Here is a 44,211-nt window from a genome sequence, read left to right as displayed (position 1 = left end):
CCGCATTCACTCCGTGCGCTCGGTAGCAGCATGCTCCGGCGCCCGCCAGCCGCCACCCAGGGCGCGGTAGAGTTCGATCAATCTGTTCAGCTGCGCCTCCTGCAGCTGCACCTCGGCCAGTTGGGTATCGAACAGATTGCGCTGCGCATCCAGCGCCTCCAGATAAGAGGAATAACCGCCGTGATAGCGGTCCTCGGCGATCGCCAGCGAGCGCGCCAGCACTTCGCGGCGCGCTTCAAGACGGCGGCTCTGACGGGCGAGGCTGTCCAGCCCGGATAGCGCGTTCTCCACCTCGCTGAAAGCATTGAGCGCCGCCCTGCGATAGGCGTAGGCAGCCTGATTGCGCTCGGCCGTGGCCACCGCCACGCCGGCCTCCAGCCGCTCGCCATCGAACAGCGGGGCCAGTACGCTGGCGCCGAGGCTCCAGACCTTCACCGGGTCGTAATCCAGCGCATCGACGTATAGCCGGCCCAGGCTTGCCGAGAGTTGCACCCGCGGCAGAAAGCGGTCGCGCTCGCTGTCGAGGAAACGGTCACTGGCGGCCAGCTGCAGCTCGGCCTGGTACAGATCCGGCCGCTGCCGCAGCAGCGCCGAAGGCAGGCTGCCCGGCACCGCTGGAGCCTGCAGTGCGGCAAGCGTGCCCCGTGGCACCGGCCCGGGCGGGTCACCGGTCAGGCGTCGCAGGGCGTGTTCCTGCTCGAGGATGGCCTGCTCCAGCTGCGGCACCAGTTGCGCGGCCGCCTCGTACTCCGAACGCGCCTGGGTCTGTTCCAGTTCGGAGGTGTAGCCCATGCGCGACCGGTCCTCGGCAACCGCCAGGGCGGCACGACGGGACCGCACCGTCTCGTGGGTCAGCAGCAGCTGACGATCCAGTGACAGCAGCGCCACATAGCCCTGCGCGACGGTCGCGGCCAGCGCCAGGCGCAGGGTCTGCTGCTCGGCTTCGCTGGCCTGGAACTGCAACTCTGCCGCCTCGCGCAGGCTGGCCAGGCGGCCCCAGAGATCGACCTCGTAGGCGAACTGCAGGCCGGGTTGCGCGGCGGTGGTGCGGGTCAGGCCAAGGGGGCCGAGGTCCTGGCTGCGCTCCAGCCCGAACACCGCGTCCAGGCTCGGCAGCAGTGCGGCGCGGGACAGGCGTATCCGCTCGCGGGCCGCCGCCAGCCGTTCGGCGCCGATCAGCACATCGGTGTTGCGCGCCAGCGCACGATCCACCAGATCGAGCAGAGCCGGATCGCCGAAGCCGCGCCACCACTGTGCAACCGGTGCGTTGCCATGGTTGGGCTGGCGCCACTGCGAGGGCACCTCGTCCAGCCGGGCTTCGGGTGGCAGCGGCTGGCGCGGAGGCACGCAGCCGGCCATCACCAGCGTCAGCGCCAGCGTGCCGAGCAGGCCGGTTTTCCTCATGGCGCCGCGGTGTCCACGTGGGTGACCACCGACAGCCCCGGCCGCAAGCGCTCGAGCAGCGGCTGGTCCGGGTCGATGGCGATGCGCACCGGCAGCCGCTGGACCACCTTGGTGAAATTGCCGGTGGCGTTGTCCGGGCGCAGCAGGCTGAACTCGGAGCCCGTGGCCGGGGCGATGCGCTCGATGCGGCCGGTCAGGCGCGCGCCGTTGAGGGCATCGACCTCGAAACTCACCGGCTGGCCGGGGCGCATGTTCGCCGTCTGGGTCTCCTTGTAGTTGGCGATTACCCAGAGCTTCGGCGGCACCAGGAACAGCAGCTGCGTGCCGGCAGTAACGTACTGGCCCAGGCGCACGCCCACCTCGCTGACCCGCCCAGCGCCAGGGGCGACGATCTCGGTGTTGGCCAGGTCGATCTCGGCCTGGTGCAGCGTTGCCTGGGCGATCTCGACCCGGGCCTGCAGGCCGCCCCGGGAGATGCCGCTGGCCTTGAGCGTCTGCTCGGCGATCTCGATGGCGGCGCGTGCCTTGCGCACGTTGGCCGACGCGGCGCGGGCGCTGGCGCGGGTCTGGTCGCGCTCGCGGATGGACACCGAGCCGCGCTGGGCGAGTTCGTCGACGCGACGCTCGTCGGCCCGTGCCCGTGCCTCTTCGGCCTTGGCGGCGAACAGGTCGGCGCGGCGCGCGGCCAGGGTGGCGCGGTCGGCGGCCAGTTGCTGGTCGAGGTTTTCCAGCTCGAAGCGTGCGGCGTCCCGTTCGGCGCGGCGCTGGGCGACCCGTTGCTGGTACTGCCTGTCATCGATGCGTACCAGCACCTGGCCCTGGCGGACCTGCTCGAAGTCCTGCACCCGCACCTCGGTGACGTAGCCGGCGACCTGCGGCGCGAGCACCGTGAGCTGGCCGCGCACATAGGCGTTCTCGGTGGTGACCAGGCTGCCGGTGAACGGCCAGAGCTGCCAGGCATAGAGGATGGCGAGCACGCCGACCAGGGCCACCAGCGTCATCAGGACGATCGAGCGGCGGCTTGGCTGGATCGTCTTGGGCGGCTCGGGCGGCTCGGGCGGTGTGCCGCCGGCGTCCGTGGTCGGCGTGGTCTCGGCGTCGGGTGTGCGCGCATCGCTCATGGGGCGGAAGCCTTCTTCTGTCGCGCCAGGCGCAGGGTGTGGAACAGTGACCAGCCGAGCACGGCGATGGCGAGCAGGCCGATCAGGCGGAACACGTCATTGAAGGCCAGCACGTTGGCTTCACGCGTGACGGTCTGCGACAGGCGAGCGCCGCCGAGTGCCTGGCGCAGCTGCGGGTCGAGCTGGGTGGCGGCCACTGCCTGGCTCTGTTGGGCGAGACGGGCGGCGATGCGTGGGTCGTCCGGCACCACCTGCTCGGTCAGGTGTGCCGAATGGTACTGCTCGCGGACGATCTGATAGGTGCCGAACACGGCGGGACCGGCAAGCCCGCCCAGGCTCTGGGTCATGGAAAACAGCACGATGAAGCTGACCAGGTAGTTCGGCCCGTTGGCCAGCGCCTTTCCGATGCCGGTGATCAGCAGCGGGCCGAGGAACATGCCGCTGGCGAACGACAGCAATCCCTGGCTGAGGAAGAGGTCATGCGGGCGGGTCTGGCTGGTGGCATCGACGTCGAGAAAGCTGGCGATGCCGATCAGCAGGATCGAGAGCAGTATCTGCGCCGCGGCGGTCCGTGGGCTGAAGCTCAGCGCGCTGGCGGCGATGCCCATCACCAGCCCCAGCAGAATCACCGCGTACAGCGGGCGCAGCTGATCCGGCCCCATGCCGAGCGTTTGCAGCAGGCCGACCGCGCCATAGCTCTGTTCGGACAGCAGAAAGCGCAGCGCCAGCGCACCGAAGGCGAAGCGCAGCATCTCGGCGGTGCCCAGCCAGCGTGTCTGCAGCAAGGGGTTGCGCCGGTGATGTTCGATCATGAAGGTCAGGCAGCTGAGCAGCAGGGCCGCGATCAGTGCGTAGCCCAGCCACGGCGCCTCGGTCCACCACTGCACGCGGCCCTGGGCGAAGACTGCGGCAACCAGCGCCAGCGCCGGGGCGAAGAGGGCGAAGGTAAGGAAATCCAGCGGCTCGAACACCTTGATGCGTTCGCCCAGCGGCAGCTTGAGCACCACCACGGCGGCCAGCGAGCAGAGCGCCAGGCCGCTTTCGAACACGTACAGGCGATGCCACTGGCCGATATCCACCAATGGTGGCGATAACAGCCAGGCCAGGGGCGTGGCGACTTGCGTCAGGCCGAAGGCGACGATCACCCCGCGTGGCAGATGGGTCTTGGAAAAGGCCTGGAGCATGTAGAACAGCCCCAGCGACGTGGTGGCCGCTGCGGCGAAACCGCTCGCTGCGCGCACGAACATCGCCATGCCCAGACCTTCGACGAACACATGGGCGATGCTGAGCAGCGCATAGATCGCCAGCCCCAGCTCGGCGAAATGCCGCAGGCCGTATTGCTGGCGCACCTTGATCAGCAGCAGGTTGGTCGAGACGTTGACCATGAAGTAGGCGGCCGGCAGCCAGGCGCCCTGCGCGGGCGTCAGGCCCAGATCGCCCTGGATCGCCGGCAGGTTGGCGATGAATAGCGCGTTGCCGAGCCCGCCGGTCAACCCCACCAGTACGGCAACCGCGGCGTAGGCCAGGCGCCGCGGTGGACTGTGCAGCAGGATCGCCGGCGAGCCGGGCATGGACGGGCGTTCGTGGGGTTCCCAGCGTGGTACCGGGGCAAGGTATTCGGGCATCTGGACTCGGCAGCTTGTTGCGCCGACGGGCGCGGTCCTAGGTAGGACAAGCGCTGCAACGAATTTCGCCCTCCGCTCACCCGATCACGGCATCGCCAGCAGCGGGCGCTGCCGTGCGCAGTCTCAGGCCGCCGTCGGCTCGGCGATATCGCAGCCCCTGAGGACCAGGCGGATGATGGTGTCGGCAGCGGCATCGTAGTCCGCCTCGTCGAGCCGGGCCTTGCCGGTGACGGTGCTGATCTGCCAGTCGAAGTCGGCGTAGGTCTGGGTCGCGGCCCAGATGCTGAAGAGCAGGTGGCTGGGGTCGATGGGGGCCATCAGGCCCTGGTCGATCCAGCCCTGAATGCAGGCGATGTTGTGGGCGGCCTGGGCGTTGAGCTGGGCGGTGCGCTCCGGTGACAGGTGCGGGGCGCCATGCATGATCTCGCTGGCGAACACCTTGGAGGCATAGGCGTGATCGCGGGAGATTCGGATCTTGGTGCGGATGTACGCGCGCAGCACCTCGGCCGGATGGCCTGGCTGATTGAACGGCGCCGAGGCTTCGAGCAGCGGTTCGACGATGCTCTCCAGCACCTCGCGATAGAGGTTTTCCTTGGACTTGAAGTAGTAGTAGACGTTGGGCTTCGGCAGCCCGGCGCGGGCGGCGATGTCGCTGGTCTTGGTGGCGGCGAAGCCCTTTTCCGCGAATTCCTCGCTGGCGGCTCGCAGGATCACGTCTCGGTTGCGCTCTCGAATGCTGGACATGCGGACCTGTTTGGCTGGCGCCGCCCGGCCTGGCGGCGGTTCGGCATGCTAGCACTCGCTTCTTTGCGGCCTCAACCGAGCCGCCATCCGTCGGTTCAGCCCGAGCCAAGGCTAAACGCCATCAAGTTCCCGACGGCCATGCCGCTAAATGGCCTTGCGTGCGTCATAAATTGTGTACAGTAGTGGCACTTTGATGTGTCCAATAATAACGCGAGGGCCTTCCATGCAGTTCTTCAAGCGCAGCATTCAGTGGCAATTGATCCTCAGCATGGGCGCGGCGCTGCTGGCGAGCCTGCTGATCGTCATCCTGGTGTATGCCTCGGCTGTCGAGCGCCTCGCCGAGCGCTACCTGCTCGACGAGGCGTTGCCGGCGAATATCAATGCCATCCGCAACGATATCGAGCGCACGCTGGCGGCACCCATCACCGCCACCGCCGGTATCGCCGGCAACACGCTGGTGCACGACTGGCTGATCCAGGGTGAGGATTCACGGCAGGCCGAGGCCATCGGTCGCTACCTCAATGGCGTGAAAGTCCAGCAGAACGCGCTGACCACCTCGGTCGCGGTGCTCGGCAGTGGCCACTATTACTCCGACGCCGGGCTGAGCCGGACCCTGTCACGCTCGACACCGGCCGATGGCTGGTTCTACAGCCTGGTGGACGGCACCCTCGAACGCCGGGTGGAGCTGGACGTCGACAAGGCCACCGGCCAGCCGACCCTGTTCATCAACCAGCGCATCAGCGCCGGCGGACGAGTGCTTGGCGTGGCCGGGCTGGGTTACAGCCTGAGCGCCATGTCCGCACTGATCGCCGACTTCCGCTTCGGCGAGCGCGGCGAGGTCTATCTGGTTGGCAGCGATGGCCAGGTGAAGATCCACCCGCGCAGCGAGCACAACGGCCGTGCTGCACTGGCGGAGCTGGCCGGCGCGCAGGCCGCGCGGCAACTGGAAACCCAGGCGGGGCAGGTGGTGCGTTTCGAACGTAATGGTGAAACGTTCCTGGCCATGGCGCAGCCGCTGGAAGGGCTCGGCTGGGCGCTGATCGCCGAGGTGCCCGAGGCGGAGATCTTCGGTGAGGCGCGGCGCACGCTCTGGACCACCAGCCTGATCGGCGCGGCCATCGGCCTGTTCTTTCTCGGCGTTATCGTGCTGCTGGCGCGTGGCCTGGTTCGGCCGATCCGCCAGGTGACGGCGGCGCTGGTGGAGATTGGTGGCGGCGGCGGCGATCTCACCCGTCGCCTGGACGAAAACCGGGCCGACGAACTCGGCGACCTGGCGCGTGGCTTCAACCGTTTCATCGGCAGCCTGCGCAGCCTTATCGGCGATGTGCTCAAGACCAGCGAGCAGCTGCGCAGCGCGGTCGGCCAGGTGGCACGGGTGGTGGACGACACCGCGGTGCGTGCCGGGCGGCAGCACGAGATGACCGACATGGTGGCCACTGCGGTGCACGAAATGGGGCTCACCGTGCAGGAGATCGCGCGTAACGCCAGCAATGCGGCGCAGGCTTCCCAGGGCGCGCGCAGCGAGGCGCTGGAGGCGCGTCAGGTGGTGGGCGAGTCGATCGGGCATATCGAGCGGATGTCCGGCGAGATCGGCCAGGCCGCGGGCTCTGTGACCGAACTGGCCCAGCAGGTGGCCTCCATCGATCAGGTGCTGGCGGTGATTCGCAGCATCTCCGAGCAGACCAATCTGCTGGCCCTCAATGCCGCCATCGAGGCGGCCCGTGCCGGCGACATGGGCCGTGGCTTCGCTGTGGTGGCCGACGAGGTGCGCACCCTGGCCAGCCGCACCCAGGCCTCGACCGACGAGATCCAGCAGATGATCGGACGGCTGAAGAACGGCGCCGAAATCGCCGTCAGCGCGATGCACGCCGGCCAGGCCGCAACGGGTACCGGTGTTCAGGCCAGCCAGCGCACCGGCCAGTCCCTGCAGGCGATCACCGCCCAGGTGGAAGCCATCAGCGACATGAACACCCAGGTCGCCGCCGCGACCGAGGAGCAGAGCAGCGTCACCGAGGAGATCACCCACAACGTGCAGGGCATCGCCGATCTGGCCCAGGCCACCGCCCAGGATGTGCAGGGCTGCCGGGCGGATTGCCAGACGCTGTCGAAACTGGCCGAGGACCTCGGCCGGCAGATGGGCAGCTTCCGCCTGTAGACGACGGAGCCGCCGAAATGAAAAGGGGCGCCTCTCGGCGCCCCTTTTTTTTTTGCCCGACCTTTTAGAAGTGCGCCTTGACGATGGCGCTGAAGGTGTTCTGGTCGGTCTTGCCAACAACTTGCCTGCTGAACTCGCCGCCGTCCTCGATACCGTACTTGTTGGTCCAGTAGTCGTATTCGATACCGACGTAGAGCTGCTTCTCGCCCCAGTTCATCGCCTTGCCCAGGTCGTACTTGATCTGCGGGTTGAAGTGGAAGTTGGCATGGTATTCCTCGCCACGGGAGTTGCGGTCGTTGTCGACCACCCAGTCGATGAAACCGTCGATGAGGATGTCGGAGTTGCCCACCGGCAGGGTGTAGCCCCACACCGGGGTGATCTGCCAGACACCGTCGCCCACGCGGTCGCCGTCGGTGTCGCGGTGATAGATGTTGACGGAGAAGTAGTCGAAGCCGGGGACATTCAAGTCGAAGCCCGGTCCGATCATGTAGGTTTCCACATCGCCTTCGCCGAACTCGTAGGTCATGGCGACCAGCACGTCCTTGATCGGACCGAAGCTCAGGTCCCGCTGAAGGATCTTGCCGAACGACAGGCGCGGCGAGAATTCGCCGTAGAAGGTGCTGTCATCGCGACCGTTGTCGTTGCCCTTGCCGTTGTAGTGGATCGAGTCGACGAAGAAGAAGGTGTCGCCGTACTTCCAGCCATTGACGTGCTCGAAGGTGACGGTCTGCTGAATCGGCGAATCGATCTTGTAATCCTTGCCGTACAGGTAGGTCAGGCTGTTGCTGTGCCAGTGCAGCAGCCCTTCGGCCATCGCCGGAGCTGACAGCAGGCTGCCGGCGACTGCGGCTGCGATGGGGAGAGTCTTCAGGTGCATGGTGGTGCTCCTAGGGTCGATGGTGGCTTTTTGTTGTCATTGTCGTCCAATGCCGTCGTGGCGAGAAGCGCCTAACGCCTCGGCTCGCGGCTGAATTAGCCGCATTGACTCGGACATGGCGTCGCAGTATGCCGATTGCCGGCGATGCTGCCGGCCCGACCTGCAGCGTTCATGCCTGATGGACCGGCTTGCGTCTGGTCAGAAGTGGGCCTTGACGATGAAGTTGACCACGTTGTTGTCGGTGTTGAAGACGCTGCTGTCCTCGATGCCGTACTTGTTGCTCCAGTAGTCGTATTCGATGCCCACATAGAGCCGGCCGGCCTCGTGGTCCAAGGCCTTGCCCAGGTCGTACTTCACCTGCGGATTGAAGTGGAAGTTCTTCGCCAGGTAGTTGCCGCGTGCCTTGGAGCCGGCGTCGTTCACCACCCAGTCGATATAGCCGTCGAACAGGATGTCGGACTTGCCCACCGGGATGGTCATTGCCCAGGTCGGGGTGATCTGCCACTGACCACTCGGCTTGCCGGTGGCGCCGTCGGGCTTGCGGTAGTAAGTGTTGATGGCGAAACGGTCGAAGCCCGGCACCCTGAGGTCGACGGCCGGGCCGAGCAGGTAGTTCTGGTTCGGTGTGCCGTTGGCCAGGCTTTCGCCACGCTCGTAGGTGGCCGAGATCAGCACGTCCTTCACCGGCCCGAACGACAGGTCCGTGCCGGTGAGTTTCCCGAGCGACAGCCGCGGGCTGAACTCACCGTAGTAAGTTCGGCCGTCCTTGCCCGAGTGGCCGTTGAACCATTTGTGGTCGACGAACAGGAACATGTCGCCCCAGCTCCAGCCGCTGGCGTGTTCGAAGGTGATGGTCTGCTGGATCGAGGCCTCGCGGCCGTCCTCGCCCGAGTCGACGGCGAAGTTCTTGCCGTACAGATAGGTCAGGCTGTTGTTCTGCCAGAGCATCAGGTCGGCTGCCAGGGCAGGGGTCGTCAGCAGGGCGCCGGTGAGCGCCAGGCAGCAGGGAGCAGTCTTCAGTCGCATGGGATATTCCCTTGTGTTTTTGTTATAGGCAGGGCCGCACGACCGGCACTGCTCCGGTCGTACGGTTTGTAACTAAGTGGCGTGATCAGCCTTTGAAGTCGGCGCCTGCTGGTTGCGGCAAGGCGTCGCGACGGTGGCCGTCGTGCTCGCGGTAATCGGGGATGTTCACCGACAGCGTATTGGTGCCGACGGCATCCTCGACCAGCTCGTCGGGGTCGAACACATCGATCTCGCTCGGTTCGCGGGGCAGGAAGAGATTGAGCAGGATGGCGCTGAAGGCACCGATGGTGATCGGTGAGCCGAAGATGTTCTTCAGCACGTCTGGCATCGCGCTCAGCACTTCCGGCACGCCGGCCACGCCGAGGCCCAGGCCGAGGGAAATGGACACGATCAGCATGTTGCGCCGGTGCAGGCCGGCTTCGGCGAGGATCTTGATGCCGGCAATGGCCACGGTGCCAAACATGATCAGCGTGGCGCCGCCGAGCACCGGCTTGGGCATCGCCTGCAGCACGCCGCCGACTACCGGGAACAGGCCCAGCAGGATCAGCAGCCCGGCGATGTAGAAGCCCACGTGACGGCTGGCCACGCCGGTCAGCTGGATCACGCCGTTGTTCTGGCTGAAGGTGGTCATCGGCAGGCTGTTGAACACCGCCGCGGTGGCCGAGGCGCAGCCGTCGGCAAGAATGCCGGACTTGATGCGGCGCATGTACAGCGGGCCGCGCACCGGCTGGCGGGAGATCATCGAGTTGGCGGTCAGATCGCCGGCGGTTTCCAGCGGCGTGATGAGGAAGATCACGGCGATCGGAATGAAGGCCATCCAGTCGAAGGCGAAGCCGAAGCGGAATGGCTGCGGCACGCTCACCAGCGGCAGCTCGGCGAGGCCGGACAGATCCACCTTGCCCATCGCCAGCGCCACGGCGTAGCCGATGGACAGCGCGACGATCACCGCGGACAGCCGCAGCACCGGCCATGGGAAGCGGTTGAGCACCACGATGATGCCGATCACCAGCCCCGCCAGGGCCAGGTTCGGCAGGGCGCCGAGATCGGGCGCGCCGTAGCCGCCGGCGATGTCGGTCATCGCCACCTTGATCAGCGACAGGCCCATCAGGCAGATGATGGTGCCGGTCACCACCGGCGTGATCACCCGGCGCAGCTTGTTGATGCACTGGCTGAAGGCGATCTCGACGAAGGCTGCGCAGAAGCTCACGCCGAACAGCGTGGCGAGAATTTCCTCCGGCGTGCCGCCGCGCGCCTTGACGATGAAGCCGGCGCTGAGGATGGCGCTGAGAAAGCCGAAGCTGGTGCCCTGCAGGCAGAGCAGCCCGGAGCCGATCGGACCGATGCGCTTGGCCTGGACGAAGGTGCCGAGGCCGGAAACGAACAGCGCCATGCTGACCAGATAGGGCACGTAGGCACCCAGGCCCAGGGCACTGCCGACGATGAGGGTGGGGGTGATGACGCCGACGAAACTCGCCAGCACGTGCTGCAGCGCCGCGAAGAGTGCCGGGAGTGGGGCCGGGCGATCGTCCAGCCCGTAGATGAGATCCTGCTGGGGTGCAGTGGCGCTGCCGCTGCTCGAATCGGTTGCGGTCATGGTCAAGCCTGCCATTTGTTGTTGTACGGTCATGGGCTTTCGAGGGTCACGGCACCTCTCTGCGCGACACCGGCTGTAGGGCTGGCGTCGGGGTGACCTGACTATAGCAATCTGTGGACAGGCGTTGGAACAATAAATTTATGCATTGTGTACAAGATGACGGATGGTCGCACCCGTCTCAGCCATCGGGTTGCAGCTCCCGCGCCACGTTCTCCGCCAGGCCGGCACCGGCCTCGCTCATGGTCAGGTAAGTGCGATCCGCGCCGGCTTCCTGGATGCGCTGGGCGATGTCTTCGTACATCGCATGGGAGACGATCAACCCGCCAAAGCCGCTTTCACGCAGCTTGCGGGTGGAGATGATCTTGGCCTCGGGATCGTTCATCGCCAGGATCACCGCCTTGACGTCGTTCATTTCCAGGCTCTGCCAGAACATCTGGTCTTCGGCGTCGGCGAACAGGATGCGGCGGCCCTCGGCGGTATTGCGCTCGACCATCACCGGGTCGGAGTCGAGACTGACCAGGCGATAGCCCTTGGCACTCAGGTGGTCGTAGGCGGCGCGGCCGGTGCGGCCCATGCCCATGATCAAGATCTGCGCATCGCCCAGCGACACCGGTTGCTCGTCCGGGTGACGGATGTTGCGCTCGCAGCGGATCAGTCGCGGCGCCAGCCGCTCGTACAGCGGGTGGGCAACGCGGTTGATCTGCGCCGAGATGATGAACGACAGCGCCACCGTGATCGCCAGCGGCGTCAGCCACTGCGGCAACACCACGCTGGCCACGATCAGGCCGAACTCGCTGTAGTTGGTCAGGCTGGCGGCGCTGAGAAAGGCGCTGCGCGCGCGCAGACGGAAGGCGATGAACAGCCCGAAGAACAGCACCGCCTTGAGCGGCAGCAGCAAGGCCATGGCGAAGGCGAACCAGAGGGCGTCGGCGTCCGGCAGGCCGCCGATGCCGATCTTGAGGAAGAAGCCCACCAGGAACACTTCCTTGATCGCCCACAACGAGTTGGACAGCTCGCCGGCACGCTTGTGCTTGGCGAGCATGGCGCCGAAGGCCAGGGCACCCAGTTCGGAACTCAAGCCCACGTACTCGAAGCCGAGCCCGCCGGCGACCAGCGCCAGCATCAGGCCGAGCAGCACCATCAGTTCCTCGTGGCCGCTGTGATCGAGCAGGCGGAACAGCACCGGCCGCAGCAGCGGCAGGAGAAACACCAGTAACGCCCAGGCGGACGGCATCTTGCCGGCTGCCAGGCTCATTACCACCAGGGCGATGAGGTCCTGGATGATCAGCACGCCGATGGCGACGCGGCCATGGAAGGCGCGCAGCTCGCGCTTGCTTTCCAGCACCTTGGCCGCCAGCACGGTACTGGAGAACGACAGGGCGATGGCCAGCAGCATCGCTTCGCGCCAGTCGCTGTCGAGGATCAGCATGATGGCCGGCAGCACCAGCACGCTGGAGATCAGGAAATGCAGCAGACTGCCGCCAATGACTTCCCGGCGCACCAGGTTGCCGAGCTTGAGCTTGAGCCCCACGGTGAACAGCAGCAGGAGCACGCCCAGGTGCGACAGGTGATCGAGGATGATGCTGTCGGCACGGGTCACGCCCACATAGTCGCCCGCTGCGGCAAGGGCGAAGCCGGCGCCCAGGTAGCCGATCAGTGGCGGCAGGCCGATGAAGCGGGCAAGCAGGCCGAGGGCGAAGGCGAAGGCAATCCAGCTGGCTTCAATCACGGGGGCGGCGTCCGGCAAGGGGAGGGCGCGGCATTGTAACGGGCTGTAGCCGGTTGTCGAGGCAGCTTAAGCGGGGCTGGGAAGGGCGAGAAACGGGCGGAGAGGAGGGCGGCCGGTATGGCCGCCGCGTCGGTTCAGGCGTGGGCGCCGCCGGTCAGCGCCTCGCGCTCGGGGCCACCGAGCACGTTGAACAGCAGGTTGAGGGTCACCGCGCTCAGCGTCGCCAGGGCGATGTCGCTGTGGGTGATCGGCTCCAGCCAGTGCGGCAGCTGGGCGAAGAACTCGGGGCGCACCACCGGAATCATGCCCAGGCCGATGCTCACCGCTACCAGGAGCTGGTTGCGGCGGTCGGCGATGTCCGCTTCCTGCAGGATCTTGATACCGGTGGCCGCAACCATGCCGAACATCGCCAGGCCCGCGCCACCGAGCACCGCGGCCGGGATCGAGGCGACCAGGAAGGCGGCCTTGGGCAGCAGGCTCAAGGCGATCAGGATCAGTCCGGCGATGGCCGTGACGTGGCGGCTGCGCACGCCGGTCATCTGCACCAGGCCGATGTTCTGCGCGAAGGACGAGTGGGTGAAGGTATTCATGAAGCCGGCCAGAAAGGTCGCGCCTGCATCGCACAGAAGCCCGCGGCGCAGGCGCTTGGGGTCGACCGTTTCGCCGGTGATCCGTCCGAGGGCGAGAAACATGCCCGCCGACTCGACGAAGATGATCACCACCACCAGGCACATCGAGAGGATCGGTGCCAGCGAGAACGTCGGCGTGCCGAAGTGGTTGGGCGTCACCACCTGCACTGCCGGCGCTGCCGCCATGCCGGAAAGGTCCACCATGCCCAGCGCGCCGGCCAGGGCGTAACCCAGCCCCATGCCGATCAGCACCGAAACGTTGACCCAGAAACCGCGCAGGAAGCGGTTGACCAGCAGAATGGTGGCCAGCACCGCGGCGGCGATGCCGAGATAGTGCACCGCGCCGAACTGGCTGGTGGTGCTGCCACCACCGGCCCAGTTCACCGCTACCGGAAACAGCGACAGGCCGATGGCGGTGATCACGGTGCCGGTCACCAGTGGCGGGAAGAAGCGCACGATGCGGCAGACGAAGGGGGCGATCAGCAGGCCGAAGGCGCCGGCGGCGATGGTCGCGCCGAAGATGCCGGTCATGCCGACCCCTGGCATGCCGGCCATGACCACCATGCTGCTCACCGCGGCGAAACTGGCGCCCATCATCACCGGCATGCGAATGCCCATCGGCCCGATGCCCAGCGACTGCACCAGTGTGGCGATGCCGGCGACCAGCAGGTCGGCATTGATCAGAAAGGCGATTTCATCGCGGGACAGCCCGGCCGCCTGGCCGACGATCAGCGGTACGGCGACGGCACCGCCGTACATCAGCAGCACATGCTGCAGGCTCACCAGCAATTGCTGCAGCCAGGGCAGCCGGGTCGTCCCGGCGGGGCGGGCGTTCAGGTCGTTCATGCAAGATACCTCGGGCGCGTTTGTTATTGATTGTCGCGACAGCCCCCTGCACGGAGGGGCCGGTATGGCCTGCACCGGGACTTGCCCGGCAGTGAAACGTCATTGCAAGAAAGCCGCACGCCAGGCGTGCGGCTGGGGGTGGGCTCAGTTGGTCGGTGCGCCCTTGGCGATCCAGGCGCCGAGCAGGTCACGCTCTTCCTGGGTCATCTGGGTGATGTTGCCGAGCGGCATGATCTGGCTCGCTACCGTTTGCGCGTGGATCTTCGCGGCCTGCTGGCGGATCTGCTCGGGCGTGTCGAACATCACCCCGGCCGGTGCGCTGGAGAACATCGGGCTGCTCGGATTGGCCGAATGACAGACGGTGCAGCGCTGCTCGATCACTTCATTGATCTCGCTGAAGCGTGGCGCATCGCCATGGGCCTGGGCGGCGGCGCTGGCCTGCTCGGGCGTGGTGGCAGTCAGGTTCGGCGTGCTGCTCGGGCGGTTCGGCGAAGTGACGAAGGCCAGGCAGATCATCCCCACCGCGGCGGCCGGCAGCGCCCAGGCGAAGCGGTTGCTGTCGTGGCGGGTGTTGAAATAGTGGCGAGCCAGTACCGACAGCGCACCCAGGGCGGCGAGGATCAGCCAGTTGTACTGGCTGCCGTAGGTGCTCGGGAAATGGTTGCTGATCATGATGAACAGCACCGGCAGGGTGAAGTAGTTGTTGTGCCGCGAACGCAGCAGACCCTTGGCCGGCAACACCGGGTCGGGCGTGCGGTTCTGCTCGATGGCGGCGACCAGAGCGCGCTGCGCCGGCATGATGATGCGGAACACGTTGCCGACCATGATGGTGCCGATCAGGGCGCCGGTGTGGATATAGGCCGCGCGACCGCTGAAGATCTGCGAATAGCCCCAGCAGGCGGCGATCACCAGCACGAACAGCACCAGGCCCAGCAGCGCGGGCGTCTTGCCCAGCGGCGAGTCGCAGAGCAGGTCGTAGACGAACCAGCCGACGATCAGCGAGCCGAAACCGATGAGCACCGCCGCCGCTGGCGACAGGTCGCTACCGGGGGCGATCAGGTACAGGCCCGGGTTGAGGTAATAGACCACCATCAGCAGGGCTACGCCCGACAGCCAGGTGGTATAGGCCTCCCACTTGAACCAGTGCAGGTTCTCCGGCATCTGTGGGGGCGCGAGCTTGTATTTCTCCAGGTGATAGATGCCACCGCCATGGATGGCCCATAGGTCCCCCGACAGCCCTTCGCGGGGGTTGCTGCGGTTGAGGTTGTTTTCCAGCCAGACGAAATAGAAGGAGGCACCGATCCAGGCGATGCCGACGATCATGTGTATCCAGCGAATTCCCAGGTTCAGCCATTCGGTCAGATGTGCGTCCACGTTGATTACCTCTTGCACGGCGGCTGTCGCCGCCGTCCTTTCTTCTTATGGGTATCGGTCCGAGTCACCGCGCGCGGTTGGGCTCAGCGCGAAACCTGTTGGGGGTCGAGGAGGAGTTGCTGATCCTCCGTGAAGAAGTACTCGTCGCAGTTGTTGCCAGAACCGCTGCGATCGACCACCAGGAATTCATCCCGCTTTTCGATCGTCAGCACCGGGTGGTGCCAGACGCCGCGGTGGTAATTGACGCCCTGCCTGCCGTTGCTGCGGAAGGCGCGGACGTGGCCCGGTACAGGTGCATCGCCAAGTGGCGCGACCACGACCAGAAAGGGATGGCCGAGCAGCGGGATGAAGGCCTGGCTGCCCAGCGGATGACGTTCCAGCATGCGGATGACCAGCGGCATCTCGAGCGCCTCGGCGGCGAAGATGCTGATGATCGCCTGGTCCTCGGGCGCGGCGGTCTCGACCGTGGCCAGCTTGTGATAGCGGCGGGTCGAGCCGTTGTTGATCATGAAGTAGTCGCTGCCTTCGGTCTCGATGACGTCGCCGAAGGGGGCGAAGGCTTCCTTGGTCAGTGGCTCGATGGTCAGGGTGCGCATGGTTTGCTCGTTCAGTTAGTGGATGCTTTTCATTGTTCGCTGGAGCCCGCGCCCTCACCCGAAGGGAGAGGGTTCGGGTGAGGGGCTGAGTCCCGCTCCTTACTTCACCACCTTGCCAAACAGCCGTAGCCGGCTGACGCCGCCGTCCGGAAAGATGTTCAGGCGTACGTGGGTCACCGGGCCGAGCTTGGCGATCTGCTCACTGAACTCGTGCTCGACGTGCATGGAGAGCTTCTGGCTGGGCAGCAGTTCGCGCCAGAACAGGCTCTGCGTTTCGATCTGGCTGTCGGTGCCGCCCTTCACGTAGGCCGCCTGGATCGAGCAGCTGTCGGGGTAGTTGCCCTTGAAGTGCAGGGTGTCGACGACGATGCGCTCGATCTCGCCCGGGTGGCCGAGGGCGACGATCACCCAGTCATTGCCAGGGGTGCGGCGGCGGGCGGTTTCCCAGCCGTCACCCATGTTCTCGCCGCGGTTCGGGTTGAGGATGTTGCTCATGCGCCCGAAGTGCTCGTCCGAGCAGGCCAGTGCGCGGCCGCCATTGAGGGCGGCCGCCAGGTCGACCTGCTCGTTGTCGCCGACGCTGCTCCAGTCGCGGTACGGGATGCCGTGCACGCGCAGGCGGGCGACGCCGCCGTCCGGATAGATGTTGAAGCGCAGGTGACTGACCGGCTTGTCGAAGGCGATCTCATGGTAGTGGTGGCTGTTGCCCTTGAGCTCCACGGCCGGAAGGATTTCGGTCCAGACGGTCGCGTCGCTCGGGTCGCCATCGGCGACGAAGCAGGCTTCCAGCGAGGCAGACGGCGGGTAGTTGCCGGTGAAGAAGCTGGTGTCGATATCCACGCCCTTGATCCAGCCCGGTACGCCGAGGCGGATCACCGCATGGTCGTAACCTTCGAAACGCTTGCGGCGCGACTCCCAGCCGTCCATCCACTTGCCGTTGTCATCGAATACCCCTTCCTTCCATACGGCCGGCGTAGGCTGGAACAGCCGGTTGACGTCGGCGAACCAGTCGTCGGTGACGGAAATGGCGCGGGTGCCCAGACGTGCGTCGGCCAGGTTGACGTATTTCTCGAAGGGTACGGCGTAAGCTTTCATCGCGATCTGCCTTGAAATGGAGTGGAGCGTTCTGCCCTTGCAGCCTGTAGTGCGGTGTTGCCTGTTCCTTTCCGGCTACATGGCCTGCAGGCGGAACAGGGCGATCTTGTTGATTTCTGCCAGTGCCCGGGCGAATTCCTGTTCCGGGCTGTTGTGGATGCGCTCCTCGAACGCGGCGAGGATCTGGTGCCGGTTGCTGCCCTTGACCGCCATGATGAAGGGGAAGCCGAATTTCGCCTTGTAGGCGTCGTTGAGTTCGGTGAAACGGGCGAACTCCTCGGGCGTGCACTCATGGATGCCGGCGCCTGCCTGTTCGGAGGTGCTGGCGGCAGTCAGCTCGCCGCGCACGGCCGCCTTGCCGGCCAGATCCGGGTGCGCATTGACCAGCGCGAGCTGGGTGTCGTGGTCGGCGGCGAGCATCGCCTGGGACAGGCGGGTGTGCATCACCTCGACGTAGTCCAGCGTCTCGTCGACGCCAGCGCCATAGACCGTCTCGGCGACCCAGGGCGAATGCTCGTAGACATCGGCGAAGGCGGCGACGAAGGCATCGCGGTCGAGGGTCGAGGGCTTGATCGTCTTGAACGGGGTCATCAATTGCGCTCCGCGGTCATGGGGTGAGTGGCGTGCCAGTGGCGGGCGATATCGACGCGGCGGGCAAACCAGACCTTGTCATGCCCCTTGGCGTATTCGACGAAGCGCTGCAGCGCGGCCAGACGAGCGGGGCGACCCAGCAGGCGGCAATGCATGCCGATGGACAGCATTTTCGGCGCACCTTCGCAGCCTTCCGCGTAGAGCACGTCGAAGGCGTCCTTCAGGTACTGGTAGAAGTCGTCACCCTTGTTGAAGCCCTGCACCTGGGTGAAGCGCATGTCGTTGGTGTCCAGCGTATAGGGGATCACCAGGTGCGGCTTGACCGGCGTGGACTCCGGGTCCCAGTAGGGCAGGTCGTCATCGTAGGTGTCCGAGTCGTAGAGGAAGCCGCCTTCCTCGCGCACCAGGCGCCGAGTGTTGGGACTGGTGCGGCCGGTGTACCAGCCCAGCGGGCGCTCGCCGGTGAGCTCCGTGAGGATGCGGATGGCCTCGAGCATGTGTTCACGCTCCTGGGCCTCATCCATGTACTGGTAGTCGATCCAGCGATAACCGTGGCTGCAGATTTCGTGGCCGTCGGCGACCATGGCCTTGATGACCTCCGGATGGCGCTGCGCGGCCATGGCCACGGCGAAGATCGTCAGCGGAATGTCGTGGCGCTTGAACAGCTTGAGCAGGCGCCAGACGCCAGCGCGGCTGCCGTATTCATAGAGCGACTCCATGCTCATGTTGCGTACGCCCTGCAGGGGTTGCGCCGCGACCATCTCGGAGAGAAAGGCTTCGGATTCCTTGTCGCCATGCAGCACGCTGCGCTCGCCGCCTTCCTCGTAGTTCAGCACGAAGGACAGGGCGATACGGGCGTCGCCCGGCCATTGCGGATGGGGCGGGTTGCTGGCGTAACCGATCAAGTCGCGTGGGTAGTCGGCGCTCACTGGGCTGCTTCCTGTGTGGCGGGTCGTGATGTAACGACCGGATGGCCAGATTGTATACAAGTCGGTGCGTGGCTTGTAAATAGCTTTTTCGTAGCGCCTGCCTTGAAGCGCTGCGGTCGGCGGTTTTCGAGCAGGCCGCCACGACAGACGGTATCTGCAGAGAACGGGCCAACTGCGGGTCTCTGAAACTGTGTACAAAAATATCTACAAATTGTCTTGAGTCTGTTGTGCGTGGTGGCTATGCTCCGGGTCAGTTTCCATTCAACAGAGCGGAGGTGCCCGTGGGCCGGTTGACCACACACGTACTCGATGCCGCCCACGGTTGCCCGGGCAGCGGAATCAAGGTGGAGCTGTATCGCGTAGAAGATCAGGGCCTGACGCTGGTCGCCGCGCGTGAGACCAACGCCGATGGCCGCTGCGACAGCCCGTTGCTGGATGGCACGGACTACCGATCCGGGGTCTATCAGCTGCATTTCCACGCTGGCGACTACTACCGTGGTCGCGGTGTGACGCTGGGGGCGCCGGCGTTCCTCGACGAGGTGGTGCTGCGCTTCGGCATCGACGCCGGGCAGGATCACTATCACGTGCCGCTGCTGATTTCGCCGTACAGCTACTCGACCTACCGGGGTAGCTGAAGCGGCGCTTGTTCAGTGCTGACTCTTCTGGAGTCCCTTTTGCCCGCCGTAATGGCGGGCTTTTTATTGGTGAGAGTCGAAGCGCGTGACAAGAGCCGTCTGCGGTGTGGACCGCGAAGGGGTCGGTACGGATGCGCCGCGCGTTTCTCGGGTCGGACTGCAGGTTGCACCGCGGCAGGCGTGTCGCCCTCCATCAGGTCGCGAGCCGGCGCTGCCAACGCCAGCCGAGTCACCGACTCATCAAGGACGCCGCTCCCGCGCCTCCAAACAGTGCCGCGCTGGTCCGGTTGAACCACGCATGCCCTTTCCCGGTGCGCAGATAGCGCGCCGCTCCCCGCGCGCCCAGCCCATAGGCCAGCTTGCAGCAGAGATCCAGTATGGCCCAGGTCAGGGTCATCACCAGCAGCTGCGGCAGCAACGGTTGCCCCGCGTTGAGAAACTGCGGCAGGAAGGCGGCGAAGAAGAGCATGTCCTTCGGGTTGCTGCCCCCCAGAATGAACGCTCGGCCGAACAGCCTGCTGAAACGCGGGGCGAGGGCAGGGCTTTCGATCTCGCGGGCAGCCGGTGCCTGGCGTGCCGCCTGCCAGCTCTGCCAGGCGAGGTAGAACAGGTACAGCGCACCGATCAGCTTGAGCGCGCTGAACAGGCGCTCCGAGGCCATCAATAGCGCACCAAGCCCCAGTGCCGAGGCGCTGAGCAGGGCGATGGAAGCGGTCACGCCGCCGAGAAAGGCTGGCCAGGAGCGGCGCACTCCGTAGTTCAGGCTGTTGCTGATCATCAACAGCGACAGCGGTCCGGGGATGAGGATCACCACCAGCGCCGCACTCGCATACAACAACCAGGTTTCCAGACTCATCACAGCCTCCTGAGAAATGAAAAAGCCCCGCCGCATGCGACGGGGCGGTGAGGCGCGCCTCGTTCAGAGAAACGCGAACTTGGCGATGAAGATCACGCACAGCACGTAGAGGCTGATGGAGACCTTGTCGCGCTGGCCAGTCAACAGCTTGAGCGTTGCGTAGGTCAAGAAACCCAGGGCGATGCCGTTGGCGATGGAGAAGGTCAGCGGCATCATCACCACGGTCACGATGGCCGGGATGGTGTCGGTGTGGTCCTTCCAGTCGATGTTGGCCAGCCCGCTCATCATCAGCATCGCCACGTAGATCAGCGCGCCGGCGGTGGCGTAGGCGGGAATCATGCCGGCCAGCGGGGCGAAGAACATGGCGATCAGGAACAGCACGCCGACGGTCACGGCGGTCAGCCCGGTGCGGCCGCCGGCAGCGACGCCCGAGGCGCTTTCCACATAGCTGGTCACCGGTGGGCAGCCGACGAAGGCGCCGACCACGCTGGAACTGCTGTCGGCCTTCAGCGCGCGGGACAGGTTCTCGATCTTGCCGTCCTCGTTCACCAGGTTGGCACGATGGGCGACGCCCATCAGGGTGCCGGCGGTGTCGAACATGTTCACGAAGAGGAAGGCCAGGATCACGCTGACCATCGCCACGTTGAGCGCGCCGGCGATGTCCATCGCCAGCCAGGTCGGCGCCAGGCTCGGCGGCATCGACACCAGGCCGTTGTACTCCACCAGGCCCAAGGCCCAGCCGACACCGGTGACCGCCAGCATGCTCAGCAGGATCGCGCCGAACACGTTGCGGTGGCTGAGCACTGCGATCATCAGGAAGCACACCGCGGCGAGCAGGGCGGTGGGTTCGCCGAACGAGCCCATGGTCAGCAGGGTGGCCGGGCTGTCGACCACGATGCCGGCGGTCTTCAGGCCGATCAGCCCGAGGAACAGGCCGACCCCCGCGCCCATGGCGAAGCGCAGGCTCATGGGGATGCTGTTGAGCAACCATTCGCGGATGCGCGACAGGCTCATGATCATGAACAGCACGCCGGAGATGAACACCGCACCCAGGGCGATCTGCCAGCTGTAGCCCATCTCGCCGACGACCGTGTAGGTGAAGAAGGCGTTCAGGCCCATGCCTGGTGCCAGGCCCACCGGCCAGTTCGCGTACAGGCCCATCAACAGGCAGCCGAGCGCCGCACCGATGCAGGTCGCGACGAAGGCGGCGCCGTGGTCGATGCCGGCGTCGGCCATGATGTTCGGGTTGACGAAGATGATGTAGGCCATGGTGACGAAGGTCGTCAGGCCGGCGAGCAGTTCGGTACGGATGCTGGTGCGGTGTTCGCTGAGCTTGAATAGCCGGTCCAGCCAGCCGGGGGCGGTGCGTTGCAACGGTGCTGCCTGGGGCTTGCGCTTGATGCTTTCCACTGGGCTTTCCTCATCGTTCTTGTTGTCGATCACCCGGAGCACGACACTCCCGAGGGGCGGGTGATGGTGTGCCCTTCGTTCTGTTAGTTGACCGAAAGGTCAGGAAGGGCTGTCCGGATTATGCTTTTGTATACAAGAATTGCAAACACTAAATCGCCCTCGCTTGTCACGGGAGCTGGCTTGCGTGGCGCACATCGCGGATATGGCGGTGATTGGGAGACAGAACGGTAGGAAATTGATTGTGCACAAGCGCAACGATGTTTTTGCTCGTTTTGTTCGTCCGACGACTGCCAGTGAAGCCGCGAACGCAGTAAAGTTCGGCCTTGCCGACACTTCACTTGCGAGCCATCGATGAACGAACAGTTGCAGCCCCTGAAGAAGCCGAACAAGACCGGCAAGACTCGCACCGGGACGCAGGACGATATCGTTTATGCGCACATCTTCGATGCCATCCTCGAACAACGCCTGGCCCCTGGCACCAAGCTCAGCGAGGAGGCCCTGGGCGAGATCTTCGGTGTCAGCCGCACCATCATCCGCCGCGCATTGTCGAGGCTGGCCCATGAAGGCGTGGTGTTGCTGCGGCCCAATCGCGGCGCGGTGGTGGCGAGCCCGAGCGTCGAGGAGGCACGGCAGATCTTCTTCGCCCGTCGGTTGGTGGAAAAGGCCATTACCGAACTGGCCGTGCAGCATGCCAGTGACGCGCAACTGGCCGAGCTGCGGCAGATGGTCATCGACGAGCGCGACTGCTTCGCTCGCGGCGATCGCGGCGCTGGCATCCGTCTGTCAGGCGAGTTCCACCTCAAGCTGGCGGAGGCGGCGAAGAACGCGCCACTGGTGAGCTTCCAGCGCAGCCTGGTGTCGCAGACTTCGCTGATCATTGCGCAGTACGAAGGGGCCAGTCGCTCGCATTGCTCCTACGACGAACACAATGAGCTGATCGATGCCATAGCCGCGCGCGACGCCGACAAGGCCGTGCACCTGATGATGCATCACATGGATCACATCGACAGCAAGCTCAACCTCGAGGAAGACAGTGCCTCGAACGACCTGCACGCGGTGTTCTCGCATCTGACCTTGATGAAGAAAAAGGCGCGTACGCCCCGCTGACCTCGTTCGCGCTGCCGTTGCAGGCGGCAGCGCGCGTATCCCGCTGGCCTCGCCATCTTTCCTGTGTCGGTGCGGCATCGCAGGCGGCAGCGTCAGCCTCCAGCCGCCGCCGGCTGAATCTATCTCACGCTTATTGAACCGCTCTGCTACCGCGCTGTGCCTGCTGGTAAATGTTATGTTATAACTTTCATTGTTTTGGTTGCTGATACCGCTTTTCGAGCGGTGCGGAGATGGAGTTTCTTGATCGTGATCGAATGTCGTGAGTTGCAGTGGGGCGCCGGCGGGCGGGCCCTCACGCCGCCGTTGAACCTCAAGCTAGCGGCCGGCAGCTGACCGCGGTGATCGGCAGCAATGGTTCGGGCAAGAGCAGCCTGCTCAGGGTACTGGCCGGTTTGGATCGCCCCCTGGCCGGTCACATTCGAATGAGCGTGGCGCGTCCGGGCGGTGTGGCCTATCTGCCGCAGCAGCAACAGATCGACCGGCAGTTTCCGATACGTCTGCTGGAGCTGGTCAGGGGCGGTTTCTGGGGCAGTCGGCTCGGCCGTAGCGAACGCCAGGCTCGGCTACGTCAGGTACTGGCCGATTGGGGCTTGCTCGACCTGCAGACCCAGGGCCTGCACGCGCTGTCTGGTGGCGAGCTGCAGCGGGCGCTGCTGGCCCGGATGAGCCTGACCGATGCGCAGGTACTGCTGCTCGACGAACCCGAGGCGGCACTCGACGAGACCGGTCTCGATCTGCTCTGGCAGCACCTCCGACGCTGGCAGCAGCAAGGCAGAACGCTGGTGCTGGTCAGCCACAACCTCGACCGCCTTCGGGAGAAGCGCTGCAACGCACTGCGTATCGCGCGCAGCGGCTGCGTCGCAGCGCCGATCGATCAGCTACTCGATCGTGATCCGCTCGGGCGAGTGGCGTGACGGCCGATCTGCTCTGGAGCCCCTTTGCCGAGTTCGCCTTCATGCGCCGCGCGCTGCTCGGCGGCGTGGCGCTGGCCTGCAGCGCGGCGCCGCTGGGTGTCTTCCTGATCCTGCGGCGGATGAGTCTGATCGGCGATGCCATCGCCCACGGCATCCTGCCGGGTGCGGCGCTGGCATTCTGGCTGTTCGGTCTCAGCCTGCCTGCACTGACGCTCGGTGGGCTGACCGCCGGGCTCGGCATGGCCGGCGCAGCGGCCTGGGTCAGCCGCCGTACCGGCTTGCGCGAAGACGCCAGCCTCGCCGCGCTTTATCCCATTTCGCTGGCCAGCGGCGTGCTGCTGCTCGGCCTGGCGGGACGCAAGCTCGACCTCTTGCACCTGCTGTTTGGCTCCGCGCTGGCCGTGGACGCCGACACCCTCAGCGGCATGCTCGCCACGGCGGCGTTCAGCCTGCTGGTGCTGGCACTGATCTACCGGGCCCTGGCGCTGGACAGCCTGGACCCATTGTTCCTGCGCAGCGTCAGCCGAATCGGGCCACTCGCCCATGCGGGATTTCTGACACTGGTGGTGCTCAACCTGGTGATCGGCTTCCAGGCCATCGGTGCGCTGATGGTGGTGGGGCTGATGATGCTGCCGGCTGCGGCCGCGCGTTTCTGGAGCCGACGCCTGCCCGTCCTGTTGCCGCTGGCTGCGCTGCTGGGCGCCCTGTGCGTATGGCTGGGGCTGCTGCTGTCGTTCTACGCCAGCCTGCCCAGCGGGCCGTGCATCGTCCTGCTCGCGGGGGCGTTCTACCTGATTTCAGTCGTTGCGGGCCCGGTATATGGCCTGCTGCGTTCGCGCGCTTCAATCCAGACCGTCTGAGGTATCAACCCATGCGTTACCTGTTTCTGTTGTTGGCCCTCTGGCTGCCCCTTTCCCTGCAGGCGGCCGAAAAGATCAGCGTCGTGACCAGCTTCAGCATCCTTGCCGACATGACCCGGGAGGTCGGTGGCGAGCATATCGAACTGACCAATCTGGTCGGTCCCGACGCCGACGCGCACCTTTATGAGCCCAGCCCGGATGATGCCCAGGCCTTGCTCCGCGCCGACCTGATCATCGCCAACGGGCTGGGCTTCGAACCCTGGCTGGAGCGCCTGCTGGCCAGCAGCGAGCCGGCGGGCAAGCGGATCGATGCCAGTGCGGGTGTCGTGCCTCTGATGCTGGAAGAGGAGGGCGAGGCAGTGCCTGACCCTCATGCGTGGCAGAGCCTGACCAATGCCGAAATCTACGTGCGCAATATCGCCAAGGCGCTCGTGGCGCTCGATCCGGCGCATCGCAACGACTATGAGCGGCGTCGTGACGCCTACCTGAGCCGGCTACACGCGCTGCTGAAGAAGGCCGATACCCGTATAGGCAGCCTGCCGGCCAGCCAGCGCAAGGTGGTGACCAGCCATGACGCCTTCGGGTATCTGGGGCAGGCCTGGCAGCTCCGGTTCATCGCGCCGCAGGGGCTGTCGACCCATGACGAACCCTCGGCCGCCGACGTGGCCGCGTTGATCCGCCAGCTCCGCGAGGAAGGGGTGAGGGCCGTGTTCGTGGAGAACATTCGTGATCCGCGGCTCATCGAGCAGATCGCCGAAGAGGCGGGCGCCACGGTCGGCGGCACCCTGTACTCCGATGCGCTGGCCAGCGCAGGCCCGGCCAGCACTTACCTGGGCATGTTCGAGCACAACCTCGATACGCTGATGCAGGCGTTGCAGCCCTAGCCAGCCTTGCGATGCACCGAGACGCCGGCGGCGAAGGTTTCCTTCACCGCGCGGTCGTCGCCGAGGATCATCAGGGCGAAGAGCTTTTCCTGCAGGGTCGTCGCCTGGCTCAGGCGATAGTCGATCAGCGGCGTCGCCTTGTAGTCGAGCACCACGAAGTCGGCCTCCTTGCCCGGCTGCAGGTTGCCGATCCGGTCGTCCAGATAGAGCGCCCGCGCGCCGCCAAGGGTGGCGAGATAGAGTGCCTTGAACGCGTCGAGCTTCTGGCCCTGCAGCTGCAGCACCTTGTACGCCTCGTTGAGGCTGGCGAGCTGCGAGAAGCTGGTGCCGCCGCCGACGTCGGTGCCCAGGCCGACGCGCACACCGAAGCCTTCCACCTTGGCCAGGTCGAACAGGCCGCTGCCGAGGAACAGGTTGGAGGTGGGACAGAATGACACCGCCGAGCCGGTCTCACCGAGGCGTTTGCACTCGTCGTCGCACAGGTGGATGCCGTGGGCGAACACCGAGCGCGGGCCGATCAGGCCGTGGTGGTCGTAGACGTCCAGGTAGCCCTTGCGCTCGGGGAACAGCTCCTTGACCCACTCGACCTCCTGCTTGTTCTCGGAGATGTGGGTGTGCATGTACAGGTCGGGGAATTCGGCGAACAGCTTGCCGGCCAGGGTGAGCTGCTCCGGCGTGCTGGTCGGGGCGAAACGCGGGGTGACGGCGTAGTGCAGACGGCCCTTGCCGTGCCAGCGCTCGATCAGCTCGCGGCTGTCGGCGTAGCCGGACTCGGCGGTGTCGGTGAGGAACTCCGGGGCGTTGCGGTCCATCAGCACTTTGCCGGCGATCATCCGCAGATTGCGCTTCTCGCAGGCCTCGAAGAAGGCGTCCACCGACTGCTTGTGCACCGTGCCGAACACCAGCGCGGTGGTGGTGCCGTTGCGCAGCAGCTCGCCGAGAAACAGCTCGGCCTGCTGGCGGGCGTGGGCCATGTCGCTGAAGCGGCCCTCGTTGGGGAAGGTGTAGGTTTCCAGCCAATCCAGCAGCTGCGCGCCGTAGGAGCCGATGACGCCGACCTGCGGGTAGTGGATATGGGTATCGACGAAACCCGGAGTGATCAGCGCGTCCGGGTATTCGACAACCTCGGTGCCGGCCGCCAGGGTCGGCAGCAGTTCGGCGGCGTGGCCGATGCGCGCGACCTTGCCGTCCTCGACGACCAGCAGGCCGTCCTCGAAGTATTCATGGGCTTGCTCGATGCCCACTTCGCGCGGGTCGGCGAGGCAGTGGAGCAGGGCGGCACGGTAGGCTTTGGTGCTTGGCATGGTGACTCTCGAAAATCGTTGTATGAGGGTGATGCGTTGACATGGGCAGGCCGCCGCGGGGGCGTGCCTGCAACGAGGAAGTCGGATGGTCAGTTGGTCTGTGCGCGGCGCGAAGCGGGGACCAGCATCGGTACCGGCTTTTCACCGTCCTCGGCTTTCTCCCCACCCTTTTCACCGAAATGCGCGCTGTAGGTGGCGATCACCTCGCCGGCGATGGACACGGCGATCTCCACCGGCAGTTTGCCCTTCACCTCGGCGATGCCCATCGGGCAGCGCATGCGCTGCACGGTCTCCGGCTGGAAGCCGCGGTCCCGCAGACGGTGTTCGAACCTGGCGCGTTTGCTCTTGGAGCCGATCAGCCCGTAGTAGGTGAAATCGTTGCGCGAAAGGATCGCGGCGGTCAGTTCCAGGTCGAGCTGATGATTGTGGGTCATGACGATGAAGTAGCTGCCGGCGGGCATGTTATCCACTTCCTCGACCACATCGTCGGAGACCACCTTTTCCACGCCGCGCGGAATCTCGGCGGGAAATTCGTTTTCACGCGAATCGATCCAGCGCACCTTGCACGGCAGGCTGGCCAGCAGCGGCACCAGCGCGCGCCCGACATGCCCGGCACCGAACACGGCGATATGCGCCTGCGGCTGCCCCATTGGCTCGAACAGCAGCACCGTGGCGCCACCGCAGCACTGGCCGAGGCTGGCGCCGAGGGAGAAGCGCTCGAGGCGGGTGTCACGGCTGCGCTTTTCCAGCATTTCGCGGGCGATCTGCTGGGCCTTGTACTCCAGGTGGCCGCCGCCGATGGTGTCGTACAGGCGCTCACGGCTGACCACCATCTTCGAGCCGGCATTGCGCGGCGTGGAGCCGCGCTCCTCGATGATGGTCACCAGCACGCAGGGTTCGCCTTGTTGTTGCAGGTCGGCGAGTGCTTCGATCCAGGCCGTGTTGCTCATGGTTCTGTCCTTCGTATCGCCCGGTGGCGCGTGCAAAGCGTCGCCACCGGGACGTTCGTGTTGCGCTAACGGTGGACAACCACCGCGTTGTCCACCCTGCGTCAGGCCGGGGTGGTCTCCGTTGCCGCAGACTTGCTCGCCGCCTGCTTCAACCTGCGCATCTGTTCCACGCCCCAGAGCACGCGCTCGGGGGTCGCCGGAGCATCGATCTGCGGCTGCGCCCGGTAGTCGGCCAGGCTCGCCACCGCATCCTTGATCGCGCACCAGACCGAAATGCCGAGCATGAACGGCGGCTCGCCCACGGCCTTGGAGTGGAACACGGTGTCTTCGGGGTTCTTGCGGTTCTCCACCAGCTTGACCCGCAGATCCAGCGGCATGTCCGCCACCGCTGGGATCTTGTAGCTGGCCGGGCCGTTGGTCATCAGCTTGCCCTTGTCGTTCCAGACCAGCTCTTCCATGGTCAGCCAGCCCAGACCCTGGACGAAGCCGCCCTCGACCTGGCCGATGTCGATGGCCGGGTTCAGCGAGGCGCCGACGTCATGCAGGATGTCGCTGCGCAGCATCTTGTATTCGCCGGTCAGGGTATCGACGATCACTTCCGAGCAGGCCGCGCCATAGGCGAAGTAGTAGAACGGCCGCCCGCGCGCCTGACTGCGGTCGTAGTAGATCTTCGGCGTGCGGTAGAAGCCGGTGGACGACAGCGAGACCTGGTCGAAATAGGCCTGCTGGATCAGCTCCTCGAAGCTGATGTAGTGGTCGCGCAGGCGCACCTGGCCGTTCTTGAACTCGACGTCTTCCTCGAAGATCTGCCACTTGCGTGCGGCGAACTCCACCAACCGCTGCTTGATGGTCTGCGCCGCATTCTGCGCCGCCTTGCCGTTGAGGTCGGCACCGCTGGAGGCCGCCGTCGGCGAGGTGTTGGGCACCTTGTCGGTATTGGTGGCGGTGATCTGAATGCGCTCGATATCCACCTGGAACACCTCGGCCACCACCTGCGCGACCTTGGTGTTCAGGCCCTGGCCCATCTCGGTGCCACCGTGGTTCAGGTGGATGCTGCCGTCGGTGTAGACGTGCACCAGCGCGCCGGCCTGGTTGAGGAAGCTGGCGGTGAAGCTGATGCCGAACTTCACCGGCGTCAGCGCCAGGCCCTTCTTCAGGATCGGGCTCCTGGCATTGAACGCGCGGATATCTTCGCGTCGCTTTGCATAGTCGCTGCTGGCTTCCAGCTCGGCGGTCATCTCCTCGAGCATGTTGTGCTCGACGGTCTGGTAGTAGTGGGTGACGTTGCGCTCGGTCTTGCCGTAGTAGTTGCGCTTGCGCACCTCGAGCGGGTCCTTGCCCAGCTCGCGGGCCACCGCGTCCATGATTTCCTCGATGGCGACCATGCCCTGCGGGCCGCCGAAGCCGCGGTAGGCGGTGTTCGAGGCGAGGTTGGTCTTGCAGCGATGGCCATTGATGGTGGCGTCGCCCAGGTAGTAGGCGTTGTCGGAGTGGAACATGGCGCGGTCGACGATCGAGCCGGAAAGGTCCGGCGAGTAGCCGCAGTTACCGGCGAGATCGATCTCGATGCCGTGCAGCAGACCGTCATCGTCGAAGCCGACGTCGTACTCGACGTAGAAGGGGTGGCGTTTGCCGGTCATGGTCATGTCTTCCATGCGCGGCAGGCGCATCTTGGTCGGTCGGCCGGTGAGGTGCGCGATCACCGCGCACAGGCACGCAGGTCCCGCGGCCTGGGTTTCCTTGCCGCCGAAGCCGCCGCCCATGCGGCGCATGTCGATGACGATCTTGTTCATCGGCACGCCGAGCACTTCGGCCACCAGCTTCTGCACCTCGGTGGGGTTCTGCGTCGAGGTGTAGACGATCATGCCACCGTCTTCGGTGGGCATGACCGAGGACACCTGTGTCTCCAGGTAGAAGTGCTCCTGCCCGCCGATGTGCAGCGAACCCTGCAGCCGACGTGGCGCGCTGGCCAGGGCGGTGGCCGAGTCGCCGCGCTTGTGGGTGTGGCTGTCGAGCACGAAGTGCTTCTTGTGCAGCGCCTCGACCACGTCGAGCACCGGCTCCAGATCCTCGTATTCGATGATCGCGGCCATCGCCGCCTTGCGTGCGGTTTCCAGGCTGTCGGCAGCCACGGCGATCACCGGCTGGCCGATGAACTCGACCTTGCCGTCGGCCAGCAGCGGGTCGCCGGGCATCACGGCACCGATGTCCAGCTGGCCCGGTACGTCCTTCGCCGTGATGGCGATGGCCACGCCCGGAATCTGGTAGCAGGGGCTGGTGTCGATGCTGACGATGCGGGCGTGGGCGCGCTCGCTCATACGGGCATAGACGTGCAGCTGATTGGGAAACTCCAGCCGGTCGTCGACGTACACCGCCTCGCCCGAGACATGCTTGGGCGCGCTGTCGTGCTTGACGCTGCGACCGACGCCGGTGACCAGGTCCTGGGTGAACAGCGCCGCGATTTCTTCCTGAGTGCGGGTGGTTACGTGGTTAGACATAAGCGGTCACCCTCGTCTCGGTCTTCGGTGCATGTTGTTCGAGGAAGCACTTGCGCAGCAGGTTCTGTGCGACCAGCAGGCGATACTCGCGACTGGCGCGGAAGTCGGTCAGCGGCGTGAAGTCTTCGGCCAGTGCATCGCAGGCCGCGTCCACGGTCTGCTGGTTCCAGGGCGCGCCGTTCAGGGTCGCCTCGCAGGCCGCGGCGCGCTTGGGAATCGCCGCCATGCCGCCAAAGGCGACGCGGGCATCGGCGACCACGCCATCGGTGATCTGCAGGTCGAACGCGGCGCAGACAGCGGAGATATCGTCGTCCAGTCGCTTGGAAACTTTGTAGGCGCGGAACAGGCGATCCGGCGTGGCGCGCGGCACCCGCACCTTCTCGATGAATTCCCCGGGCTGGCGCGCGGTGACCTTGTAGTCGATGAAGTAGTCCTCGAGCGGCAGGGTGCGGCTGCTGGCGCCCTTGCGCAGGACAACTTCGGCACCCAGGGCGATCAGCAGCGGCGGCGAGTCGCCGATCGGCGAGGCGTTGCCGATGTTGCCACCGAGCGTGCCCTGGTTGCGGATCTGCAGCGAGGCGAAGCGCTGCAGCAGCTCGCCGAAATCCGGGTACTCGGCGGCCAGCGCGGCGTAACAGTCGGTCAGCGGGGCGGCCGCACCGATCTCGATATGGCGGTCCGCGATCTGGACCTGCTTCATCTCGGTGATCTGCCCGACATGGATCATCACCGGCAGCTCGCGGTGGAACTGGGTGACCTCCAGTGCCAGGTCGGTGCCACCAGCAAGCAGCCGTGCATCGGGATTGGCGGCGTAGACCTCGGCCAGTTCGGCGACGGTCAGCGGCGACAGGCAACGCTTTTCGCCGTCGCTGAGCTCGGCCATTTCACGCGGGGCGATGGCCTTGAGCTGGGCGATGGTCTCGGCTTCGCGGGCATCGAACTGGTCCGGCTGCTTGGCACAGCAGGCCTGTTCGGCGGCTTCGAGGATCGGCCGGTAGCCGGTGCAGCGGCAGAGGTTGCCGGCCAGGGCTTCGTGGGCCTGGTGCGGATCGTATTCATTGACCGCGCCGGCGTTCTTCTGCAGGGCGAACAGGCTCATGACGAATCCGGGGGTACAGAAGCCGCACTGCGAGCCGTGGCAGTCGACCATCGCCTGCTGGACGCTGTGCAGCCGGCCCTGGTCCTTGAGGTCTTCGACGCTGATCAGCTGCTTGCCGTGCAGGGCGGAGACGAAGGTCAGGCACGAGTTGAGGGTGCGATAGCGCAGGCGGTCGTCCACCAGTTCGCCGACCACCACGGTACAGGCACCACAGTCACCGGAGGCGCAGCCCTCCTTGGTTCCGGTCTTGCCACGATACTCGCGCAGATACTGCAGCACCGTGGTATTGGGATCGAGTGCGCGCTCGCTGCGCAGTTCTCGATTGAGAAGAAACTGGATCAAGGCGAAGCCTCCGCTGTTGTTGTTCTGACGCGCAAACTATCGCTATCTGACTTTTCGGTCAACTAATTCCTGACTCAAAAGTCAATGCGGCAGACGCGCGCAGATCGGGCGAGGCATATCGATGCGCTCGCCCCTGTTTGCATACTGCAATTAAAGCCCGTTCAGACGGGTTCGGCCTCGCCCTGCCGTCGGTAGGCGTAGGTCTCGGCGAAGCGCGAGAGCATGTACCGGCTGCAGGTGGTGCTCGGGTATTTCGGCGGGTTGGTTTCGTCGTAGCAACCGGGCAGGCAGGCGATCTCGGTGTCCGGATGCGGCTCGGCGAAGAACGGCATGGAGTAGCGGTCCACGCCCAGCGGGCTGATCACGCGATGGGGCGTCGACTTGTAACGGTCGTTGCTCCAGCGCGCCATCATGTCGCCGATGTTGACCACGTAGGTGCCTTCGATGGGCGGTGCGTCGATCCACTCGCCCTTGACGTTCTGCACCTGCAGGCCGCCGGCCTGGTCCTGATAGAGCAGGGTGACGCAGCCGTAATCGGTGTGCGCGCCGGCGCCTTGCTGATCGGCGCTGGTGGCGGTCTGCCGGGGCGGGTAGTGGATCATGCGAAACACGCTGATGGGCTCGACGAAACGCTTGTCGAAGAAGTCCCGCTCGATGCCAAGGGCGAGTGCGATGGCACGCAGAAGCGTGCAGGCAAGGTCCTGCATGTCGCGGTAGTGCCCTTCCATCAGCTCGGTCCAGCCTTCGATCTGCAGCGGATGACGGTTGGGCCCGCGCAGTGGTTTGCCGGCCAGTACCTCGGGATGATCGGCAGGCATATGGAAACCCATGTCGAAGGTTTCCTTGAGGTCGCACGGCTGGCTCGGGTCCAGCTGCTCGGTGGCGACGGCACCGTAGCCGCGGTGGTGCTGGCTCTTGGTGATATCGATCTTCAGCTTTTCGTCGGCGGGCAGGGCAAAGAAACGCTTGGCATGGTCGGTGAGGGTGGCGATGCGCTCGGCGCTGATCGGATGACCCTTGATATAGAAGAAGCCCCACTCGCGGCAGGCGCGGTCGATGGCCTCGGCGACGGCCAGATGGCCGGCCTCGTCGGCGTTATAGAGCGGGGAAATATCGATGATGGGCAGTGAGTTCATGGCTGACTCCGGGTACGGCGCCGCCGGTCTTCTCGTACCGGCGGCCTTCGAGGGCAATGCCCCCTGCGTGCGGTTCGCCCGGAGGCGGGACGGCACGCGAGATTCCGCAGTGCGCCGGTCGGGCCGGCGCAGGTGACGCTTACTTCGGCATTTCAGCCTTGACGCCCTGGACGTAGTAATTCATCGAGGCGAGGTCCTTGATGCTGGCGGTCTCGCCCTCGGCGATGCGTACTTCGCCAGCCTGGTCCTTGATCGGACCGGTGAACGGATGGAATTCACCGCTCTTGATGCGGGCGATGATCTGCTCGGCCTCGGCCTTGACGTCAGCAGGCACCAGATCGCTGATCGGCAGGCTGATGCTGTCCTGTGCCAGCCCGCCCCAGAAGTCCTCGGATTTCCAGTTGCCGGCCATTACCGCTTCGGCAGACTTGGTGTAGTGCGGCCCCCAGTCGTTGACGATGGAAGTCAGCACGGCCTTCGGCCCGAAGTGCTGCATGTCCGACGCGTAACCGACGGAATAGACGCCACGGCGCTCGGCGGCCTGGATCGGTGCCGGGCTGTCGGTGTGCTGGAAGATCACGTCCACGCCCTGGTCGATCAGCGCGTTGGCGGCATCGGCTTCCTTGCCCGGATCGAACCAGGTGTTGACCCACACCACCTTGATCTCGGTGCCAGGGTTGTACTTGTCCAGCGCCAGCTGGATGGCGTTGATGTCGCGGATCACTTCCGGAATCGGGAAGGACGCGATGTAGCCGACCTTCTTGGTCTTGGTCATCTTCGCCGCGAGGAAGCCGCCGACGTAGCGGCCTTCATAGGAGCGGGTCAGGTAGGTGCCGACGTTCTTCGCCTGCTTGTAACCGGTGGCGTGCTCGAAGGTGACCTTGGGGAACTGCTTGGCGACCTTCAGCGTGGGGTTCATGTAGCCGAAGGAGGTGGTGAAGATCAGGTCATAGTCGCTCTTGGCCATGTTGCGGATAACCCGCTCGGCATCGGCGCCTTCCGGCACGTTCTCGACGAAGCTGGTCTTCACCTTGTCGCCCAGCTGCTCTTCCATGTACTTGCGACCCTGCTCATGCTGGTAGGTCCAGCCATGGTCGCCGATCGGGCCGATATAGACGAAGCCGACCTTCAGCGGATCGGCGGCCGAAGCGGCGACCGTGGTAAGAGCGGCGCTGAAGCCGATCGCTGCGGCAAGGGCGCGCAGCAGGGTTTTCCGTGAGTTGTTCTGCATGGCGGGTGACGCTCCTGTTTGTCTAGCTACAGAGCCTGTGTTGGCTGATAGCTGGTTAGCAAAAAGCTGACCAACTGGACAGATACCTTCGTTGTGCCGGATTGCGGCCGATTCGGCTCGACGCCGAGGCCAGATCGAGACTTGCGCTGGTGCGCCAGTAATCCACGGCGCCCAGCTTTGGTGCAAGCCTCGATCGTGGTTGTTTAGCCGTTTACCAGTTGCCGGGCCGCCTGCTGGTGATCGGCGATCAGTCCGTGCACGTCGAGGCCTTCGACCTGACCGTCGACGACGCGCCATTTTCCGCCGATCATCACCCGGTCGGCACGGTCGGCGGCGCAAAGCAGCAGCGCGGCGATGGGATCGTGGCTGCCGGAAAAGCGCAGTTCGTCGAGCTTGAACAGGGCCAGATCGGCCTGCTTGCCGACCGCCAACTCGCCGATGTCGCTGCGCCCGAGCAGGCGCGCGGAGCCGCGGGTCGCCCAGCCGAGCACCTTCTGCGGGGTGATCTTCTCGGCGCCGTAGCGCAGGCGCTGGATGAACAGCGCCTGACGCGCTTCGAGCATCATGTTGGAGGCGTCGTTGGAGGCCGAACCGTCCACGCCCAGGCCGATGATGGCGCCCTTGTCCTCGAGCTCGAGCGTGTGGCAGATGCCGGAGGCCAGACGCATGTTGGAACTCGGGCAATGGCAGATGCCCACACCGGCTGCACCCAGGCGGTGAATTTCCACCTGGTTGAAATGGATGCCATGGGCCAGCCAGGTCCGCGGGCCGAGCCAGCCGACGCTCTGCAGGTAGTCCACGGTGCGCATGCCGAAGCGTTTCGCGCAGAACTCCTGTTCGTCCAGGGTCTCGGCCAGGTGGGTATGCAGACGCACATCCCGCGCTTCGGCCAGCTCCGCGCAGGTCCGCATGATGTCGGTGGTGACCGAGAACGGCGAGCAGGGCGCCAAGGCGATCTGGATCTGCGCGCCGTCGCCTCGCTCGTGGTAGCGGTCGATCAGCCGCTCGCTGTCGGCGAGGATGGCCTCGGCGTCCTGCACCACGCTCTTGCATGGCAGGCCGCCGTTTTCCTTGGACAGGTTCATCGAACCGCGGGTGAGCATGGCACGCATGCCCAGTTCGCGGACGGCCCCGACCTGGATGTCGATGGCGTCCTCGAGCCCGCCCGGAAACAGGTAGTGGTGATCCGCCGCCGTGGTGCAGCCGGACAACAGCAGCTCGGCCAGCGCCACCTTGCTCGCCAGCTGCAGCGCCTGCGGCGTCAGCCGCGCCCAGACCGGGTAGAGGGTCAGCAGCCAGTTGAACAGTGGCTCGTTGACCACCGGCCCCCACGCGCGGGTGAGGGTCTGGTAGAAGTGGTGATGGGTGTTGACCAGCCCCGGCAGCACCACGTGTTCGCGGGCGTCGAAGGTCTCGTCCACCGGCAGCGAAGGCGAGGCCCCGGCAGCGAGCATTTCGACGATGACGCCGTTCTCGACCACCAGCCCGCCCGGGGCTTGCTGGTCGTTGGCGGTGAACAGGGCGAGGGGATTCTTAATCCAGATTCGATGAGCAGCCATGGCCGGCTTTCTCCTGAGGGTTGAGTTCAGAGTAGCCAGCTCAGTTATGCCCTGTCTGCTGATCCAGGGGCGGCGGAGGTTGCCTGTGCCGCGGGCGGAAAGATAAGGGATGCCGCAGGGGCTGCCAAGGGCTGGTTAGCGGGAGCGGTCCCGGCCCCGACCGGGACACCGGGGTGAGTCCGTTCACGGTCGATCACGGTCTTGCCTCCTCACCAGGGCAGCGCGTCCCCCAGATAGTCGATGTACCGATGCCCGCCCTGGCCGATGGTCCGCGTCACCTGCTCGGCCATGCCGCGAGCGCTGGTCTCGACATCCAGCGGGGCCTGATCGCCACCCATGTCGGTCTTGACCCAGCCCGGATGCATCGACAGCACGGTCAGCTTCGTCTCGCCGAGCTTGGCAACGAAGGTGCGGGTCATGTGGTTCAGCGCGGCCTTGCTCGCACCGTAGAGGTCCATGCCCATGCCAGGGCCGACTTCGACGCTGCCGAGAATGGAGCTCATGAAGACGACCACGCCCTGATCCGGGTTCACCAGTGGCAACAGTCGTTCGGCCAGGCGCACCGGAGCGACGGCGTTGGTGAAGAACAGCTGGCCGACTTCCGCCTGGCTGGCTTCGGTGGCCGGTTTGTCCTGCGGCCCGGCGATGCCGGCGTTGACGAACAGGACGTCGATCGGGGTGCCGGCCAGGCGTGCGGCCAGTTCATCGACGCTGGCCGCGTCGTCCATGTCCAGGGTCTCGATGCGCAGCTGCGGCAACCCGTTTAGCGCTTCGGCACGCTGTGGATCGCGGACGGTGGCGATCACCTGCCAGCCTGCGCTGGAGAACTGCTTCGCCAGGCCGAGGCCCAGGCCGCGGGAGGCGCCGACAATCAGTATGTTCTTTGGCATGGAGCAATCTCGAAGGTCATGACGTGGGCAAGAATAGCGCGAGGACCGGCTTCGCGCGCAGCGGGCCGGCATGCGGCAATCGACCACTGCCCGAGTGTTGCAAGCCGTTTCGTTGCGATGGTCAGAACCGCTCTGTTTCGGCTCTCATGGGCTAGTTTTGCAGTGCGCCCGGCAACGAATCATCCGCCCTGGAGGACCCAATGCCCGAACAGCAGATCCAATCGACCCGCTGGCACGCCCGTCAGGCCGAGGAGGCCTTGCTGGAGCTGGACTCAACCGCCGCCGGCCTGACGCACGAGCAGGCCGCGCAGCGTCTGCTCCGCTACGGTCCCAACCGGCTCGACGAAGCCAAGCCGGCCAGCGTCTGGCAACGCGTGCTGCGGCATCTGAACAACGTGCTGCTCTATGTGCTGATCGCCGCGGCGCTGGTCACCGGATTGATGGGGCACTGGGTCGACACCTTCGTGATCATTGCGGTGGTGGTGCTCAACGTTGCCATCGGTTTCGTTCAGGAAGGCAAGGCGGAAAAGGCGTTGCAGGCGATCCGCCATCTGCTGGCGCCGCACGCAGTGGTGCTGCGCGACGGCCGGCAGCAGGACATCGATGCCGCCGATCTGGTGCCCGGTGATGTGGTGCTGCTGGCCTCCGGCGACAGCCTGCCAGCCGATGTGCGACTGCTGCAGGCGCGCAGCCTGCGCATCGACGAGGCGGCGTTGACCGGTGAATCGGTGCCGGTGGACAAGCAGGTCGATGCCGTGGCCGATGACGCGGCCATCGGCGACCGGATCTGCATGGGCTATGCGGGCACCCTGGTCACCCAGGGCCAGGCGCGGGCCGTGGTGGTTGCCACCGGCGCCGCCACCGAGATCGGCCGTATCGGCCGCATGCTCGAAGCGGTGGAGCAGGGCACCACGCCGCTGCTGCGAAAGATGCAGGACTTCGGCCGCATCCTGACCCTCTTCATTCTCGCCACCGGCGGATTGCTGTTCCTGTTCGGCACGCTGGTGCGTGGCATGGGGGCCGGTGAGATGTTCATGGCCGCGGTAGGCCTGTCGGTCGCGGCGATCCCGGAAGGACTGCCGGCGATCATGACCATCACCCTGGCGATCGGTGTGCAGCGTATGGCCGCACGCAACGCGGTGATCCGTCGGCTGCCGGCGGTGGAGGCGCTGGGTTCGGTGACGGTGATCTGCTCGGACAAGACCGGCACCCTGACGCGCAACGAGATGACCGTGCAGGAGGTGATCTGTGCCGGCCAGTCGCTGGACGTCGAGGGGGCCGGGTACGCGCCGACCGGCAGCCTGCTGCTGCAGGGTTCGGCGGTCGATGCGGCAGCATTGGCTGCCCACTCGCCGGCGGCGGCCGCGCTGGTCGAAGCTGCCGCGCTGTGCAATGACGCCAGCCTGCACGAAAAGGAACAGCACTGGGTGCTGGCTGGCGATCCCACCGAGGGCGCGCTGCTGACTCTGGCGATGAAGGCCGGACTTTCGCCGACGGTAGTGCAGGTCGACCGGCCGCGGCTGGACGTGATTCCGTTCGAATCCGAGCATCGGTTCATGGCGACGCTGCATGCCTGCGAGGCGGGCAGCGAGGTATTGGTCAAGGGCGCGCCGGAACGCATTCTGGCCATGTGCTCGCAGCAGCTGGAGGCCGACGGCGTCGAGCGCTCGCTGGATGAGGCGCACTGGCACAACCAGATCGAGGCGCAGGCGCGCGCCGGGCGTCGGGTACTGGCCTTCGCCCGGTGTCGGCTGGGCGTGGGCAAGCAGGACCTCGAGCATGCCGATGTCGCCAGCGGGCTGACCCTGCTCGGCCTGGTGGGCATCATCGATCCACCCCGTGACGAGGCGATCCGGGCGGTGGCGCAGTGCCGCGCGGCCGGCATTCGTGTGGTGATGATCACTGGTGACCACGGTGTGACCGCCAGCGCCATCGCCCGGCAGCTGGGCATGGGCGAGGACATCAAGGCGATCACCGGCCCGGAGCTGGAGCTGATGGACGACACTGCCATGCGCCAGGCCGTCGCCGAGGCACGGGTGTTCGCCCGTGCCAGCCCGGAACACAAGCTGCGTCTGGTACGTGCGCTGCAGGCCAATGGCGAGGTCGTCGCCATGACCGGCGATGGCGTCAACGATGCGCCTGCGCTGAAGCAGGCCGACGTCGGCGTGGCCATGGGCATGAAGGGGACCGAGGCGGCCAAGCAGGCGGGCGCCATCGTGCTGGCGGACGACAACTTCGCCTCCATCGCGCATGCCGTGGAAGAAGGGCGTACCGTCTACGACAACCTGCGCAAGACCGTGACCTTCCTACTGCCGATCAACGGCGGCGAGTCGCTGTCGCTGCTGTTGGCGGTGCTGCTCGGCCTGGCGCTGCCGATCACGCCGGTTCAGGTGCTCTGGGTCAACATGGTCAGCTCCGTGGCGCTGGCCATGGTGCTGGCCTTCGAACCGACCGAGGCGGACGTGATGCAGCGCCCGCCGCGGCGACCGGACGAACCGATGCTGTCGCGCTTCGTGATCTGGCGGATCTTCTTCGTCTCGGCGCTGTTCCTGGTCGGGATCTTCGGCATGTACCAGTGGATGCTGGCGCAGGGCGCGACGGTCGAGGCCGCGCGCACCGTTGCGGTGAACACGCTGGTATGCATGGAGGTGTTCTACCTGTTCAGCGTGCGCTACCTGAAGGCGCCGTCCTTCACGGTGCAGGGCGTGAAAGGCACGCCGCGGGTGCTGGTGGCGGTGTTCAGCGTGTTCGGCCTGCAGCTGTTGTTCACCTACGCGCCGTTCATGCAGTCGCTGTTCGCCTCCGAGGCCTTGCCGCTGGACACCGGCATGCTGGTGGTACTGGCCGGCGTGGCGGTGCTGCTGATCCTGGAGATCGAGAAGGCGCTGCTGCGACGCATAGGCGTCGGCCCGTCCTGAGGTGGCGCCGTAGGGGTCAGAGCGGCGGCAGCTCTTCCATGAGGTCGGTGGAGTTGATGCCCGGGATGTGCAGCTCGCTCTTGGCCAGCTGCTGACCCTCCATCTGCGGCTGGGTCACCCAGGTGAGGATGTCGTAGTAGCGGCGGATGTTGGCCACGAAGTGCACCGGCTCACCGCCGCGGGCATAGCCGTAGCGGGTCTTGCTGTACCACTGCTTCTGCGACAGGCGCGGCAGCATCTGCTTCACGTCCAGCCATTTGTTGGGGTCCAGCCCTTCGGCCTCGGCCAGCTTGCGTGCATCTTCCAGATGGCCGCCGCCGACGTTGTAGGCGGCCAGGGCGAACCAGGTGCGGTCCGGCTCCTCGATACTCTCGGGCAGGCTGGCATGCACCTGAACGAGGTACTTGCCGCCACCCTGAATGCTCTGTACCGGATCGAGGCGATTGGTCACGCCCATGGCATTGGCGGTGCGCAGGGTCAGCATCATCAGTCCGCGCACGCCGGTCTTGGAGGTGGCTTCCGGCTGCCAGTGGGACTCCTGGTAGCCGATCGCAGCCAGCAGGCGCCAGTCGATGCCATGTTCCTTGGCGGTTTCACGGAAGGCCTTTTCATAACGTGGCAGACGCTGCTGCAGGTGCTTGGCGAAGGCATAGGCACCGACGTAGCCGAGCACGTCGACATGGCCGTAGTAGCGCTCGCGCAGGCGCTGCAAGGTACCGTTCTGCTGGGCCTGCTCGAGGAAGGCATCGGCCGCCTTGAGCAGGCTGTCATCCTCGCCTTTGGCGACCACCCAGGCCAGGCTGTTCTGTTCGCCGACGTCGAAGCCGGCGCGGATGTTGCTGAAATACACCTGGTTCATGGACATCTCGTTGGATTCCACCAGGGTCAGGTCGATCTGGCCTTCATCGACCATGCGCAGCAGGTCGACGACTTCCACCGCATCGGATTCGTCGTAGCGCAGCTCGGGGAATTCCACCTGCAGCGAGGCCAGCTTCTCCGCCTGGCTGCTGCCCTTGAGCACCAGGATGCGTTTGCCGATCAGATCCTTCGGGCTGGTCGGTCGGCGCTGGCCGCTGTGGTAGACGACCTGGGTGGTGACGTCGAGGTAGGAACGGGTGAAGCGCGCCAGTTCCTGGCGGCCTTCGCTGGCGACCAGTCCCGCAGCGGCCAGTGCCGGGCCGCCGGGACGGTTGAGACGGCTGAAGATGTCGTCGATGTTGTCGGCGGTTTCGATCTGCAGTTCGACGCCCAGGGTGCTGGCGAAACGCTTGACCAGCTCGTACTCGAAGCCGGCTTCGCCATTGCGATCCTGGAAATAGGTGGAAGGGCTGTTGCGGGTAATCACGCGCAGTACGCCTTCCTCCTTAATGCGCTCGAGCTCGCTGGGCTTTTCGGCGCAGCTGCCGAGCATCAGGAAGATTCCGATCGCCAACAGCCAGATGGCGCAGCGCTTGCGGAACAGGGTATGGGCAAACATCGGCGCAGTATACGCAAAGGCGAACCGCCACCATATCTGGACAGCGTTCGGCCTCTCTGCTAGGCGGGCCTGGGTGGACGACCGCAGCGCGGCAGTTGGGCATAATGCCGGCCCTGCCGTTGTCGTCGCCGAGATCGTTGCCAAACATGACCGAGGTCCTGCCCAAACCCTGGTTCGTCTACCTGGTGCGTGCCGCCAATGGCGCGCTGTACTGCGGGATCAGCGACGATGCCCAGCGACGTTTCGCCGAGCACCAGCGCGGGCGCGGGGCGCGTTTCTTCCATTCCAGCCCGGCGCAGGCGCTGGTCTACGTCGAGGCCTGTGCCAGCAAGGGCGACGCGCTGCGCAGGGAAATCGCCATCAAGCGATTGGACAAGCGTGCAAAGGAACGCCTGGTAAGCCAGGCCGGGCCCGTGGCGTGAATGACGCCCTAATCAGCCGGTAGGCTCGCCCGAGCGGAGCGTCTAAGCTGATGCATCTTTCCACGACGATGCTCCGCTTAACGGGGCATCTCGACACTTCCTCTGGCGGAGCCTGTCATGCACGAGCTGATCCTGCACCACTATCCCACCTCGCCCTTCGCCGAGAAGGCGCGCCTGATGCTCGGATTCAAGCAGTTGTCCTGGCGTTCGGTGATGATCCCGCCGGTCATGCCCAAGCCGGATCTCACCGCGCTGACCGGGGGCTACCGGCGTACGCCGGTGTTGCAGGTCGGCGCCGATATCTACTGCGACACGGCGCTGATCGCTCGTCGGCTGGAAGCGGAGAAGGCCACTCCGGCGCTGTTCCCCGAAGGTCAGGAATTCACCGCGGCGACGCTCGCTCAATGGGCCGACTCGGTACTGTTTCTGAATGCCGTGAGCCTGGTCTTCCAGCCCGAATCCATGGCGCTGCGTTTCGCCCAGGTGCCCAAGGAGTTCGTCCAGGTGTTCAGCAAGGACCGCGCGCAGCTGTTCGCCAACGGCTCGGTGAGCCGGGTGCCGCTGGAGCAGGCCAAGAGCGACTGGCCGGTGTTCATGTCGCGCCTGCAGCAGCAACTGGCGCGCGAGGAGGGCGAGTTCCTGTTGGGCGCTGCGCCTTCGCTGGCGGATTTCGCCGTCGCGCACTGCCTCTGGTTCCTGCGTGCGACGCCGGTCACCGCACCGCTGGTGGACGACTATCCGGAGATCCGTGCATGGCTCGGCAAGGTGCTGGGCGTCGGCCATGGCTCGAGCAGCGAGATGTCTGGCGAGGATGCCGTGCGCGTGGCCCGCGAGGCCGAACCGGCTGCGCTGCCCGAGGAGGCGTTCGCCGATCCCAACGGTTTCCAGGAAGGCCAGCCGGTGACGATCGCCGCGGTGGATTATGGGGCCGATCCGGTCGAGGGCGAGCTGGTGTTCGCCGGAGCGGAAGAGCTGATCCTGCGCCGCAGCGACGATCGCGCCGGCGTCGTGCATGTGCACTTCCCACGCAGCGGCTATCGCATCGAGGCGCGCTGAGCCCTACTGCGCCGCCGGGGCCGCCGGGGCCGCCTGGTGCACGCTGGGCAGCTCGGCGGCCAGATCGCGGAAATAGGCGATGCGCTCGTAGCACAGCGTGAGTTCGCCGCTGATGCGGTTGAACCAGGCGTCCGGGGCGCCACAGGTGGACATGCGCAGGGTCAGGTCCCGCGGCAGGGCGAAGGCTTCGCTGGCCTTGGCCGCCACCGCTTCCAGCTCACTGCTGGCTCGGATCTTCTCCAGTAGCTCGGTACCGCCTGCAAGGTGCGCGGGAGGGGTGTCGTAGACCACCTTGATGCGGTGTCGCAGCGGTTGCGCGGCGCTGCGCCCGAAGTGCTCGCGAAACCACTGCACGGCATGGGCGACCTGCTCGTATTCGTCGGGGCAGTACAGCGCTCGTTCCACCGGCAGGCCGCTGACTTCCAGCACCCAGTCGAGCCGATCCGGGTCGCTGCCGTAGGCCAGGCAGGCGATGTTGTAGAAGCGCTGGGCGTCCAGCGCATGGCTGTCCCAGACCGGTACCGGGGAGCCGTCGCGTTCCGCGTTCTGCCATTCCATACGGCAGTAATCGGCGACGTCCATCAGCTTGGCGTAGAAATCGTCGCGGTGCTGTTCCTGCTGCAACAGGAAAAGGCCCATGAAACCGAGCTGGTCGGCGGCGTCCTCCTCGCGGCCAAGCACAGGCAGCTGCAGTTCGCTGATCAGCAGGTGCCCCATCTCGTGCATCAGCGTGAACTCGGCGTTGGCCACGGTGAAGCGCACCGCTTCCACCGACAGCTCGGGCGCGGTGCCGCCGTCCTGCGCCGGGGCCAGCATCGGCAGCAGCCATAGCAGCCAGGCGAAACGGCTCATGGTGTGCCGTCCAGGTCGGCATGGCTGAACGGCGCCGGGCGGCTCGGCCAGCTCAACGCCAGGCGTTCGAAGTCACGGGCCAGCAGGCTGGCGACGATGAGGTCGCGCAGCCAGCGATGATCGGCAGGAATCACATACCAGGACGCCGCGTCGCGGTGGGTGCGCCCCAGCACCTCGGCCCATTGCGCCTGGTGATCGGCGAAGTGGCGATGGTCGCGCAGATCGCCCAGGGTCAGTTTCCAGCGTTTTTCCGGATGATCCAGACGGCGATGCAGCCGCCGCTTCTGCTCGCCGAGCGAGAGCTGCAGGTAGCACTTGAGGGGGTGAATCCGTTGCGCGTGCATCCGCTGTTCGAATTCGGCGATCGCTCCGTAGCGTTGCGGCAGGTCCGCCACCGCGCATAGGCCGTCACGCACATCGCTGACCAGCGCCTCGTAGTAGCTGCGGTTGAACACGCCCAGCGTGCCAGGGGGCGGCAGGCGCTCGCGGTAACGCTGGAGAAAACCCTCGCGGCGCTCGTCCGGAGTCGGTGCCTGGAAACCGATGGCCGACATCCCGAGCGGGTCGAGGCCGGCGAGCACGCGGCGCACCACGCCGTTCTTGCCTGCGCAGTCGGGGCCCTGCAGGACGAGCAGCAGGGCGTCCTGACGATTGGCCATGAGCATGCTCTGCTGCTCGCGCAGCCACTCCTTCAGCCCGGCCAGCTGTGTCTGTGCCTGCGGCTTGCCCAGCCCGTAGTCCCGCGCCGGATCATGCCCCAGCGGGGCGCTGGGGTCGCACAGGCAGTCATCGAGCAGGCTGTCCGGCAGGCGCATGGTGGGTTCAGTCCTTGCGGCGCTTGAGCTGATCCTTGAGCTGGGTGGGCAGCTGGCGAATGATCAGCATGTCGCGGTCCTCGTCGTATTCGATCTTCGAGCCCAGCAGGTGCGATTCGAAGCTGATCGACAACCCCTCGGCGCGGCCGGTGAAGCGGCGGAACTGGTTGAGGGTGCGCTTGTCCGGCGGGATCTCCGGCGACAGGCCGTAATCCTTGTTACGGATGTGCTCGTAGAAGGCCCGCGGCCGGTCCTCGTCGATCACCCCGGACAGTTCCTCGAGGGTGATCGGCTCGCCGAGCTTGGCCTGGGTGCTGGCGTAGTCCACCAATGCCGAGGTCTTTTCGCGGGCCTGCTCCTCCGGCAGGTCCTCGCTCTCCACGTAGTCGCTGAACGCCTTGAGCAGGGTGCGCGTCTCGCCGGGGGCATCGACGCCCTCCTGGCAGCCGATGAAATCGCGGAAGTACTCGGAGACCTTCTTGCCGTTCTTGCCCTTGATGAAGGAGATGTACTGCTTCGACTGCTTGTTGTTCTGCCACTCGGAAATGTTGATGCGTGCTGCCAGATGCAGCTGGCCCAGATCCAGATGCTTGGCTGGCGCCACATCCAGCGACTCGGTCACCGCCACGCCTTCGCTGTGATGCAGCAGGGCGATGGCCAG

General features: G+C 65.7%; 36 protein-coding genes and 1 pseudogene (1 of these 37 only partly in view). 9 read left to right on the top strand and 28 right to left on the bottom strand.

The window, feature by feature from the left end; all coding sequences use genetic code 11:
• Positions 1-6: 6 nt before the first annotated feature.
• The 4 genes from VF716_RS04015 to VF716_RS04000 form a co-directional block, all read right to left on the bottom strand.
• Positions 7-1,404, bottom strand: coding sequence for an efflux transporter outer membrane subunit (locus VF716_RS04015; RefSeq protein ID WP_017245849.1), 1,398 nt, complete (start codon positions 1,402-1,404; stop codon positions 7-9).
• Positions 1,401-2,525: an HlyD family secretion protein gene (locus tag VF716_RS04010; RefSeq protein WP_440551869.1), complete on the bottom strand. Its 1,125-nt coding sequence runs from the start codon at positions 2,523-2,525 to the stop codon at positions 1,401-1,403. The genes VF716_RS04015 and VF716_RS04010 overlap by 4 nt, the downstream gene beginning before the upstream one ends.
• On the bottom strand, positions 2,522-4,096 hold the full coding sequence (locus VF716_RS04005) for an MFS transporter (RefSeq protein WP_151320852.1): 1,575 nt from the start codon (positions 4,094-4,096) through the stop codon (positions 2,522-2,524). The genes VF716_RS04010 and VF716_RS04005 overlap by 4 nt, the downstream gene beginning before the upstream one ends.
• 177 nt (positions 4,097-4,273) lie before the next feature.
• A complete protein-coding gene (locus tag VF716_RS04000; protein ID WP_440551867.1) occupies positions 4,274-4,894 on the bottom strand; it encodes a TetR/AcrR family transcriptional regulator in 621 nt (206 codons plus the stop codon).
• Positions 4,895-5,117: 223 nt separating this feature from the next.
• Here VF716_RS04000 and VF716_RS03995 point away from each other — a divergent pair, with 223 nt between their 5' ends.
• Positions 5,118-7,049, top strand: coding sequence for a methyl-accepting chemotaxis protein (locus tag VF716_RS03995; RefSeq protein WP_440551864.1), 1,932 nt, complete (start codon positions 5,118-5,120; stop codon positions 7,047-7,049).
• A 64-nt stretch (positions 7,050-7,113) separates the two neighbouring features.
• Here the strand turns inward: VF716_RS03995 and VF716_RS03990 are convergent, their stop codons facing one another.
• The 10 genes from VF716_RS03990 to puuE all read right to left on the bottom strand — a co-directional run bounded on the left by VF716_RS03990 (position 7,114) and on the right by puuE (position 18,335).
• Positions 7,114-7,926: an outer membrane protein OmpK gene (locus VF716_RS03990; RefSeq protein WP_014597444.1), complete on the bottom strand. Its 813-nt coding sequence runs from the start codon at positions 7,924-7,926 to the stop codon at positions 7,114-7,116.
• Between the two features lie 198 nt (positions 7,927-8,124).
• On the bottom strand, positions 8,125-8,952 hold the full coding sequence (locus VF716_RS03985; protein WP_014597443.1) for an outer membrane protein OmpK: 828 nt from the start codon (positions 8,950-8,952) through the stop codon (positions 8,125-8,127).
• 85 nt (positions 8,953-9,037) lie between these two features.
• Positions 9,038-10,546, bottom strand: a complete 1,509-nt coding sequence (locus VF716_RS03980) for a uracil-xanthine permease family protein (protein ID WP_230387504.1) — start codon at positions 10,544-10,546, stop codon at positions 9,038-9,040.
• 178 nt (positions 10,547-10,724) lie between these two features.
• Positions 10,725-12,275 (bottom strand): cation:proton antiporter family protein, encoded by a 1,551-nt coding sequence (locus VF716_RS03975; protein ID WP_049325137.1) that lies wholly within the window; start codon positions 12,273-12,275, stop codon positions 10,725-10,727.
• 134 nt (positions 12,276-12,409) lie between these two features.
• Entirely contained in the window at positions 12,410-13,750 is a 1,341-nt protein-coding gene (locus VF716_RS03970; RefSeq protein WP_049325138.1) for a nucleobase:cation symporter-2 family protein, read from the bottom strand.
• 144 nt (positions 13,751-13,894) lie between these two features.
• Positions 13,895-15,124, bottom strand: a complete 1,230-nt coding sequence (locus tag VF716_RS03965; protein WP_020307060.1) for a urate hydroxylase PuuD — start codon at positions 15,122-15,124, stop codon at positions 13,895-13,897.
• Positions 15,125-15,207: 83 nt separating this feature from the next.
• A complete protein-coding gene (locus tag VF716_RS03960) occupies positions 15,208-15,720 on the bottom strand; it encodes an ureidoglycolate lyase (RefSeq protein ID WP_011914187.1) in 513 nt (170 codons plus the stop codon).
• Positions 15,721-15,819: 99 nt separating this feature from the next.
• Complete coding sequence (gene alc / locus VF716_RS03955) at positions 15,820-16,815, bottom strand: allantoicase (protein ID WP_049325139.1); 996 nt, start codon at positions 16,813-16,815, stop codon at positions 15,820-15,822.
• A gap of 75 nt (positions 16,816-16,890) precedes the next feature.
• Positions 16,891-17,406 carry a 2-oxo-4-hydroxy-4-carboxy-5-ureidoimidazoline decarboxylase gene (uraD, locus tag VF716_RS03950; protein WP_011914185.1) on the bottom strand — a complete coding sequence of 172 codons (516 nt, stop codon included), beginning with the start codon at positions 17,404-17,406 and terminating at the stop codon, positions 16,891-16,893.
• Positions 17,406-18,335 carry an allantoinase PuuE gene (gene puuE, locus VF716_RS03945; RefSeq protein ID WP_013983690.1) on the bottom strand — a complete coding sequence of 310 codons (930 nt, stop codon included), beginning with the start codon at positions 18,333-18,335 and terminating at the stop codon, positions 17,406-17,408. The genes uraD and puuE overlap by 1 nt, the downstream gene beginning before the upstream one ends.
• A gap of 281 nt (positions 18,336-18,616) precedes the next feature.
• Here puuE and uraH point away from each other — a divergent pair, with 281 nt between their 5' ends.
• Entirely contained in the window at positions 18,617-18,970 is a 354-nt protein-coding gene (gene uraH / locus VF716_RS03940) for a hydroxyisourate hydrolase (RefSeq protein WP_230484417.1), read from the top strand.
• Between the two features lie 229 nt (positions 18,971-19,199).
• On the opposite strand, the gene VF716_RS03935 is transcribed toward uraH, so the two are convergent.
• Both VF716_RS03935 and VF716_RS03930 read right to left on the bottom strand, forming a co-directional pair.
• Positions 19,200-19,826, bottom strand: a complete 627-nt coding sequence (locus tag VF716_RS03935; protein ID WP_014597433.1) for a LysE family translocator — start codon at positions 19,824-19,826, stop codon at positions 19,200-19,202.
• A 63-nt stretch (positions 19,827-19,889) separates the two neighbouring features.
• Positions 19,890-21,236, bottom strand: a complete 1,347-nt coding sequence (locus VF716_RS03930; protein ID WP_256043344.1) for an NCS2 family permease — start codon at positions 21,234-21,236, stop codon at positions 19,890-19,892.
• 351 nt (positions 21,237-21,587) lie between these two features.
• Here VF716_RS03930 and VF716_RS03925 point away from each other — a divergent pair, with 351 nt between their 5' ends.
• From VF716_RS03925 to VF716_RS03910, 4 genes and pseudogenes are all read left to right on the top strand, one after another.
• Positions 21,588-22,343 carry a GntR family transcriptional regulator gene (locus VF716_RS03925; protein ID WP_011914179.1) on the top strand — a complete coding sequence of 252 codons (756 nt, stop codon included), beginning with the start codon at positions 21,588-21,590 and terminating at the stop codon, positions 22,341-22,343.
• Between the two features lie 240 nt (positions 22,344-22,583).
• Positions 22,584-23,257, top strand: a pseudogene (locus tag VF716_RS03920) (metal ABC transporter ATP-binding protein).
• Between the two features lie 41 nt (positions 23,258-23,298).
• Entirely contained in the window at positions 23,299-24,117 is an 819-nt protein-coding gene (locus VF716_RS03915) for a metal ABC transporter permease (protein ID WP_043942349.1), read from the top strand.
• Between the two features lie 11 nt (positions 24,118-24,128).
• Positions 24,129-25,001 carry a metal ABC transporter substrate-binding protein gene (locus VF716_RS03910; RefSeq protein WP_125869967.1) on the top strand — a complete coding sequence of 291 codons (873 nt, stop codon included), beginning with the start codon at positions 24,129-24,131 and terminating at the stop codon, positions 24,999-25,001.
• Here VF716_RS03910 and guaD read toward each other — a convergent pair.
• From guaD to VF716_RS03870, 8 genes are all read right to left on the bottom strand, one after another.
• The gene (guaD, locus tag VF716_RS03905; protein ID WP_011914177.1) at positions 24,998-26,305 is read right to left on the bottom strand and encodes a guanine deaminase; all 1,308 of its coding nucleotides are present in this window, start codon (positions 26,303-26,305) and stop codon (positions 24,998-25,000) included. The two genes, VF716_RS03910 and guaD, sit on opposite strands and share 4 nt — an antisense overlap.
• 89 nt (positions 26,306-26,394) lie before the next feature.
• Positions 26,395-27,255, bottom strand: coding sequence for a xanthine dehydrogenase accessory protein XdhC (xdhC, locus tag VF716_RS03900; RefSeq protein ID WP_125850927.1), 861 nt, complete (start codon positions 27,253-27,255; stop codon positions 26,395-26,397).
• A gap of 101 nt (positions 27,256-27,356) precedes the next feature.
• Positions 27,357-29,753, bottom strand: a complete 2,397-nt coding sequence (gene xdhB / locus VF716_RS03895; RefSeq protein ID WP_125460419.1) for a xanthine dehydrogenase molybdopterin binding subunit — start codon at positions 29,751-29,753, stop codon at positions 27,357-27,359.
• A complete protein-coding gene (xdhA, locus tag VF716_RS03890; protein WP_279640458.1) occupies positions 29,746-31,194 on the bottom strand; it encodes a xanthine dehydrogenase small subunit in 1,449 nt (482 codons plus the stop codon). Before xdhA ends, xdhB begins: the two co-directional genes overlap by 8 nt.
• 161 nt (positions 31,195-31,355) lie before the next feature.
• Complete coding sequence (locus tag VF716_RS03885) at positions 31,356-32,330, bottom strand: 2-oxoglutarate and iron-dependent oxygenase domain-containing protein (protein WP_125460421.1); 975 nt, start codon at positions 32,328-32,330, stop codon at positions 31,356-31,358.
• Positions 32,331-32,469: 139 nt separating this feature from the next.
• The gene (locus tag VF716_RS03880; protein WP_017246466.1) at positions 32,470-33,561 is read right to left on the bottom strand and encodes a BMP family ABC transporter substrate-binding protein; all 1,092 of its coding nucleotides are present in this window, start codon (positions 33,559-33,561) and stop codon (positions 32,470-32,472) included.
• A 203-nt stretch (positions 33,562-33,764) separates the two neighbouring features.
• The gene (locus VF716_RS03875; protein WP_125872919.1) at positions 33,765-35,120 is read right to left on the bottom strand and encodes an 8-oxoguanine deaminase; all 1,356 of its coding nucleotides are present in this window, start codon (positions 35,118-35,120) and stop codon (positions 33,765-33,767) included.
• A gap of 209 nt (positions 35,121-35,329) precedes the next feature.
• The gene (locus tag VF716_RS03870) at positions 35,330-36,010 is read right to left on the bottom strand and encodes an SDR family oxidoreductase (RefSeq protein ID WP_440551848.1); all 681 of its coding nucleotides are present in this window, start codon (positions 36,008-36,010) and stop codon (positions 35,330-35,332) included.
• A 200-nt stretch (positions 36,011-36,210) separates the two neighbouring features.
• Between VF716_RS03870 and VF716_RS03865 the strand changes: the two genes are divergently transcribed.
• Complete coding sequence (locus tag VF716_RS03865) at positions 36,211-38,928, top strand: cation-transporting P-type ATPase (protein ID WP_440551845.1); 2,718 nt, start codon at positions 36,211-36,213, stop codon at positions 38,926-38,928.
• A 16-nt stretch (positions 38,929-38,944) separates the two neighbouring features.
• On the opposite strand, the gene mltF is transcribed toward VF716_RS03865, so the two are convergent.
• Positions 38,945-40,405, bottom strand: coding sequence for a membrane-bound lytic murein transglycosylase MltF (gene mltF, locus VF716_RS03860; RefSeq protein WP_014597420.1), 1,461 nt, complete (start codon positions 40,403-40,405; stop codon positions 38,945-38,947).
• A gap of 146 nt (positions 40,406-40,551) precedes the next feature.
• On the opposite strand from mltF, the gene VF716_RS03855 reads away from it, so the two are divergent.
• Together VF716_RS03855 and VF716_RS03850 are read left to right on the top strand one after the other, a co-directional pair.
• Entirely contained in the window at positions 40,552-40,827 is a 276-nt protein-coding gene (locus VF716_RS03855) for a GIY-YIG nuclease family protein (protein ID WP_014597419.1), read from the top strand.
• A 117-nt stretch (positions 40,828-40,944) separates the two neighbouring features.
• Entirely contained in the window at positions 40,945-41,883 is a 939-nt protein-coding gene (locus VF716_RS03850; protein ID WP_017246461.1) for a glutathione S-transferase family protein, read from the top strand.
• Positions 41,884-41,886: 3 nt separating this feature from the next.
• Here VF716_RS03850 and VF716_RS03845 read toward each other — a convergent pair whose 3' ends face one another.
• The 3 genes in view from VF716_RS03845 to yejK are tightly spaced (at most 7 nt apart) and all read right to left on the bottom strand, a layout consistent with a single transcriptional unit that may run on beyond the window.
• Positions 41,887-42,735, bottom strand: coding sequence for a DUF4344 domain-containing metallopeptidase (locus VF716_RS03845; RefSeq protein WP_440551840.1), 849 nt, complete (start codon positions 42,733-42,735; stop codon positions 41,887-41,889).
• On the bottom strand, positions 42,732-43,550 hold the full coding sequence (locus VF716_RS03840; RefSeq protein ID WP_125865624.1) for a hypothetical protein: 819 nt from the start codon (positions 43,548-43,550) through the stop codon (positions 42,732-42,734). Before VF716_RS03840 ends, VF716_RS03845 begins: the two co-directional genes overlap by 4 nt.
• Before the next feature lie 7 nt (positions 43,551-43,557).
• Positions 43,558-44,211 carry the 3' portion of a nucleoid-associated protein YejK gene (yejK, locus tag VF716_RS03835; RefSeq protein ID WP_041755929.1) on the bottom strand. The gene runs 354 nt beyond the window's last position, so 654 of the gene's 1,008 nt are visible here — the last part of the coding sequence; its start codon lies beyond the right edge, outside the window; its stop codon occupies positions 43,558-43,560.

The sequence above is a fragment of the Stutzerimonas sp. Brlt_14 genome, assembly GCF_051948915.1.
Lineage (GTDB): Bacteria > Pseudomonadota > Gammaproteobacteria > Pseudomonadales > Pseudomonadaceae > Stutzerimonas > Stutzerimonas stutzeri.
The sequence above is the reverse complement of the archived record's forward strand: the minus strand, read 5'-3'. Positions and strand labels throughout refer to the sequence as shown.

Bases quoted from the DNA above. Each gene is read 5' to 3' on its own strand.
- VF716_RS03915 (WP_043942349.1), top strand. From the start codon at position 23,299: ATGCGCCGCGCGCTGCTCGGCGGCGTGGCGCTGGCCTGCAGCGCGGCG.
- xdhB (WP_125460419.1), bottom strand. From the start codon at position 29,753: ATGTCTAACCACGTAACCACCCGCACTCAGGAAGAAATCGCGGCGCTG.
- VF716_RS03865 (WP_440551845.1), top strand. From the start codon at position 36,211: ATGCCCGAACAGCAGATCCAATCGACCCGCTGGCACGCCCGTCAGGCC.
- alc (WP_049325139.1), bottom strand. From the start codon at position 16,815: ATGAAAGCTTACGCCGTACCCTTCGAGAAATACGTCAACCTGGCCGAC.
- VF716_RS03855 (WP_014597419.1), top strand. From the start codon at position 40,552: ATGACCGAGGTCCTGCCCAAACCCTGGTTCGTCTACCTGGTGCGTGCC.
- VF716_RS03995 (WP_440551864.1), top strand. From the start codon at position 5,118: ATGCAGTTCTTCAAGCGCAGCATTCAGTGGCAATTGATCCTCAGCATG.
- VF716_RS03985 (WP_014597443.1), bottom strand. From the start codon at position 8,952: ATGCGACTGAAGACTGCTCCCTGCTGCCTGGCGCTCACCGGCGCCCTG.
- mltF (WP_014597420.1), bottom strand. From the start codon at position 40,405: ATGTTTGCCCATACCCTGTTCCGCAAGCGCTGCGCCATCTGGCTGTTG.
- VF716_RS03935 (WP_014597433.1), bottom strand. From the start codon at position 19,826: ATGAGTCTGGAAACCTGGTTGTTGTATGCGAGTGCGGCGCTGGTGGTG.
- VF716_RS03970 (WP_049325138.1), bottom strand. From the start codon at position 13,750: ATGAACGACCTGAACGCCCGCCCCGCCGGGACGACCCGGCTGCCCTGG.
- VF716_RS03845 (WP_440551840.1), bottom strand. From the start codon at position 42,735: ATGAGCCGTTTCGCCTGGCTGCTATGGCTGCTGCCGATGCTGGCCCCG.
- VF716_RS03960 (WP_011914187.1), bottom strand. From the start codon at position 15,720: ATGCGCACCCTGACCATCGAGCCACTGACCAAGGAAGCCTTCGCCCCC.
- VF716_RS03875 (WP_125872919.1), bottom strand. From the start codon at position 35,120: ATGGCTGCTCATCGAATCTGGATTAAGAATCCCCTCGCCCTGTTCACC.
- VF716_RS03850 (WP_017246461.1), top strand. From the start codon at position 40,945: ATGCACGAGCTGATCCTGCACCACTATCCCACCTCGCCCTTCGCCGAG.
- VF716_RS03910 (WP_125869967.1), top strand. From the start codon at position 24,129: ATGCGTTACCTGTTTCTGTTGTTGGCCCTCTGGCTGCCCCTTTCCCTG.
- xdhC (WP_125850927.1), bottom strand. From the start codon at position 27,255: ATGAGCAACACGGCCTGGATCGAAGCACTCGCCGACCTGCAACAACAA.
- VF716_RS04010 (WP_440551869.1), bottom strand. From the start codon at position 2,525: ATGAGCGATGCGCGCACACCCGACGCCGAGACCACGCCGACCACGGAC.
- VF716_RS03980 (WP_230387504.1), bottom strand. From the start codon at position 10,546: ATGACCGCAACCGATTCGAGCAGCGGCAGCGCCACTGCACCCCAGCAG.
- VF716_RS03870 (WP_440551848.1), bottom strand. From the start codon at position 36,010: ATGCCAAAGAACATACTGATTGTCGGCGCCTCCCGCGGCCTGGGCCTC.
- VF716_RS04005 (WP_151320852.1), bottom strand. From the start codon at position 4,096: ATGCCCGGCTCGCCGGCGATCCTGCTGCACAGTCCACCGCGGCGCCTG.
- VF716_RS03880 (WP_017246466.1), bottom strand. From the start codon at position 33,561: ATGCAGAACAACTCACGGAAAACCCTGCTGCGCGCCCTTGCCGCAGCG.
- uraD (WP_011914185.1), bottom strand. From the start codon at position 17,406: ATGACCCCGTTCAAGACGATCAAGCCCTCGACCCTCGACCGCGATGCC.
- VF716_RS03990 (WP_014597444.1), bottom strand. From the start codon at position 7,926: ATGCACCTGAAGACTCTCCCCATCGCAGCCGCAGTCGCCGGCAGCCTG.
- VF716_RS04015 (WP_017245849.1), bottom strand. From the start codon at position 1,404: ATGAGGAAAACCGGCCTGCTCGGCACGCTGGCGCTGACGCTGGTGATG.
- VF716_RS03840 (WP_125865624.1), bottom strand. From the start codon at position 43,550: ATGCGCCTGCCGGACAGCCTGCTCGATGACTGCCTGTGCGACCCCAGC.
- VF716_RS04000 (WP_440551867.1), bottom strand. From the start codon at position 4,894: ATGTCCAGCATTCGAGAGCGCAACCGAGACGTGATCCTGCGAGCCGCC.
- VF716_RS03885 (WP_125460421.1), bottom strand. From the start codon at position 32,330: ATGAACTCACTGCCCATCATCGATATTTCCCCGCTCTATAACGCCGAC.
- guaD (WP_011914177.1), bottom strand. From the start codon at position 26,305: ATGCCAAGCACCAAAGCCTACCGTGCCGCCCTGCTCCACTGCCTCGCC.
- VF716_RS03925 (WP_011914179.1), top strand. From the start codon at position 21,588: ATGAACGAACAGTTGCAGCCCCTGAAGAAGCCGAACAAGACCGGCAAG.